The sequence below is a fragment of the Desertibaculum subflavum genome, assembly GCA_003576705.1.
GTDB classification, from domain to species: domain Bacteria; phylum Pseudomonadota; class Alphaproteobacteria; order Ferrovibrionales; family Ferrovibrionaceae; genus Desertibaculum; species Desertibaculum subflavum.
Genome location: QOZS01000017.1, coordinates 1 through 56075, shown reverse-complemented (window position 1 = coordinate 56075; position 56075 = coordinate 1). Strand labels below are relative to the sequence as shown.

At 69.1% G+C, this 56075-nt stretch carries 52 protein-coding genes; 34 read left to right on the top strand and 18 right to left on the bottom strand.

What is annotated here, in order from left to right; all coding sequences use genetic code 11:
* Positions 1 to 64: 64 nt before the first annotated feature.
* Complete coding sequence (locus DT074_RS11125) at positions 65 to 346, bottom strand: hypothetical protein (protein WP_119419921.1); 282 nt, start codon at positions 344 to 346, stop codon at positions 65 to 67.
* 383 nt (positions 347 to 729) lie between these two features.
* On the opposite strand from DT074_RS11125, the gene DT074_RS11120 reads away from it, so the two are divergent.
* On the top strand, positions 730 to 942 hold the full coding sequence (locus DT074_RS11120) for a hypothetical protein (RefSeq protein ID WP_162914817.1): 213 nt from the start codon (positions 730 to 732) through the stop codon (positions 940 to 942).
* Positions 943 to 948: 6 nt separating this feature from the next.
* Here the strand turns inward: DT074_RS11120 and DT074_RS11115 are convergent, their stop codons facing one another.
* Positions 949 to 1794 (bottom strand): NHL repeat-containing protein, encoded by an 846-nt coding sequence (locus DT074_RS11115; protein ID WP_368744608.1) that lies wholly within the window; start codon positions 1792 to 1794, stop codon positions 949 to 951.
* A gap of 97 nt (positions 1795 to 1891) precedes the next feature.
* Here DT074_RS11115 and DT074_RS11110 point away from each other — a divergent pair, with 97 nt between their 5' ends.
* The 5 genes from DT074_RS11110 to DT074_RS28035 all read left to right on the top strand — a co-directional run bounded on the left by DT074_RS11110 (position 1892) and on the right by DT074_RS28035 (position 6315).
* On the top strand, positions 1892 to 2905 hold the full coding sequence (locus DT074_RS11110; RefSeq protein ID WP_119419919.1) for an ABC transporter substrate-binding protein: 1014 nt from the start codon (positions 1892 to 1894) through the stop codon (positions 2903 to 2905).
* Positions 2906 to 2915: 10 nt separating this feature from the next.
* Positions 2916 to 3692, top strand: a complete 777-nt coding sequence (locus DT074_RS11105) for an ABC transporter ATP-binding protein (protein ID WP_119419918.1) — start codon at positions 2916 to 2918, stop codon at positions 3690 to 3692.
* Positions 3682 to 4479 carry an ABC transporter permease gene (locus DT074_RS11100; RefSeq protein ID WP_119419917.1) on the top strand — a complete coding sequence of 266 codons (798 nt, stop codon included), beginning with the start codon at positions 3682 to 3684 and terminating at the stop codon, positions 4477 to 4479. Before DT074_RS11105 ends, DT074_RS11100 begins: the two co-directional genes overlap by 11 nt.
* Positions 4470 to 5768 (top strand): FAD-dependent oxidoreductase, encoded by a 1299-nt coding sequence (locus DT074_RS11095; RefSeq protein ID WP_368744607.1) that lies wholly within the window; start codon positions 4470 to 4472, stop codon positions 5766 to 5768. Before DT074_RS11100 ends, DT074_RS11095 begins: the two co-directional genes overlap by 10 nt.
* A 163-nt stretch (positions 5769 to 5931) precedes the next feature.
* Positions 5932 to 6315, top strand: a complete 384-nt coding sequence (locus DT074_RS28035; protein ID WP_162914816.1) for a DUF4168 domain-containing protein — start codon at positions 5932 to 5934, stop codon at positions 6313 to 6315.
* Positions 6316 to 6372: 57 nt separating this feature from the next.
* On the opposite strand, the gene DT074_RS11085 is transcribed toward DT074_RS28035, so the two are convergent.
* The 5 genes from DT074_RS11085 to DT074_RS11065 all read right to left on the bottom strand — a co-directional run bounded on the left by DT074_RS11085 (position 6373) and on the right by DT074_RS11065 (position 17167).
* Positions 6373 to 8304, bottom strand: a complete 1932-nt coding sequence (locus DT074_RS11085) for a hybrid sensor histidine kinase/response regulator (RefSeq protein ID WP_119419914.1) — start codon at positions 8302 to 8304, stop codon at positions 6373 to 6375.
* A gap of 122 nt (positions 8305 to 8426) precedes the next feature.
* Complete coding sequence (locus tag DT074_RS11080) at positions 8427 to 8960, bottom strand: GNAT family N-acetyltransferase (RefSeq protein ID WP_119419913.1); 534 nt, start codon at positions 8958 to 8960, stop codon at positions 8427 to 8429.
* 54 nt (positions 8961 to 9014) lie between these two features.
* Positions 9015 to 10259, bottom strand: coding sequence for a phenylacetate--CoA ligase family protein (locus DT074_RS11075; protein WP_119419912.1), 1245 nt, complete (start codon positions 10257 to 10259; stop codon positions 9015 to 9017).
* A gap of 72 nt (positions 10260 to 10331) precedes the next feature.
* Positions 10332 to 12401, bottom strand: a complete 2070-nt coding sequence (gene pbpC / locus DT074_RS11070; protein WP_119419911.1) for a penicillin-binding protein 1C — start codon at positions 12399 to 12401, stop codon at positions 10332 to 10334.
* Positions 12398 to 17167 (bottom strand): alpha-2-macroglobulin family protein, encoded by a 4770-nt coding sequence (locus tag DT074_RS11065; RefSeq protein WP_162914815.1) that lies wholly within the window; start codon positions 17165 to 17167, stop codon positions 12398 to 12400. The genes pbpC and DT074_RS11065 overlap by 4 nt, the downstream gene beginning before the upstream one ends.
* A 470-nt stretch (positions 17168 to 17637) precedes the next feature.
* Between DT074_RS11065 and acnA the strand changes: the two genes are divergently transcribed.
* The 7 genes from acnA to DT074_RS11030 all read left to right on the top strand — a co-directional run bounded on the left by acnA (position 17638) and on the right by DT074_RS11030 (position 26555).
* On the top strand, positions 17638 to 20349 hold the full coding sequence (gene acnA, locus DT074_RS11060) for an aconitate hydratase AcnA (RefSeq protein ID WP_119419909.1): 2712 nt from the start codon (positions 17638 to 17640) through the stop codon (positions 20347 to 20349).
* Between the two features lie 128 nt (positions 20350 to 20477).
* Positions 20478 to 21221 carry a DUF1223 domain-containing protein gene (locus DT074_RS11055; RefSeq protein WP_119419908.1) on the top strand — a complete coding sequence of 248 codons (744 nt, stop codon included), beginning with the start codon at positions 20478 to 20480 and terminating at the stop codon, positions 21219 to 21221.
* Positions 21222 to 21376: 155 nt separating this feature from the next.
* A complete protein-coding gene (locus DT074_RS11050) occupies positions 21377 to 22363 on the top strand; it encodes an NAD-dependent epimerase/dehydratase family protein (RefSeq protein WP_119419907.1) in 987 nt (328 codons plus the stop codon).
* On the top strand, positions 22360 to 22833 hold the full coding sequence (locus tag DT074_RS11045; RefSeq protein ID WP_368744606.1) for a PaaI family thioesterase: 474 nt from the start codon (positions 22360 to 22362) through the stop codon (positions 22831 to 22833). Before DT074_RS11050 ends, DT074_RS11045 begins: the two co-directional genes overlap by 4 nt.
* A complete protein-coding gene (locus DT074_RS11040) occupies positions 22830 to 23261 on the top strand; it encodes a PaaI family thioesterase (protein WP_119419906.1) in 432 nt (143 codons plus the stop codon). Before DT074_RS11045 ends, DT074_RS11040 begins: the two co-directional genes overlap by 4 nt.
* A gap of 164 nt (positions 23262 to 23425) precedes the next feature.
* On the top strand, positions 23426 to 25198 hold the full coding sequence (locus tag DT074_RS11035; RefSeq protein WP_119419905.1) for a M3 family oligoendopeptidase: 1773 nt from the start codon (positions 23426 to 23428) through the stop codon (positions 25196 to 25198).
* A 10-nt stretch (positions 25199 to 25208) separates the two neighbouring features.
* A complete protein-coding gene (locus tag DT074_RS11030) occupies positions 25209 to 26555 on the top strand; it encodes an ABC1 kinase family protein (RefSeq protein ID WP_119419904.1) in 1347 nt (448 codons plus the stop codon).
* Here the strand turns inward: DT074_RS11030 and DT074_RS11025 are convergent.
* Genes DT074_RS11025 through DT074_RS11015 form a run of 3 tightly spaced genes read right to left on the bottom strand, consistent with a single transcriptional unit; the run spans position 26446 to position 27999 of the window.
* Positions 26446 to 27300, bottom strand: a complete 855-nt coding sequence (locus DT074_RS11025) for a tRNA1(Val) (adenine(37)-N6)-methyltransferase (RefSeq protein WP_119419903.1) — start codon at positions 27298 to 27300, stop codon at positions 26446 to 26448. The two genes, DT074_RS11030 and DT074_RS11025, sit on opposite strands and share 110 nt — an antisense overlap.
* A complete protein-coding gene (locus tag DT074_RS11020) occupies positions 27297 to 27512 on the bottom strand; it encodes a putative signal transducing protein (protein ID WP_119419902.1) in 216 nt (71 codons plus the stop codon). Before DT074_RS11020 ends, DT074_RS11025 begins: the two co-directional genes overlap by 4 nt.
* Before the next feature lie 19 nt (positions 27513 to 27531).
* Positions 27532 to 27999, bottom strand: coding sequence for an MAPEG family protein (locus tag DT074_RS11015; protein ID WP_119419901.1), 468 nt, complete (start codon positions 27997 to 27999; stop codon positions 27532 to 27534).
* Between the two features lie 166 nt (positions 28000 to 28165).
* On the opposite strand from DT074_RS11015, the gene DT074_RS11010 reads away from it, so the two are divergent.
* Genes DT074_RS11010 through DT074_RS11000 form a run of 3 tightly spaced genes read left to right on the top strand, consistent with a single transcriptional unit; the run spans position 28166 to position 31278 of the window.
* Positions 28166 to 28609, top strand: a complete 444-nt coding sequence (locus tag DT074_RS11010) for a (2Fe-2S)-binding protein (RefSeq protein WP_119419900.1) — start codon at positions 28166 to 28168, stop codon at positions 28607 to 28609.
* Positions 28610 to 28612: 3 nt separating this feature from the next.
* Entirely contained in the window at positions 28613 to 30847 is a 2235-nt protein-coding gene (locus tag DT074_RS11005) for a xanthine dehydrogenase family protein molybdopterin-binding subunit (RefSeq protein ID WP_119419899.1), read from the top strand.
* Positions 30848 to 30882: 35 nt separating this feature from the next.
* Positions 30883 to 31278 (top strand): MAPEG family protein, encoded by a 396-nt coding sequence (locus DT074_RS11000; RefSeq protein ID WP_119419898.1) that lies wholly within the window; start codon positions 30883 to 30885, stop codon positions 31276 to 31278.
* Here the strand turns inward: DT074_RS11000 and DT074_RS10995 are convergent.
* Positions 31259 to 32992, bottom strand: a complete 1734-nt coding sequence (locus tag DT074_RS10995) for a glycoside hydrolase family 17 protein (RefSeq protein WP_162914814.1) — start codon at positions 32990 to 32992, stop codon at positions 31259 to 31261. The genes DT074_RS11000 and DT074_RS10995 overlap by 20 nt on opposite strands.
* A 161-nt stretch (positions 32993 to 33153) precedes the next feature.
* Here DT074_RS10995 and DT074_RS10990 point away from each other — a divergent pair, with 161 nt between their 5' ends.
* Positions 33154 to 33570 carry a nuclear transport factor 2 family protein gene (locus DT074_RS10990; RefSeq protein ID WP_119419896.1) on the top strand — a complete coding sequence of 139 codons (417 nt, stop codon included), beginning with the start codon at positions 33154 to 33156 and terminating at the stop codon, positions 33568 to 33570.
* 11 nt (positions 33571 to 33581) lie between these two features.
* On the top strand, positions 33582 to 35021 hold the full coding sequence (gene mhpA, locus DT074_RS10985; RefSeq protein WP_119419895.1) for a bifunctional 3-(3-hydroxy-phenyl)propionate/3-hydroxycinnamic acid hydroxylase MhpA: 1440 nt from the start codon (positions 33582 to 33584) through the stop codon (positions 35019 to 35021).
* Here the strand turns inward: mhpA and DT074_RS10980 are convergent.
* The 5 genes from DT074_RS10980 to DT074_RS10960 form a co-directional block, all read right to left on the bottom strand.
* Entirely contained in the window at positions 34958 to 35740 is a 783-nt protein-coding gene (locus tag DT074_RS10980; RefSeq protein ID WP_368744604.1) for a 2-keto-4-pentenoate hydratase, read from the bottom strand. The genes mhpA and DT074_RS10980 overlap by 64 nt on opposite strands.
* Before the next feature lie 156 nt (positions 35741 to 35896).
* Positions 35897 to 36262 carry a nuclear transport factor 2 family protein gene (locus tag DT074_RS10975; RefSeq protein WP_119419966.1) on the bottom strand — a complete coding sequence of 122 codons (366 nt, stop codon included), beginning with the start codon at positions 36260 to 36262 and terminating at the stop codon, positions 35897 to 35899.
* Between the two features lie 82 nt (positions 36263 to 36344).
* A complete protein-coding gene (locus DT074_RS10970) occupies positions 36345 to 37181 on the bottom strand; it encodes a helix-turn-helix domain-containing protein (RefSeq protein ID WP_119419893.1) in 837 nt (278 codons plus the stop codon).
* 28 nt (positions 37182 to 37209) lie between these two features.
* On the bottom strand, positions 37210 to 38619 hold the full coding sequence (locus DT074_RS10965) for a dipeptidase (RefSeq protein ID WP_119419892.1): 1410 nt from the start codon (positions 38617 to 38619) through the stop codon (positions 37210 to 37212).
* A gap of 418 nt (positions 38620 to 39037) precedes the next feature.
* The gene (locus DT074_RS10960; RefSeq protein WP_119419891.1) at positions 39038 to 40219 is read right to left on the bottom strand and encodes an amidohydrolase family protein; all 1182 of its coding nucleotides are present in this window, start codon (positions 40217 to 40219) and stop codon (positions 39038 to 39040) included.
* 104 nt (positions 40220 to 40323) lie between these two features.
* Here DT074_RS10960 and DT074_RS10955 point away from each other — a divergent pair, with 104 nt between their 5' ends.
* Genes DT074_RS10955 through DT074_RS10940 form a run of 4 tightly spaced genes read left to right on the top strand, consistent with a single transcriptional unit; the run spans position 40324 to position 44752 of the window.
* Positions 40324 to 41562, top strand: a complete 1239-nt coding sequence (locus DT074_RS10955) for a Zn-dependent hydrolase (protein WP_119419890.1) — start codon at positions 40324 to 40326, stop codon at positions 41560 to 41562.
* The gene (locus tag DT074_RS10950; protein WP_162914813.1) at positions 41562 to 42416 is read left to right on the top strand and encodes a phytanoyl-CoA dioxygenase family protein; all 855 of its coding nucleotides are present in this window, start codon (positions 41562 to 41564) and stop codon (positions 42414 to 42416) included. The genes DT074_RS10955 and DT074_RS10950 overlap by 1 nt, the downstream gene beginning before the upstream one ends.
* Before the next feature lie 22 nt (positions 42417 to 42438).
* Positions 42439 to 43998 (top strand): gamma-glutamyltransferase, encoded by a 1560-nt coding sequence (locus DT074_RS10945; protein WP_119419888.1) that lies wholly within the window; start codon positions 42439 to 42441, stop codon positions 43996 to 43998.
* Positions 43999 to 44053: 55 nt separating this feature from the next.
* Complete coding sequence (locus DT074_RS10940) at positions 44054 to 44752, top strand: aquaporin (protein ID WP_119419887.1); 699 nt, start codon at positions 44054 to 44056, stop codon at positions 44750 to 44752.
* Here the strand turns inward: DT074_RS10940 and DT074_RS10935 are convergent.
* Positions 44749 to 46077: a multiheme c-type cytochrome gene (locus DT074_RS10935; protein ID WP_119419886.1), complete on the bottom strand. Its 1329-nt coding sequence runs from the start codon at positions 46075 to 46077 to the stop codon at positions 44749 to 44751. The two genes, DT074_RS10940 and DT074_RS10935, sit on opposite strands and share 4 nt — an antisense overlap.
* A gap of 76 nt (positions 46078 to 46153) precedes the next feature.
* Entirely contained in the window at positions 46154 to 46534 is a 381-nt protein-coding gene (locus tag DT074_RS28030) for a tetratricopeptide repeat protein (RefSeq protein ID WP_162914812.1), read from the bottom strand.
* Positions 46535 to 46604: 70 nt separating this feature from the next.
* Between DT074_RS28030 and DT074_RS10930 the strand changes: the two genes are divergently transcribed.
* From DT074_RS10930 to DT074_RS10875, 12 genes are all read left to right on the top strand, one after another.
* Complete coding sequence (locus DT074_RS10930; RefSeq protein WP_162914811.1) at positions 46605 to 47363, top strand: prepilin peptidase; 759 nt, start codon at positions 46605 to 46607, stop codon at positions 47361 to 47363.
* 49 nt (positions 47364 to 47412) lie between these two features.
* On the top strand, positions 47413 to 49062 hold the full coding sequence (locus tag DT074_RS10925) for a GspE/PulE family protein (RefSeq protein ID WP_162914810.1): 1650 nt from the start codon (positions 47413 to 47415) through the stop codon (positions 49060 to 49062).
* Between the two features lie 4 nt (positions 49063 to 49066).
* Positions 49067 to 50299 (top strand): type II secretion system F family protein, encoded by a 1233-nt coding sequence (locus DT074_RS10920; protein WP_119419883.1) that lies wholly within the window; start codon positions 49067 to 49069, stop codon positions 50297 to 50299.
* Positions 50283 to 50738: a type II secretion system major pseudopilin GspG gene (gene gspG / locus DT074_RS10915; RefSeq protein WP_368744602.1), complete on the top strand. Its 456-nt coding sequence runs from the start codon at positions 50283 to 50285 to the stop codon at positions 50736 to 50738. Before DT074_RS10920 ends, gspG begins: the two co-directional genes overlap by 17 nt.
* Positions 50735 to 51115 (top strand): prepilin-type N-terminal cleavage/methylation domain-containing protein, encoded by a 381-nt coding sequence (locus DT074_RS10910; RefSeq protein WP_119419881.1) that lies wholly within the window; start codon positions 50735 to 50737, stop codon positions 51113 to 51115. Before gspG ends, DT074_RS10910 begins: the two co-directional genes overlap by 4 nt.
* Complete coding sequence (locus tag DT074_RS10905; protein ID WP_119419880.1) at positions 51096 to 51506, top strand: prepilin-type N-terminal cleavage/methylation domain-containing protein; 411 nt, start codon at positions 51096 to 51098, stop codon at positions 51504 to 51506. Before DT074_RS10910 ends, DT074_RS10905 begins: the two co-directional genes overlap by 20 nt.
* Positions 51503 to 52099, top strand: coding sequence for a prepilin-type N-terminal cleavage/methylation domain-containing protein (locus DT074_RS10900; RefSeq protein ID WP_119419879.1), 597 nt, complete (start codon positions 51503 to 51505; stop codon positions 52097 to 52099). The genes DT074_RS10905 and DT074_RS10900 overlap by 4 nt, the downstream gene beginning before the upstream one ends.
* The gene (locus DT074_RS10895) at positions 52096 to 52923 is read left to right on the top strand and encodes a type II secretion system minor pseudopilin (protein WP_119419878.1); all 828 of its coding nucleotides are present in this window, start codon (positions 52096 to 52098) and stop codon (positions 52921 to 52923) included. The genes DT074_RS10900 and DT074_RS10895 overlap by 4 nt, the downstream gene beginning before the upstream one ends.
* Before the next feature lie 70 nt (positions 52924 to 52993).
* A complete protein-coding gene (locus tag DT074_RS10890) occupies positions 52994 to 54046 on the top strand; it encodes a PilN domain-containing protein (RefSeq protein WP_162914809.1) in 1053 nt (350 codons plus the stop codon).
* Positions 54043 to 54579: a type II secretion system protein GspM gene (gspM, locus tag DT074_RS10885; RefSeq protein ID WP_119419876.1), complete on the top strand. Its 537-nt coding sequence runs from the start codon at positions 54043 to 54045 to the stop codon at positions 54577 to 54579. Before DT074_RS10890 ends, gspM begins: the two co-directional genes overlap by 4 nt.
* A 10-nt stretch (positions 54580 to 54589) precedes the next feature.
* Complete coding sequence (locus DT074_RS10880) at positions 54590 to 55057, top strand: hypothetical protein (protein ID WP_162914808.1); 468 nt, start codon at positions 54590 to 54592, stop codon at positions 55055 to 55057.
* Between the two features lie 175 nt (positions 55058 to 55232).
* A partial coding sequence (locus DT074_RS10875) for a FecR family protein (RefSeq protein ID WP_368744601.1) occupies positions 55233 to 56075 on the top strand: 843 nt, incomplete at its 3' end.

Genomic DNA, 56075 nt, shown 5'->3' with positions numbered 1-56075 from the left:
GCCGCGAAGAGGCTATCGATACTCGGGCGGTGACCTGATCAGTATGTGATGGCGGATCGGAGATTCAATGTGCCGTGGCGCGCGCGCGCGGGGCCGGCGGCGGGCTGCTGGAGAAGGCCTTCGCCTGGCCCTGCTTCGCAAAGTAGATGGTGATCGTCGCCTGTGAGCCGCGCTCGGTCTGCAGCCAAGGCGTGACCCACCAGCCAAGTGCTCCCTTCTCGCTCGCCGCCTTCACGGTCTTCTCGAGATGCGGCACCGACTTCAACGTCAGTTCGGCACCGAACCACTTCTTGCGACCCGCGTCGTCCGGACGTACCGGCTTCACGCCATATCGTTCCCACCACATTGTCGGAAGTTCCTTGTCGATTCTGTTCGTTGTTGAACCTGTCTTCGGACCTGTTGTTCTCGGGCTGGCCTGGGCTCCGCAACCGGGTCGGCTGCGTCAAGATTAGAACAGCGGACCTCCGAATTCAATCGCCGGCCATATTTCGACTTATCCTTACACTGGCGCCAGCGTGCTCATCCGTCGATTTCTTGAAAAACGAAGAAATATCCGTTCTCTTCAAATGACGAAGCAATAACCACATTAACCAAGACGCAGTGGGGCCACTCCACGTTCTGAATCGGCGTGGTCGAAGAATGTAGAATGGTCGCGGCAACGGCGCGATTGTTAGCAAATTGGAAAGGAATCGAGGGGAAGCTTATCGAAGCCTGAGAAAGGTGCCGTCGATGAACGTGACGCCACCATCCACTCCATTGCCGATCGGGACTGCGTCCGTCCCGCCGGCCAATCCGGTCCCGCTGGCGGCGCCGCGGGTCACCGCGCGCCCGGTGACGCCGAATCAAAAGGCCGACCGTTCTGCCGCCGGCCCGACCCAGCGCGACCGTCAGCCGGCCCGCCCGCGCGGCAACCCGAACGGCAAGATCGATCTCTCCGTCTGACCGGCGCTAACCGGCGAGGCGGGCGAGCTTGGTAACCCGGGCCGGCGGGAGCTCGGCCAGAAACAGGTTGCCCGCCCGGTCGCCCCACAAGCCATGCGCACCGTTGATCGCCCCGCGGCAGCGACCGGCCAGCACGCCGTCGTCTTTCAGCATGGCGATGCGCGGCACCTGGTCGGTGACGAAGATCATGCCGCGATCGTCGACATAGAGATCCATCGGGTGGAAGAAGCCGCCCCAGCTGGCAAGGTACTTGCCCTCGCGGTCGAAAACCTGCACGCGCTCGTTCTCGCGATCGACCACCAGGACGCGGCCGTCCTCCAGCACCCAGACAGCGTGGGGCGTCATGAACAGCCCCTCCCCTTCGCCGGCCCCGCCCCAGGTCGAGATATGCTCGCCCTCGGCGCTGAAGCGATGGACATGCGCATTGCCATAGCCGTCGCTGACATAGATCTCGCCGTCCGGCGCCACCGCGACATCGGTCGGGTGATTGAACGGCGCGCCGAAACGGGGATTGCCGCGTTCGCCGAGCGCGAACAGCTCGTTGCCGTCGCGATCGAACGCGACGATCTCGTGTGCGTCGCGGTCGACCACGAAGACGCGCTCCCGGCGGTCGATCGAAATGCCGTGCCCGTCGATGATGCGGCCGCTGCCATAGGAGAAGGCGAAGCTGCCATCCGCATCGAAGACCAGGACCGGCGGATCGCTTCGCTGCAGCACATGCACCCGGCCGAGCCCGTCGACCGCGAGCTGGCTGATGAAGCCCCAGGCCATGGTCGGCGGCAGCCGCGCCCAGTCGCGCTCCATGCGATAGCGCCGGTCGCCGAGCCCGACGATCATCTCGCTTGCGGTCATTGTGCTGCTCCCCGCTCGACAAATGGCCGTCAGTCTACCGCGAATTGACCAGCAAGAATCGCGCCGATAGGGTCGCGCCGACAACCGGGAGGATCACATGCGCGCCATACTCGGCTCCGCGCTCGCATTACTGTTCGCCGCCAGCACCGCCCACGCGCTCGACAAGACATCGGTCGCCGCGCTCGCCTTCGTCTCCTCGGCGCCGATCTTCATCGCCAAGGAAAAGGGCTATTTCGAAGCCGAAGGGCTCGACGTCGAGATCAAGTTCTTCCAGGCGGCGCAACCCGTTGCGGTTGCCGTCGCATCCGGCGATGCCGATTTTGGTATCACCGGCTTGACCGGGGGCTTTTTCAACCTGGCGGCGAAAGGCGCGCTGAAGATCGTCGCGGCGCAATCGCGCGAGGAACCGGGCTATAACTTCGTCGCCTATGTAGTGACGCCCAAGGCCTACGAGGCGGGCTTCCGCTCGCCCAAGGACTACAAGGGAAAGACGGTCGGCATCACCCAGGTCGGCTCCACCTTCCACTACAACATCGGCATGCTGGCCGATAAGTACGGCTTCAAGCTCGGCGACGTGTCGCTCAAGCCGTTGCAATCGGTGCCCAACATGGTGGCGGCGCTGAAGGGCGGCCAGGTCGATTCCGTGCTGCTGCCGGCCAACCAGGCGCTCGGCCTGGAGAAGGACGGCTCCGGCAAGATCATCGGCTGGGTGCACGAGCACACGCCCTGGCAGCTCGGCGCCCTCTTCACCTCGACCAAGAACACGACTGAGAAGCGGCCGATGGTGCAGCGCTTCGTCAAGGCCTACGTCAAGGCCGCCGCTGACTATGCCGATGCGTTCCATCAGCGCGACGCGGCGGGCAAGCGCGTATTCGGGCCCAAGGCCGATGCGCTGATCCCGATCCTGCAGAAATACGTGAAGCCGGAGCCGAGCGCCGACCAGGTGAAGGCGTCGGTCTCCTTCATCGACCCGCAGGGGCGGCTTCTGGTGAAGAACCTTTATGAGCAGGTCGCCTGGTACAAGGCACAGGGCATGGTCGATGCCGGTGCCGACGCCAAGACGATGATCGATCTCGGCTTCGTCCAGGGCCATCTCGACCTGCCGAAGTGACGACCGTTTCATGGAACTGAGAGCCGAGGGCATCGGGCATCGCTATGGCGCGCTCGATGTCCTCGACGGCATCGATCTCTCCGTCCGCGAAGGCGAGATCCTCGCCGTCATCGGGCCGAGCGGCTGTGGCAAGTCCACCCTGCTCGGCATCCTGGGCGGGCTGATCCGCCCGACCGCCGGCCGCGCGGCGATCGTCGGCGATGCGCCCCAAGGCTGCCTCAACGCGCTCACCTATGTGTTCCAGGACTTCGCTCTGCTCCCGTGGCGCAGCGTCGCCGGCAATGTCGGGCTAGCGCTGGAACACCATCCATTGTCGCGCGGCGAGCGGCACCGACGGATCGCCGATGCACTCGCCCTCACCGGGCTCGCCGACTTCGCGGACGCCTATCCGAAGCAGCTGTCGGGCGGCATGCGCCAGCGGGTCGGCATCGCGCGTGCCATCGTGGTGCGGCCGGCAGTGTTGTTGATGGACGAGCCGCTCTCGGCCCTCGACGCGCAGACGCGGGAATTGCTCCAGGAGGAGCTACTCGCCATCTGGGCCCGCGAACGCACCACGACGGTCTACGTCACGCACAACCTGATGGAGGCGCTCCGCCTCGCCGACCGCATCGCCGTGCTGTCGCGCCGGCCGGGGCGGCTCAAGGACCTGATCGAGGTGCCGGTGCCGCGCGAGATGCGCGGCGAACCAGGCCACGCCGCCGCCCTGACGGCGCTGCACGACCGGCTCTGGCAGTCGATCCGGCCGGAAGCGGCGGCGGCCGACCGCGAGATCGTCGATGCCGCCTGACGCCGCCGCGCGCCCGGTCGACTTCCGCGCGGGAGGCTTCGAGCCGCGTCCGGGACGTACCGCACCCTGGATCGCGGCGGCGGCCATCCTCGGCGCCTGGCAGATCGCCTCGGCGGCCGGGCTGTTGCCGGACCTGTTCATGCCGAGCCCCGAGGCGGTGATTACGGCGCTCGGCCGCATGTGGGCGAGCGGCGAGCTCACACTGCACCTGATCGCCAGCGTGCAGCGCATCGCGATCGGCTTCGCCATCGGTGCTGCGGCAGGACTTGCCGTCGGCTTCGCCATGGGAATCGTGTCGCTCGCCCGCGCGGTCGGCCTGCCGATCGTCTCGGCCCTGTTCCCGATCCCGAAGATCGCGCTGCTGCCGCTCCTGATCCTCTGGCTTGGCATCGGCGAGCCCTCGAAAGTGGCGACCATCGCGCTCGGCGTCTTCTTCCCGACCGCGCTGGCGACCAAGACGGCGGTCGACGGCGTGCCGCGCAACCTGATCCGGATGGCCCAGAGCTTCGGCATGCCGGCCTTCGCCATCGTGCTGAAGATCGTGGCGCCGGGCGCCATGCCGGGCATCCTCGGCGGCTTCCGCATCGCCGCCTCGATCGCGCTCATTCTGGTGACGGCAGCGGAGATGATCGGCGCCGAGCACGGCGTCGGCGCGCTGGTGCTCGGCGCTGGGAATTTAATGCAGACCGACAAGCTGATCGCTGGTGTCGTGCTGCTCTCCATCATGGGATTGCTGGTGGCTGCCGGCATCGGCGCCCTGGAGAAATGGCTGCTGCGATGGCGTTGAATCTCGAGACCCGCATCGTCGCCCGGCAAGCCGGTGCGCCACCCGCCTTCACCGCCGACATCGCCGTGCTGGGCGCCGGGATCAGCGGCGTATCGGCGGCGCTCGAAGCCGCGCGGCTCGGCCGCAAAGTCGTCCTGATCGATGGCGCGCCGCAGCTGGGCGGCCAGGCGGTCGGCGCGGTGATCGGCACCTTTTGCGGGCTCTACTCCAACGGGCCAAACCCCCATCAGGTTACGCATGGCATCGCCGACGAGATCCTGCGCGAGCTCGGCGCCGAGGGCGTGCTGCACCCCATCCGCGGCCGGCGCAACACGATCATCGTGCAGTACAGCGAAACCGCGCTGGCGCGCTGGGTGGAGCGCACCATCGCCGCGACGCCCGGCATCGACCTGCTGCTCGGCGCCCAGCTGATCGAGGTCGAACGCGACGGCCGCCGGTTGACAGGGCTCAAGCTTGCCACGCGCTTCGGTCCGGCCGAGGTGAAAGCGGCAAGTTTCGTCGACGCCTCGGGCGACGCGGCGCTGGCCTGGCAAGCCGGCCTTGCCTGCCGCGAACCGGCGACGCCGATCTTCGGCACCCAGATGTTCGTGCTGGAAGGCGCCGATCCCGCGGCCCTGGCGAAGCTCGACCGGAAGGAACTGCAGCAGCGGCTGGAGGCCAAGGGCAATGCGCATGGCATCCGGCGCCATGACGGATTCCTGTTCGCAGCCCCGGACAAGGACACTGTCCTGGTGAACATGACGCATGTGGCGACGCCGCTCGATCCGGTCGGCCATGCTCGCGCCCAGCTCGACGGCCGCGACCAGGCCGACCGCCTGCTCGCCTTCCTGCGCAGCGAATATCCGGCAGCGCTCGGCAAGGCACGCATCCGCACCTTTGGCCAGCTCGGCATCCGCCAGACCCGCTGGATCAAGGGACGGCACCACCTGACCGCCGACGAGGTGCGCCAGGGCGTGCGTTTCTCTGACGCGATCGGCCGCTGCTCCTGGCCGATCGAGCTGCACGACCGGCCTGATGGCGTCCATTGGGAGGAATTCGGCGACGACCACATGCACTGGATCCCGCTCGGCAGCATGCTGCCGCCGGAGGCCGACAATTTGATTGCCGCCGGCCGCTGCATCGACGGCGATCCGGCCGGCCTCGCCTCGGTGCGCGTCATGGGCCCTTGCATCGCGATGGGTGCTGCCGCCGCGCATGCGCTCGACCTCGCCGGCGCCGGCTCGCTGCATCAGATCGACATCGCAGCTTTGCAGCGGCGTCTCCACGACAACCTGGAACGGCGCGACTGACGCAAGAAGTTCAGGGTCTTCATGCCGCGCTGCCGCTCTGCGCGCGCGTCCTACCGTTCTCGCCCAAATCTCACAGCCCCGCCGGCAACGCGTTCGCCAAGCTGCCGTTGCGATGAGGCCCCGCGCTGCGGGTCACCCTGGCACAGCACAGAAGGAGATCGACATGCGACCATCGATGCGGACTCTCGCCGCCACCTTGGTCGGCGCCGCCTGCCTCCTCTCCGCCCCGGCGGTGATCGCGCAGACCCAACCTCCCTCGACCGCGCCCACCAAGCCCGCAGAGACCATTCCGGACGAGAAGCTCGACAAGGCGGCCGCGGCCACCGTGCAGGTGGCCAGCCTATCGCGCGACTACCGCGAGCAGCTGGCCGCGGCGCCGCCGGCCGAGAAGCAGCGCATCGTCGACGAGGCCAATGCCAGGATCGAAAAGGCGATCACCGATCAGGGCCTCTCCCTGCAGGAATACAGCTCGATCATGGAGGAAGCGCGCAACAACCCGGACGTGCACCAGAAGATCCTCCAGCGCCTGCCGAAGGCCAGCAACTAGCACTTCCGGGGTGGCAGGCAGGCGCGAGAAGCGCTGGATACTCCGCGACCGTCTCCTCTACGGCGTGTCCAGCGCCTCGCGCACGCGCATGGCAAGGTCGGCCTTGCGATAGGGCTTGTTCAGGAACACGGTGCCGGGCCGCAAGCGCCCTCGCTCCGCCAGAGTCTCGACGGCGTAACCGGAGGTCAGCAGGACTTTGAGCTCCGGCTTGAGCAGCCGCGCCCGATCGGCGAGTTCCCAGCCGTTGAGGCCGCCCGGCATCACGATGTCGGTGAACAGCAGGTCGACATGCTGCTCGTGGCTGAGCCGGGCCAAGGCCTCGCGCCCGTCCATCGCCGGGATCACCTCATAGCCCAGACTCTCGAGCGAGCCGATGGCAAAGGCCCGGACAAAAGGATCGTCCTCCGCCACCAGGATCCGCTCACGCCCGCGCGGCGGGACCGATGCCTCGGTCGCCGGCTCCGACGGCGACGCTCGTGCCGCCGCCGCCACAGTCTCGCTCGCCGGCAGGTACATGCGCACCGTGGTGCCAAGGCCGGGCTCGCTGTACAGGCTGACATGCCCACCCGACTGTTTGACGAAGCCATAGACCATGCTCAAGCCCAAACCGCTGCCTTTGCCGACTTCCTTGGTGGTGAAGAAGGGCTCGAACACCCGCTCCAGCACGTCGGGCGGCATGCCTTCGCCGTCGTCGGTGACCGAGACCAGCACATAGTGACCGGCCAGCACTTCGGGGTAGCGGTCGCGATAGGCGTCGTCGAGCGGCATATTGGCCGTGGTGATGACGAGGTTGCCGCCCTTCGGCATCGCATCCTGTGCATTGAGCGCCAGGTTGAGGATGGCGCTTTCGAGTTGACTTGGATCGCAGAAGGCAGGCCACAACCCGGAATCGGTCGCGGTTTGGATCTCGATATCCTCCCGCAAGGTGCGGCGCAGCAGCTTCTGCATGCCGTCGATCAGCCGATTGCAGTCGATCTCCTTCGGCATCAGCGTCTGCCGCCGGCCGAAGGCGAGCAGCCGGCGCGTCAGCTCCGCGCCGCGGTCCCCGGCGGCGACGATGTCGTCGATCTGCCGCTTCAGGTCCGGCCGCGCCCTCAGCTTGTCGCTCAGTGCCGAGGCATTGCCGATGATGACGGTCAGTAGGTTGTTGAAGTCGTGCGCGATGCCGCCCGAAAGCTGCCCGACCGCTTCCATCTTCTGCGCCTGCACCAGCTGTTCCTCGGTGCGCTTCCGCTCGGTCAGATCGTGGATCACGCCGACGAAGACCGGCGCGCCCTGCTGGCGCGCCTCGCCGACGGAGAGATCCATCGGGAAGGTCGTCCCGTCCTTGCGCCGTCCCGTCACCTCGCGGCCGATACCGATGATCTTGCGCTCGCCGGTGCGGCGATAGTTGGCAAGGTAGGCGTCGTGCTCGCTGCGAAACGGCTCCGGCATCAGCAGCCGGACGTTCTGGCCGGCCACCTCCTCGGCGCGATAGCCGAACAGGCGCTCGCATGCCGGGTTGAACATCTGGATGGAGCCGGCCTCGTCAATCAGGATGACGCCATCGACCGCGGTGGCCACCACCGCTTCCAGCCGCTCGGCCCCTTCGCGCAGCGCCCAGGCGGTGCGCTCGCGCTCGGTCAGGTCGTGGATGATGCCGACGAAAGCAGTGCCCTCGTCGAGCTTCGCCTCCCCGACCGAGAGATGCATCGGAAAGGTCGTGCCGTCGCGACGGCGCCCCAGCACTTCGCGACCGATGCCGATGATCTTCTTTTCGCCGGTGCGCCGGTAGTTCGCGACATAGCCGTCATGTGCCTCCTGAAACGGTGACGGCATCAGCATCTTGACGTTGCGGCCGAGCACGTCAGCTGCGGCGTAGCCGAACAAGCGCTCGCAAGCGGGATTGAACATCTGAACGATGCCGGCTTCGTCGATCAGGATCACCCCATCGACGGCGGTATCGACCACCGCGCGCAGCAATCGAGCGTCACTTGCAGGATCCCGCATCGCCAATGCCGCCCCGTTCCACTTGGCGAGACGCAGAAACTGCCCAAGTGGTTCCTACACATTGTAGAGCGAATTGGTTCGGCGCGCGCAATCAGTGCTTTTAGCTGATATTTTTCAACCGATCAACGGAGCGGGGGCGATTTTTCCCCTTCACCGAGGCTGCGCTGCATGAGCACACTGTCGACCCATCGACCGAACTTGAAGCCGACGGCGGTCAGCAGGCCGACGCGGGCGAAGCCGAGCCGCTCATGCAGCCGGATCGATCCCTCGTTCGCGCTGTCGCCGATCACGGCGATCATCTGCCGGTAGCCGCGGGCCGCACATTCGGACAGCACAACCCGCATCGCGGCCCGGCCGACGCCGCGCTGCTGCAGGCCTTCGCGCACATAGACCGAATTCTCCAGCGTGTAGCGATAGGCCGGCCGGGTGCGATACGGGCCGGCATAAGCGTATCCCAGTATCTCGCCGCCCTGCTCGGCGACCACATAGGGCAGGTCGCGATCGACGACGTCGCGCCAGCGCCGGATGACCTCGTCGAGCGAGGGCGGATCGTCCTCGAAGGAGGCGAGGCCGTGCCGAACGTGATGGGCGTAGATCGCCTGCACTGCGGCCATATCGGCGGTCACCGCCGGTCGCACCAGAACTTCGTTCGTCATCCCGCGCCGCGTGTTCCAGAGGTTGTCTAGACCTCTATAGCACGGCCGCGAAACTCACGCATAGCTGCGCAGGTCGGCGATCACCTTGCCGTCGTCGGGCAGGCTGCCGGGCGCCACCAGCTCGACCCGGCCGCGCACCTTGCAGACCGCGACGACGCTATCCGCGATGGCCGCGGCCAGCGCTTCGCCCGACGCCTTGGCCTCGCACTTCACCACCATGTCGTCGAGATTGTTCCTGGTCGTCACCTCGATGCGGATCCTGCCGATTTCGGGATGCCGCTTGGCCACGTCGCCGGCCTGGGTCGGATGCACGAACATGCCGCGGATCTTGGTTGTCTGGTCGGCCCGGCCCATCCAGCCCTTGATCCGCGTATTGGTGCGGCCGCAGGGACTCCGCCCCGGCAGCACGGCCGAGAGATCGCCGGTACCGAAGCGGATCAGCGGATAGGCCGGGTTGAAGGTCGTCACCACCACCTCGCCGACATCGCCCTCGGCCACCGGCTCGCCGGTGCCGGGCCGCACGATCTCGACGATCACATTCTCGTCGATCACCATGCCTTCCAGCGCCTCGGTCTCGTATGCGATCACGCCGACATCGGCCGTGCCGTAGCTCTGGATCGCGAACACGCCGAGCTCCTTGATCGCAGCGCGAAGCGAAGGCGGCAAGGCCTCGGCGCCGACCGAGGCGTGCCGAAGGCTCGACGTGTCGAACTTCAGCTCACGCGCCTTCTCCAGCAGGATCTTCAGGAAGGACGGCGTACCGGCGTAGACGGCGGGCTTGAGGTCGTTGATCGCCTGTACCTGCAGTTCGGTATTGCCGACGCCGCCGGGGAAGACCGGGCAGCCGATCGCCCGAGCGCCGCCCTCCACCATCAGGCCGGCCGGGACCAGATGGTAGGAGAAGGTGTTGTGCACCAGCATGCCGGGCCGGGCACCCGCGGCCCAGAGCGCCCGCGCGAAGCCCCAATTGTCCTCGCCCTTGGCCCCCGGCTCGTAGATCGGACCGGGCGACTGGAACACATGGCTCATCCGGGCGAGCGGCCAGGCGTTCAGCCCGCCGAACGGCTTCGACTTCGCCTGCAGATCCTTGAGGTCGCCCTTGCGCGTGACCGGCAGCTTGGCCAGCGCCGCGCGGCTCGACACGGCGGCGGCATCGACATCCTTCAGCACCGCGCCGAAATGCGCCGAGTTCGCCTTGGCATGTGCGATTTGCTTGGCGAGCTGCGCCATCAGCGCCGCCTCGCGCTCGCCCGGGTCGCGCATCTCAAGTTCGCTGTAGTACTTGCGGTCCGCCGCCATCCCAGCCTCCCTTGGCTTTGCCACCGACTTTCAAGGAGGCGGGCCAAGGCGGTCAAGCGCCGCCGCGACGCCTCACTTCACGCGAATGTCGGCATGCGCCGCCCTTCCCTTGGCGTCGACCACGACGATACGGGCGAAGCCTTCCCCGTCCGGCGTCCAGCGCGCTTCGGCAAAGCGCTCGCTCGGCGCCAGTAGGCGGCCATTGACCAGCCAGCGATAGGGCGGCGTGCCGCCCAGCGCCTCGAAGGGCAGCGCATCCACGAGTCCGCTGACATCGCGGTCGCGCTCGATCGTGCTGCCATCGGGCGGAAAGGCGATGCGGAGAGCCCCCCCCTGTTCCGGCTCGACGCCGCCCTTGGGCCGGAACTTCTTCAGCGCGACCGGCAGCCGGCGGTTCGGCGCGCCGGCAATGGCGGCGTCCGGCGGCGGGTCGTCGGTCAGGCCGCGATTTCCCGGCACCAGATCGAAGGCCTTGAACAGGATCGGCGCCGCAGTATTGCGGCCGTACTGCCCCGGCCGGGGCGTGCCGTCGAGCCGCCCGACCCAGACGCCGATCGTGTGGCTGGCCGACCAGCCGATCGCCCAGGCATCGCGGAAGCCGTAGGACGTGCCGGTCTTGTACGCCACGCGGCGGCGATCGCCTTCGGCCGCCAGGGCGAACAGGGCGTCCGGCCGCGGTGCATCGGCGAGGATGCGGGCGACATACCAGGCAGCACTCGCGCTCACGAGCTGCACCGGCTCCGCGCCTGCATCGTCCATCAGCAGCCGGGACGGCGCTATGCGGCCATGATTGGCGAGCCCGGCATAGAGCGTCACCAGGTCGTTGAGCGTGGTGCCCGCACCGCCCAGCGCGATCGGCAGGCCCGCCGCCTGCGCGGCGCGCGGCAGGTCAAGGCGGATGCCGGCTTGCTGCAGCCCGGCGCGGAAGCGGTCCGCCCCGATCCGATCGAGCACGGCCACGGCGGGCAGATTGAGCGATTGCTGCAGCGCCTCGCGCACCGTCACTTCGCCACGGAAGCCACGATCGAAATTGCGCGGCGCCCAGTTGCCGAAGCGGATCGGCGTGTCGGCGATCTTGGTCTCGGGATGCAGGGTCAGGTCGTCGAAGGCGAAGGCATAGATCAGCGGCTTGAGCGTCGACCCGGGCGAGCGCACGGCCCGCGCGGCATCGACCTGGCCTTGCGCCGAGAAATAATCGTGCCCGCCGATATAGGCCGCGACACGACGCCCCTCGTGCTCCACCACGATCACGGCGATGGTGGCGCCGTCGGCGATCGCCCCGGCTTCCCGCGTGGCAAGCCCTTCCATCGACCGCTGCAGGTCGCCATCGATCGTCGTGTGCACGAAGGACGCACCGCCGCGGCGCAGCCGGTCGGCGAGATGCGGCGCGGCGAACGGAAAGCGCAGCCTCGCATCGGCCAGCCGTTCCTGCTTCGCCTCGCGCGCCGCCACGTCCGTGATGGCGCCAGCCGCGGCCAGCCGGTCCAGCACCCGATGCGCTGCTGCCCGCGCCCGCTCCGGCGCCAGGTCGGGCCGCCGCGCTGTCGGCGATTGCGGCAACGCAATCAGCAGAGCCACCTCGCCGAGCGTCAGCTCAGCCGGTCCCTTGCCGAAATAGGCACGCGTCGCCGCTTCGATGCCCTGCAGGTTGCCGCCGAACGGCGCCAGCGTGAGATAGATGCCGAGGATCTCGTCCTTGCTGTAGCGCCATTCGAGCTGCAGCGCGCGGAGCGATTCAACGATCTTCGCGCCGAATGTGCGCGGCCTGGGCTCCAGCAGCCGCGCCACCTGCATGGTCAGGGTCGAGGCGCCGGAAACCACGCGGCCGTTATCCGCCCATTGCCGCAGCGCACGCGCAACCGCCAGCGGGTCGATGCCGGGATGGGTGGCGAAGCGCGCATCCTCGTAGGCCAGCAGCAGGTCGACATAGCGGCGGTCGACCTGCTCCAGCGCCACCGGCAGCCGATATTGCTGGTCGCGCGACAGATAGATGCGGAGCGGCTCGCCCCGCCGGTCGGCGACCACGACCGAGAGGTCGTCGAGCTTGGAGAGATCCGGCGGCAGCAGCCGATCGGCGGCGACGAGGGCGACAAGCGCCCCCACCGCGCCGATCAGCCAGCGCTGCAAGCGGCGGCCGATCATTTTCCTTCGACCACGGTCGTCATCGTGGCGGTGCGGCCCATGAATCCGGCGCGGTACATGTCCTCCACCACCGCACCCGGCAAAGTGTAGCGGCCGGGCACGACGGCGCGCGCGATATACGCAACATGGAGGTCGCCCCTGTCTTCCTCCTCGCCCCAGTAGTAGCGGTAAGGCGGCGGCCCCACATCGACGGCCGCGACCAGCCGGTCGTCCCGGGCCTCGCGCAGCCGCGCCCGCGAGATGGCGGGCAGGAACGGATAGGCCGAACCGCCATCCTCGCCCCGCGGCACGATGCTCTCGATCTCCCACCCCGCGGGCAGCAGGTCGACCAGCACGGCCTGGCGATAGGCGCGGTCGCGCGGTTTGGCGGTGATCGAGACCAGGATGCGATCGTGCTGCATCGCCCGCCCGGCCTCGACCGGATCACCCTTCAAGGTGAAGAGCTTCTTCTCCACGGTGAATCCGGCCCCGAGCGCCGGCGGCGCCTCGCGCGGCGCACCATGCACGACCACGGTGCGATAGGCCTCGCGATCGACCAGGTTGGTGACCGTGAAGCCGCTCGCGATCTCTGCCGGGGTCGGGCGGAACGCGTAGGCGCCCTTGGCGGTGACGCGGGTGATGCCGGTCACGCCGAGCCCGAGCTCGCCGTCGCGCAGCATCGCCGCGGCGGCTCGGGTCAGCCACAGCTTCTCCTGCGTCGTCATGCTCTCCGGTGCCCGCTTCAGCCGCTGCAGCTCGTCGAAGATCGGCTGCAACTCGAGACCCGCCTTGCTCTCCACCGCCAGCGCCAGAACACCGGCGACATTGCGCAGCGGCGAGCCGTAGTAGTCGCCGCGCACCGACTGACCCATCCCCGCCCGCGCCTCGCGGAAGGCATTGGCGGCGCGGCCGCGATCGCCGGCATTGGCGAGCGCGGCGCCGAGCAGCGCCGCGCCCATGGTGCCGCGCATGCCGGTGATCGATACGTCGTGCAGCTGGCGCAACACGCCGATATCGACCGCGCCGCGCTGCGACAGCACCGCGAGTGCATAGGCACGGTCGGCCAGCGTCAACGACCGCGCGGAGGCGGGATCGATCTCGTAGCTGCGCTCGCCGCCGCTCCGGCCGATCCTGTCGAGACGGCCGAGCCCGAGGCGGACGGCGCTGTCGGGGATGACATAGCCTGCCTCCTTGGCACGGATCAGCAGCTCGATCGCCATCGCTTCGACCCACGGCCAGGCGGCATTGTCGCCGTAGCGCCAGAGCCCGACCGAGCCGCTCTCGTCCTGCCGGTCGAGCACGGTGTCGATCGCCTTCTGCACCTCGCGCTTCCGCTCCGGTGCGCGCCGCGTGTCGGTCGGCCCGGCCAGGGCGGCGAGTTCGCCCGCCAGCACGAGCGGCAGGGCCCGGCTGGTGATCTGCTCGGTGCAGCCATAGGGATAGCGGTCGAGCGACTGCACCAGCCCGGCGACGTCGATGCCGCGCACCGTGCTGTAGTTGACCGCGACCGAGGCTGAGCCCGGCTCGAACGGCTCCAGCAGTTTGGGGTCGACCGTATAGGCGACGCCCGGCGCCTGGACCGCTTCCTGCTCCAAGGTGATCGGGTAATGCGGCGAGCGCACGGCGATCTGCCATTCCCGACGGAACTTCAGGTCGCCCGGCCCCGTCACTTCCAGATCGATGGTACCGATGCCGACATGGTGCCCGACCAGGCCGATCGCCTCGATCCGCCGCTCGTTCGCCGCCAGCGGATAGGCGAGGTTCGTGCTGCCTTCGAGCGCGACGGCCCCGGTCGCCTTCAGCGCCAGCCGATACTCGCCGGCCGGTGCTTCCACATTGTGCACCAGCAGGGTCATCCGGCTCTGGTCGCGCGGCGCCAGGAAACGCGGGAAGGACGCATCGGCCACCAGCGGATAGCGGACGATGACCTTGCCCTCGCCCTTGCCCACCTTCGACTTGCCGTAGGCAACCGCCATCAGGCGGAGCTGGCCGACGAAATCCGGCACGTCGAGCGCAACGGTCGCCTTGCCCTCGGCATCGACCTGGATGGGACCGGAGAACAGCGCCACCGACCTGGTCGGCACCACCGCGAGACCGGCGCCGCCGATGCCGTCGCCGCCGGAGCGCAGCCGGCCCGCCGGACCGGCATTGCCGTCCAGCAGACGGCCGTAATCGTCGCGATAGTCGATGCCGAGCCGGCGCTTGCCGAAATAGTGCTTCGCCGGATCGGGCGAGACGAAGCGAGTGAGCTGCAGGATGCCCTCGTCGACCGCGGCCAGGGTGACGAAGGTGGTCTCCCCAGCCGCGACGCCTTTGACCACCAGCGGCACGCTCAGCCTAGCCTCCGGCGTGATCTTTTCCGGCGCGCCGAGCTCGACCGCCAGCACGCGGTCGCTGGTATCGATCCCGATCCAGGCCAGCCCGACCGCGCGCAGCGGATCGCGCGGCTTGCCCTGGTTCAGCGGGCGATACCAGCTCGCCAGCACATAGGCGCCCGGCCCCCAGGCCGCGTCCACCGCGACCTCGATGGTCGCTTCCGCGCCGGTAACGCTTAAGCTCCGGGTCTCGTAGATCCGGTCGCCGGCCACCGCGATCATCAGCTCGCCGGGCCCCGGCGGCACGATGCGCACACGGGCATTGCTGCCGGCCGCATGCGCCTCCTTCTCCACCAGCACCTCGACCTTGTCGGGGATGTCGGCCGCATCGGTGGTCGGCGCCCAGCCGACGCGGAAGCGGTAGGACGAGGAGGCGCCGCTCGCCGCGTCGTCGACCACCAGCCGGTAGCGGCCCCAGTCGAGTGGCTCACGCAGCTGCAGCGGCGTATCGGCGGCGATATTCGCGAGACCCTCGCGTGCCAACCGGTCACGCGTATTGCTGCGATACAGCCAGCGGCCGCCATCCTGGTACCAGGTGTAGTCGGTCCACTCCTTGTAGAGCCGCCAGCGGACCTGCTCGCGCGCGATCCGGGCACCGTCGGCGTCGAAGGCCGCGACTTCCAGCACCGCCTCGCTGCCTTCCTGCACGCGCCGGTCGGCGAAGGTCGGGCGAATGCCGAGCAGCACCTCGCGGTTGACGAAGGGCAGCATCACCCGGTCCTGCACCACCCGGCCGGACGGCTCGAACACGCCGACCGTCACCATGGCCTGCAGCGGCCAGCTCACCTCGGCGAGCTGTTTCAGCGCGCCGGTCGCCTTTGCCTTGCCCTCGGCGTCGGTCGCCTCGACATTGAGGCTCACCACCTCCTCGGTGAAGCGGTCGTCTTCGCGGCCGAACTGCCAGCCTTTCAGGTTCGGGAACGGCTGCTTGTCGGGCAGCAGCTTGATCTCCGCCTCCACATCGAGTTCGGCCGCCGGCGCGCCGTACAAGAACAAGGCCTCGATCTCGACTTCCAGCGGTGCCGTCGGACGCAGTCGCTTCGCCGCCGTCGCCGCCGTGACCTTCAGCCGTTCCGGCACGAAATCCTGCACGTCCACTTCGACCCGGCCGATCGCCGGCCCCTTCGGATCGGCATGCGCGGTCACCGCCCAGACGCCGCGCGCCGCCGATTCCGGCAGGGTGAAATCGTGCTGGAACCCGCCGGCGGGCTTCGCTTCCAGGGCCAGCCGACGATATTCGACACCGTTCGGCCGCGTGATCGCGAGGGTCAGCGGCAGGCCCTCGACGGCTTGCGCCGCAGCGTCCCTGAGCAGCGCCACAAGATGCACCGTCTCGCCCGGCCGGTAGATACCGCGATCGGCATAGAGGTAGGCATCGAGCGGGCCGGGCGACGGCCGGCCGGTCACGCCGCGGTCGGAGAAGTCGAAAGCCGGCCGGCGCAGGTCCAGCACGGCCAGATCGCCGCCACCGCCGAAGGCGAGCAGCATGGACGCCGCGGCCCCGCCGGCTCCGCGCAGCAATCCGGGATCGAGCTTCAGCCGGCCGTCGGCATCGGTCTTGCCGCGCGCCAGCTCGTCATTGCCGGCCGAGATCAGCGCGAGTTCGATGCCGGCGAGCGGCTTGGCGGTCAGGATCGAGCGGGCGAAGACAAAGGTGCCGTCCTGGCCCTGCAGCGTGGTCAGCGCGGTGTCGGTCTCGACGATCAGCCGCGCCGCGAACGGCGCTGTGCCAGCGTAGTCCTCCTCGTATTCCTCGTCATCGGTGGTGTCGGCGCCGCCGGCCAGCCGCACGGCCCCGGGCTTGCTCACGACGACCAGATAGGCGCCGGGCTTGCGCTCCTTGATCGCCTCGGCGATCGGGAATGAGGTCACCACCCGCTGATTCGGCCGACGCGCGACATCCATCTGGCCTTGCCAGAGCAGGGTCGCCCGCTGGGCGGCAATCGATTGCACGGTCCAGCGATAGAGCTGGCGGTTGGCCAGCAGCTGGCGCGCCTCGGTCGGCAGGGCACGGTCGCCGATGCGCAGCACCTGCACCTCGACCCGGTCGAGATTGATGGTCTCGACCGGCAGGCCGCTGCTGCCTTCGCGCGGCAGCACGAAGCCGGAGCCGACGATGCCGATATAGGGCGGCCGCTCGGCCAGACTGAGCGGCACGGTCTCCGGCGCCGTGGTGCGGGCACCCGATGCAGCCGGGAGGCCCGCCCGGATCGTCACCTGGTATTCGGTGCCGTATTGCAGGCCGGCGAGGCAGAGCCGGTCGCCGTCGACCCGGACCGCCGGGTTGAAGCCTTGTCTCAGATCGAGGAAATCGCGGTAGTTCTGCCCCTCGGGGGCCAGCGCCTGGGTGAAGCGGAGGCAGGCTTCCGGCGTTTCGCCGTCATATTCGACCTGGACGCCGGCGAATGCCATCTCGCGGGCGACAGGCTGGCTCGCGGCCGGCGCTGCGGCGGCAGGAGGTCGGGTCTCCGCCTGCGGCGCCGTGGGCGCCGGCGGCGCCTGGCTTGGCGCCGGCTCGCGGTCTCCCCTTCCAATGCCCCCGAACCAGAATCCCGCCCCGGCTCCGACAACCACCACCCCGGCCGCCAGAGCGGCCCAAAGCCCCTTACGCATCGCTGGCACACCTCCCGTGCGTGCGAGAGCAAGCCTCGCCCAGATTGCGGCAGAGCTGTGGCGTGCGATGTCGTTCTGGTTGCGGCGCAGCGAGAATCGGCGATCGTGTCGCCGCCGCAACACTTCCATGCGGGTTTCGCAGCCGCTTTGCCCCGATCACGCTTGGCAGAGTCGGCGAATTGGGGCACGAATACGCGGCCCGAAGCAGGGGGGGAACGATGGGGTCGGTCCCGGTACGGCGGCTTCGGGCCATATCCTAGGAGGAGCCCGTGACGACGGTCGGCAACGACACCCTGAAGACACGCAAGAAGCTCAAGGTCGGCGCCAAGACCTACGAGTACTTCTCCATCGAGGCCGCCGCCAAGGCGCTGAAGGTCGACTTCACCCGCCTGCCCTTCTCGATGAAGGTGCTGCTGGAGAACCTGCTCCGGCAGGAGAACGGCACCACCGTCACGGTCGAGGACATCAAGGCGATCGGCGCCTGGCTCAAGAAGAAGACCTCCGACCGCGAGATCGCCTTCCGCCCCGCCCGCGTGCTGATGCAGGACTTCACCGGCGTGCCCGCCGTGGTGGACCTCGCCGCCATGCGCGACGCCATGGCCGCCAAGGGCGGCGACCCGAACAAGATCAACCCGCTCTCGCCGGTCGATCTCGTCATCGACCACTCTGTGCAGGTCGACGTCTTCGGTTCGCCCAGGGCGTTCAAGGAGAACGTCAAGCTCGAATACGAGCGCAACGGCGAACGCTATGCCTTCCTGCGCTGGGGCCAGAAGGCGTTCGACAATTTCCGCGTCGTGCCGCCCGGCACCGGCATCTGCCACCAGGTCAACCTGGAATACCTCGCCCAGACGGTCTGGACCTCGAAGGCGGGCAAGAGCGAGATCGCCTATCCGGACACCTTGGTCGGCACCGACAGCCACACCACCATGGTCAACGGCCTCTCGGTGCTGGGCTGGGGCGTCGGCGGCATCGAGGCGGAGGCGGCCATGCTCGGTCAGCCGATCTCGATGCTGATCCCCGAGGTGATTGGCTTCCGCCTGACCGGCAAGCTGAAGGAAGGCACCACGGCGACCGACCTCGTGCTGACCGTCACCCAGATGCTGCGCAAGAAGGGCGTGGTGAACAAGTTCGTCGAGTTCTACGGACCGGGCCTCGACGGCCTGCCGCTCGCCGACCGCGCCACCATCGCCAACATGGCGCCGGAGTATGGCGCCACCTGCGGCTTCTTCCCGGTCGATGGCGAGACGATGCGCTATCTCAAGGGCTCCGGCCGCTCAGCAGCGCGCATTGCCCTGGTCGAGGCTTACGCCAAGAAGCAGGGCCTCTGGCGCGGCCCGAAGACGCCGGAGCCGGTATTCACCGACACGCTCTCGCTCGATCTCGGCTCGGTCGTGCCCTCGATGGCCGGCCCCTCTCGGCCGGAAGGACGCGTCGCCCTTCCCGACGTGGCGGCGGCATTCAAGGCGGCCTTGCCCACGCTTTCCAAGGCGCCGGCCAGCGCCCGCGTGCCGGTGGAGGGTACCAAGTACACGCTCGGCCAGGGCGACGTGGTGATCGCCGCGATCACGTCCTGCACCAACACTTCGAATCCGAGCGTCATGCTCGGCGCCGGCCTGGTCGCGCGCAACGCCGCGAAGCTCGGCCTCAAGGTGAAGCCCTGGGTGAAGACCTCGCTGGCGCCGGGCTCGCAGGTGGTGAGCGAGTATCTCGCCCGCGCCAAGCTCGACAAGGAGCTCGCCAAGCTCGGCTTCAATCTGGTCGGCTATGGCTGCACCACCTGCATCGGCAATTCGGGACCACTGTCCGAGCCGATCGGCAACGCGATCCGCTCCGGCGATCTCGCGGTCTGCTCGGTGCTGTCGGGCAACCGCAACTTCGAGGCGCGCGTGCACCAGGACGTGCGCGCCAATTGGCTGGCCTCGCCGATGCTGGTGGTGGTCTACGCGCTGGCCGGCAACCTCAACATCGACGTGACGCGCGAGCCGATCGGCCACGACAAGAAGGGCAAGCCGGTCTACCTCAAGGACATCTGGCCGTCGTCCAAGGAGATCGCCGACACGGTGAGGAAATGCGTCACCGCGCCGATGTTCAAGAAGCGCTACAAGGACGTGTTCTCCGGCGACAGCTTCTGGAAGAAGGTCAAGACCGGCGCCGGCCTGACCTACAGCTGGGACGACGATTCCACCTATGTCCGCAACCCGCCCTATTTCGACGGCATGCCGAAGCAGCCGCCGGGGGTGGGCGACATCAAGGCGGCGCGCGTCCTGGCGATCTTCGGCGACAAGATCACCACCGACCATATCTCGCCCGCCGGCGGCATCCGCAAGACGGTGCCGGCCGGCAATTACCTCACCGAACACGGCGTGAAGGTCGAGGACTTCAACCAGTACGGCGCCCGCCGCGGCAATCACGAGGTAATGATGCGCGGCACCTTCGCCAATGTGCGCATCAAGAACGAGATGATGGGCGCGGGCCACGAGGGCGGCGACACCAAGTTCCAGCCCTCGGGCGAGGCGATGACGATCTACGACGCCGCCATGCGCTATCGCCAGCAGGGCACGCCGCTCGTCATCTTCGCCGGCCAGGAATACGGCAACGGCTCGTCGCGCGACTGGGCCGCCAAGGGCACCGCGTTGCTCGGCGTCAAGGCGGTCGTGGTGGAGAGCTATGAGCGCATCCACCGTTCCAACCTGGTCGGCATGGGCGTGCTGCCCCTGCAGTTCCCGGAGGGCGTGACGCGCAAGTCCTTGAACCTCGACGGCAGCGAGGTGATCGATATCGGCGGCCTCGCGAGCGGCATCCGCCCGCGCATGGACGTGCCGATGACCATCACCCGCAAGGACGGCTCCAAGCAGGTGGTCCAGCTCAAGTGCCGGATCGATACGCTCGACGAAGTCGAGTACTACCGCCACGGCGGCATCCTGCACTACGTGCTGCGCAACCTGATGGGCAGCGGCGGTGAGGCACGCAAGGCAGCCTGAGTTCGGTGCGCCGCGGCACCCCGCATCGGGTGCCGCGGCGCGTCATCGCAAATCGTTGACGAGGGGTTGCCGCCGTCTCAACCAATCGTGACTGGTCGCCTGGGGGAACCAGTACCATCAATGAGACCATGACATTTCTCGCGCCCGACGCGCTCGGCCGCTGCCTGCTCGGCCTGGCGCTGACGCTCTTCGCTGCTCTGCCGGCCGCGGCCGGCGAGCGCGCGCCGGTGGTGGTCGAGCTGTTCACCAGCCAGGGCTGCAATTCCTGTCCGCCGGCCGACAAGTTCCTGGGCGAGCTGGCGCAGCGGAACGATGTCCTCGCGCTCAGCTTCCATGTCGACTACTGGGATTATCTCGGCTGGAAGGACACGTTCGGCAGCAAGGAGAACACCCATCGCCAGAGCCTGTACCGCGACCGGCTGATGGGCCGCTATGTCTATACGCCGCAGATGATCATCGACGGCCGGGTCGAGATGCAGGGCACCGACCGCAGCCGCGCCGCGACCGAAATCGTCAAGTCGAAGACCCTGGCCGAACTCGGCGACAATGCGGCCCTCGCCCCGATCGACTGCAGCGAAACCAAGGACGGCAAGTACATGGTCAGCCTGCCGGCACGGCCCGGCATCGGCGCCGTTCCGCTCTGGCTGGTGCGCTTCGACCCGCGTCACGAGGTGGCGATCGGCCGCGGCGAGAACAGCGGCCGCAAGCTGGTCTACACCAATGTCGTCCGCGAGATCCGCCGGATCGGCGAGTGGAAGGGGGAGGCCATGCAGCTCACCCTGCCGGCCGACGCCGTGCCCCAGGGCAGCGGCGCCGCGATTTTGGCGCAGGACGGTCATGCCGGCCGCATCCTGGCCGCCGGCAGGTTCTGACCCGATCTCGAGCCTCCCGTTAAGCGTTTGGACACCCCGGGGCCGCACCGTGGCCCTCGGCCGCGTTGACGGCCCTGGTCGGCAGCGGCAGTTTCCGGACATGCAGAGAAGCAACGCGCGCGGCGGCGGCCAGGCCGCGACAGGAGACTGAGCCGATGGCCGTCCTGGTCACCGGCGCCGCCGGTTTCATCGGCTATCACACCGCCCGCCGGCTGCTCGACCGCGCCGAGACGGTGATCGGCCTCGACAACCTGACGCCCTACTACGATGTGGCGCTGAAGCGCGCGCGTCTCGCCGCTCTGGCGCATCCCCGGTTCCGCTTCCTGGAGCTCGATCTGGCCGATCCGCCGATCGTCCTGAAAGCGATCGGCCGCGACGAGATCGACCGTATCGTGCATCTCGCGGCTCAGCCGGGCGTGCGCTATTCGATCGATCACCCGTTCGAATACGCGCATGCCAACCTGACCGGCCACCTGACCATGCTGGAGCTGTTCCGGCATTTGGCCACGCCGCGCCATCTCGTCTACGCCAGCTCCAGCTCGGTCTATGGCGGCAACCGCAAGCTGCCGTTCGCCACCTCCGACAGCGCGGACCATCCGGTCTCGCTCTATGCCGCGACCAAGAAGGCGGACGAGCTGATGAGCCATGCCTATGCGCATCTCTACCAGCTGCCGATGACGGGCTTGCGCTTCTTCACCGTCTACGGGCCGTGGGGCCGGCCCGACATGGCGGTGTACAGCTTCACCCGCGACATCTATGCCGGCCGCCCGATCACCCTGTTCAATCACGGCGACATGATGCGCGACTTCACCTATGTCGACGACATCGTGGCCGGCGTGATCGCGGCGCTCGACCATCCGCCGGCGCCCGGCAACGACGCGCCGCCTTGCCGGCTCTACAACATCGGCAACAACCGCGCCGAGCCCCTGCCGCGCCTGATCGAGGTGCTGGAGCGCGCCACCGGTCGCAAGGCCAATATCCGCTACGCCCCGATGCAGCCGGGCGACGTGAAGGAAACCTGCGCCGATATCGACGACATCCGGCACGATCTGGGCTTCCAGCCGACCACGCCGCTGGATATCGGCATCCCGCGCTTCGTCGAGTGGTTCAAATCGTTCCACAAGGACGAGGTCGGCACGTGAAGCCGAAGGTCGAACTCGATCCGGCAGCGATCCAGCAGATCGTTCGCCACGCCATCCCGCATTGCCGCGAGCTGGGCGTCGAGGTGGCCGATCTGGTCGACGGCCGCCCGGTCCTCAGGCTCCCATGGGACGAGCGCCTGGTCGGCCATCCGGATACCGGCGTGCTGCATGGCGGCGTCGTCACCACCCTGATCGACACCGCCTGCGGCATGGCGGTTCAGGTGGCCTTGATGCGCACCACGGCGATCGCGACCCTCGATCTCCGCATCGACTACCTGCGGCCCTCGACGCCGCGCCAGCCGCTGCATGCCGAGGCCCTCTGCTACAAGCTGACCCGTCATATCGCTTTCGTGCGGGCCAAGGCCTGGAACGACGATCCGGACGACCCCGTCGCCAATTGCGTCGCGACCTTCATGGTCGACAGCTCCGACAAGTCACCCTTCGCCCGCAAGCGGAAGGCCGCGGCATGACCGTGGAGCAACGCATCGCCGCGGCCCGAGAGAGCGGCGACGCTTCCGGTCTGGTCGATATCGTGCCCTACTACCGCTTCCTTGGCTTGACCATGAAGGCGACGCCGGACGGCCCGATCTGCCTGATCCCCGGGGGCGAGAAGCTGGTCGGCAACCCGATGCTGCCGGCGCTGCATGGCGGGGTGATCGGCGCCCTGCTGGAAGCCACGGCGATCATGCACCTGATCTGGACCCGCGAAAGCGGCAGCCTGCCCAAGATCATCAATCTGACGGTCGAGTATCTGCGTTCCGGCCGCCCGGTCGAAACAGCCGCCGCCGCCAGCGTCACCAAGCTCGGCCGCCGCGTCGCCAATGTCCGCGTCGAAGCCTGGCAGGACGACCGCACCAAGCCGGTCGCCTATGCCAATGCCCTGTTCCTGCTGACTTAAAATTCATTTCACCACGGAGGACACGGAGGCACACGGAGGATTTGCTCAAGTAATCTCCGTGTGCCTCCGTGCCCTCTGCGTCCTCCGTGGTGGAAAATTCCGCCGCCCTCGACACGCCTGCTGCCGGAACCCATATAGTCGGGCGCACCAATGATAGGCTCCGCATGACCGTCGAACCCCGCCTCGCCGACCTCCCCACCTGGAACCTGGCCGACTTGTATCCGGGGCCGGATTCCGCCGAACTGAAGCGCGATCTCGATCGCGCGGCGAAGGAGGCGCGCCAGCTTGCGGAAGCGTACCGGGGCAACATCGCGGCGAGTGACGGAGCCCGGCTCGCCGAGGCGCTGGCGATCTACGAAAAGCTGGAAGACCGGCTCGGCCGCGTCATGTCCTATGCCCAGCTGCTGCATGCCGGCGACATGACCGATCCGGAGATCGGCAAGTTCTATCAGTCGATGCAGGAGCGGGCGACCGAGATCGCCGCCGATACGCTGTTCCTCCGTCTGGAGATCAACCGCCTCGACGACGCGGCCATGGCCGAGAAGCTCAAGGCCCCGGCGCTGAAGCGCTTCGAGCCCTGGCTCCGCGACCTGCGGGTGTTCCGGCCGCACGAGCTGTCCGACGAGATGGAAAAGCTCCTGCTGGAGAAGTCGATCGCCGGGCGCAGCGCCTGGATCCGCCTGTTCGACGAGACGGCGGCGGCGCTTCGCTTCAAGGTCCGCGACCGCGACCTCAACATGGAGGAGGCGCTCCACCTCCTCTCCGAGCGCGACCGCGAGCTGCGCCGCGATGCGGCGAAAAGCATCGGCGCGACCCTCAGCGGCAACATCCGCCTGTTCGGCCTCGTCCTCAACACCATCATGAAGGACAAGGAAATCGAGGACCGCTGGCGCAAGTACCCGAGCCCGCCGGCCTCGCGCCACCTCGCCAACCAGGTCGAGCCCGAGGTCGTCGCGGCGCTGGAGGAATCCGTCGCCAGGGCCTTCCCCAAGATCGCGCACCGCTATTACAAGCTGAAGGCCGGCTGGCTCGGCCTCGACAAGCTGGAATTCTGGGACCGCAACGCGCCGCTGCCCGATACCGACGACAGCTTCGTCGGCTGGGACGAGGCGCGCGGCGTCGTGCTCGACGCCTACCAGGCCTTCTCGCCGGAACTCGGCCGTATCGGCACCGATTTCTTCGACAAGCGCTGGATCGACGCGCCGTCGCGGCCGGGCAAGGCCTCGGGCGCCTTCGCGCATCCGACGGTGCCGAGCGCGCATCCCTATCTGCTGCTGAACTACCAGGGCAAGACGCGCGACGTGATGACGCTCGCGCACGAGCTCGGCCACGGCGTGCACCAGGTGCTGGCCGCCGTGCAGGGCCCGCTGATGGCCGATACGCCGCTCACCCTTGCCGAGACAGCCTCGGTCTTCGGCGAGCAATTGACCTTCCGTGCGCTGCTCAAGCGGCAGACCGACCCGAAGCGTCGCCGCGCCCTCCTCGCCTCCAAGGTCGAGGACATGATCAACACCGTGGTGCGCCAGATCGCCTTCTACCGCTTCGAGCAGCGCCTGCATGCCGAGCGCAAGCAGGCCGAGCTGACCCCGGAGCAGATCGGCAAGATCTGGATGGAGATCCAGACCGAGAGCCTCGGCCCCGCCTTCCACTTCGACGAGGAGTACAAGTCCTTCTGGGCCTATATCTCGCACTTCGTGCACGCGCCGTTCTACGTCTACGCCTATGCCTTCGGCGATTGCCTGGTGAACGCGCTCTACGCGGTCTATCTGGAGAGGCCGGAGGGTTTCGAGGCGAAGTACATCGAGATGCTGAAGGCCGGCGGCACCTTGCGCCACAAGGAGCTGCTCGCGCCGTTCGGCCTCGATGCGAGCGACCCCGCCTTCTGGTCCAAGGGGCTCGACGTCATCTCCGGCTTCATCGACGAGCTGGAGAAGTAGCCTCCGCCATATGGCCGACGAACAGAACCATCTGACCGGACGCGTCCGGCGCTATGCCCGGGTCGGGCGCGCCGTCGGTGGCGTCGCCGCGCGCTGGGCCGGGCAACGCTATCTCGGGCTGAGCGCCGATCGCGCCGCCGAAGCCGATGAGCTGCGCCGCGCCCTCGGCGGGCTGAAGGGCCCGCTGATGAAGGTGGCGCAGCTGATGTCGACCATTCCCGAGGCGCTGCCGCGGGAATACGCGCAGGAGCTGTCGCAGCTGCAATCGAACGCGCCGCCCATGGGCTGGGCCTTCGTCAAGCGGCGCATGGCGGCGGAACTCGGTCCCGACTGGAACGCGAAGTTCAAGACCTTCGAACGCGACGCTGCCGCCGCCGCTTCCCTCGGGCAGGTGCACCGCGCCGTCGCGCTCGACGGGCGGCGGCTTGCCTGCAAGCTGCAATACCCGGACATGGCGTCGACGGTGGCCGCCGACCTGCGCCAGCTCAAGCTGATCTTCTCCATCCATCGCCGCCTCGATCCCGGCGTCGACACGCGCAACATCTTCACCGAGATCGAGGCGCGGCTCCGGGAGGAGCTCGACTACGTCCGCGAAGCGCATCACATGGCGCTCTACCGGCAGATGCTGAAGGACGAGGAACGGGTCAGCGTCGCCGAGGTGCTGCCGGAGCTTTCCACCGCCCGGCTCCTCAGCATGACCTGGCTCGACGGGCGCCCGCTGCTCGATTTCAAGGACGCGCCGGTCGAGGTGCGGAACGACATCGCTATCGCCATGTTCCGCGCCTGGTACGTGCCGTTCTACGGCTACGGCGTGATCCATGGCGACCCGCATCTCGGCAACTACTCGGTGCGCGCCGATCGCGGCGTCAACCTGCTCGATTTCGGCTGCATCCGCGTGTTCCAGCCGAAATTCGTGCGCGGCGTGATCGACCTCTACCACGCGCTCAGCAACGACGATCCGGCGCTGGCTGTGCACGCCTACGAAACCTGGGGCTTCGCCGGCCTCTCGAATGAGGTGATCGAGACGCTCAACCTCTGGGCCGAGTTCGTCTACGCGCCGCTGCTCGAAGACCGGCCCCGCCGCATCCAGGAGCAGGAGAAGGCCGGTCTCTACGGCCGCGAGGTCGCCGAGAAGGTGGCGAAACAGCTGCGCCAGCATGGCGGCGTCACCCCGCCGCGCGAGTTCGTCTTCATGGACCGCGCCGCCATCGGGCTCGGCGGCGTGTTCTTGCACTTGAAGGCCGAGCTCAACTGGCACCGCCTGTTCCACGACCTGATCGCCGATTTCGACGAGGCGCGGCTGGCCCGTCGCCAGAAGGCGGCGCTGAAGCAGGCGGAAGTGCCGCCGCCGGCCTGAGGGCGGCGCCCTCGAGCAGCACCTTCTGGATCGCCGGCAGATAGCGCCCCTTCTCCTGCAGGACGATCTCAGCCGCAAGCGTGAGCGGCGCGCGCGATCCCTTGCGCACCTGCAGGATCACGCGATCCGAGCTTGGCCCCGTCCGCAGCGGCAGCACCTCTATGGCGCCGAACCGCTTCCCCAGCGCCGCCAGGGCGTCGGCCAGTCGCTCGCTGCGCAGGATCAGCGTGAAAACCCCGCCATGCCGCAGAAGGTCGGCCGCCCGGCGCGCCCACACATCGAACAGATCGGGCGCGGCGGCCCGGGCTTGGCGCCGCGACGCTTGGGCCGAGGCCGTCCCCGAGGCGGCAACGAAGAAGGGCGGGTTGGCGATCACATGATCGAAACTGCCCGCGGCAAGCTGCGGCAGGCGCCGCTCGAGATCACCGACAAAGAACTGTGCCCGCCTGGCTAAGCGGTTCCGCGCAGCGTTCCGCGTCGCGAGCTCGATCGCCGCTTCGTCGATATCGATACCGACACCCTCGCTGCCCGGCACGCGCGCCAGCAGGCAGAGCAATGCGACGCCGACCCCGGTGCCGAGATCGGCAATCCGTTCGCCGGCTTGGACCGGAGCCGCCGCCGCGAGCAGAACGGCATCCGAGCCCGACCGATGCCCGCGAATCGGCTGCTCGACGCGCAGCTTGCCGCCGAGAAACTCATCGACCGTCGTGGCCGCACCGGTATCGCCACCCGGATTCCTGCTCATTTCGAAGGCTCGTAGCCGGATTCGCGCAACACCTCGCGCGCCGCCTCGCCGTCTCCCGCCGCCACCATCAGCCGGCAGGGAAACGCGCCGATGCGCGCTTCGATCGCGCTGATATGGCCGTCGAACACCACGCTATCGATGCCGGCATCGGCGAGCAGTGCGCGCAGGAACGAGAGCAGCACGATGTCGCTGGTCCGGTAGAGCTCGATCATGTGGCCTTCGCCGTCCCGTTCAGATGCCGAGCGCGGCGAGCAAGGTCCTGACCGTCATGAAGATCAGGATCAGCGAGCCGATGGTCCAGAGGGTGGCCCGCATGTCGTGCGTCTGGGCGGTCGCATAAGCGCCGAAGTGAAGCAGTCGGGACACCACATAACCGTAGAGCAGCACCTGGGCCAGGATCAGCGAGGGTCCGGTCAGGACATAGAGGAAGCCGGCCACCAGGAAGAACGGCAGGTTCTCGAGGTCGTTCATCTGGATGCGCCGGATCCGCTCGACCCGCTCGTCGGGCTCGAGCTGGCGAGGATCGGGCGTCGGGTTCAGCGGCGTCTTGCGCAGGTCCTCCGGCGCACGGAAGCCACCCTTGACCTGCATCATGCGCGCGACCGTCAGCCAGGACATGCCGACCGCTTTCAGGATCATCAGCGTGGCGGCGATCACATAGGTCGCGAAGACCGGATTCTGCAGGCTGACACTGTCCATGGCTGGCCCCCCCTTTGTCCGCGACTCATAGGCGTGGCCGGGGCCGTTGCAAAGCCGCCGGGCGCCCCGCCGGCTGGCATCGCCCCGCCGGCCACGCTAGGGTCCCAGCCCGAGTCATCATTCCGTTGGGGGCGGAATCGGCAACCGGAAGGAGCAGGCGCCTGGCATGGCGAAACTGGTGGTGAACGGACAGCCGCAGGCGGTCGATGTGGAAGACGAGATGCCGTTGCTCTGGGTGCTCAGGGACACCCTTGGGCTGACCGGCACGAAATACGGCTGCGGTCTCGGCCAATGCGGTGCCTGCACGGTGATGATCGGCAAGGACGCGGTGCGTGCCTGCACCGTCACCGTCGGCGACGTTGCCGGGCCGGTCACCACCATCGAAGGCCTCTCGCCCGACCGCTCGCACCATGTGCAGCAGGCCTGGCTCGCGCTGCAGGTGCCGCAATGCGGCTATTGCCAGCCGGGCTTCATCATGGCCGCCGCCGCCCTGTTCCAGCGCAGCCCGAAGCCGACCGAGGCCGAGGCGATCGAGGCGCTCACCAATATCTGCCGCTGCGGCACCTATGCGCGCATCCGCCAGGCGGTGCGCATCCTGGCCAAGGCCTGATCCGTGGCAGCCAGGCTCGACCGCCGCGCGGTCCTGAAGCTCGGCGCCGGCAGTGCCGCCGGCCTGGTCCTTGGATTTCATCTGCCGGCGCGCCTCGGCGCGCAGGAGATCGCCGAGAACGGCGCACAGGGCAACGGCTTCGGCCCGTTCCTCAATGCCTGGCTGCGCATCAGCCCCGACGAGACGGTAACGCTCGTCATCGACCGCTCGGAGATGGGCCAGGGCGTCTACACCTCGCTGCCGATGCTGCTCGCCGAGGAGCTCGGCTGCGACTGGCGGCGCATCCGCGTCGTCGCGGCGCCGGCCGACCCGATCTATCGCAACCTGTTCCTGGTGCACGAGCTGCTCACCAAGGGCGAGGATATCGGCGATGCGGCGGATTGGTTCGTCCGCCGGCTCAGCCGGGTGGTCGGCCAGCAGGTCACCGGCGGCTCTTCCAGCGTGCGCGGCGCCTTCAAGCCGTTGCGCACCGCCGGCGCGGCGGCACGCGAGATGCTGGTCACCACGGCGGCCCGCCGGTTCGGCGTCGCGCGCGAAGAATGCACCGTCGAGGCCGGCGAGGTACGGCACGCGCCCAGCGAGCGCAAGCTCAGCTTCGGCGCGCTGGCGGCGGAGGCGGCCCTGCTCGAGCCGCCGCGGCGGCCGCCGCTCAAGCCCGCCTCGGCCTGGCGGCTGATCGGCAAGTCGGTGCCCCGGCTCGACCTGCCGTCCAAGATCGACGGCAGCGCCATCTTCGGCATCGACGTGCGCCTGCCCGACATGCTGTTCGCCGCCATCGCCATGCCGCCGGTCTTCGGCGGCAAGCTGAAACGCTACGACAGCACCGCCGTCCTGAAGCGCCGCGGCGTCAGCGCGGTGGTGCCACTGCCCGACGGGGTCGCCGTGGTGGCCGACAACACCTGGCGCGCGCAAGCGGCGCTGGCCGAGCTCGCGCCCGAATGGGATGACGGCGGCAACGCCGCCGTGTCGTCGGAAACGATCGAAGCTACGCTGCGCGACGCCCTCGCCGGATCGGGACGCACGGCGGAGGCGGCGGGCGACCCGGCGAAGGAGCTGTCGGGCGCGGCGCGCCGCGTCAGCGCCGATTACGAGCTGCCCTACCTCGCCCATGCGACGATGGAGCCGATGAACGCCACCGCGCGGATCGGCGCCGACGGAATCGATATCTGGATCCCGACCCAGGTGCAGGAGGCGGTGCAGAAGGCGGCCGCCGAGGCCGCGGACATCTCGACCGCCAAGGTGCGGGTCCATACCACCTATCTCGGTGGCGGCTTCGGCCGGCGGCTGGAAGCCGATCTCGCCGCCCAGGCGGTGCGCCTTGCCAAGGCGGTCGGCAAGCCGGTGCAGGCGATCTGGTCGCGTGAGGAAGACACGACGCACGACTTCTATCGCCCTGCCACGGCGGCCCGGCTCGAGGCCGGGCTCGACGCGGAAGGCCGCCTCGTCGCCTGGCGGCAGACCAATGCCTGCCCGTCGATCATGGCGCGGGTCTTCCCGGCGGCGACCTGGCTCGAAGTCGACCAGACCGCGGTGGAGGGCGCCACGCGCATGCCCTACGCCATCGCGAACCGGCGCATCGCCCATGTGCAGCGCGACTTCCACGTGCCGGTCGGCTTCTGGCGCTCGGTCGGCCATTCGCAGAATGCCTTTTTCAAGGAGAGCTTCGTCGACGAGCTGGCCGCCGCCGCCGGCACCGATCCGCTGGCATTCCGGCGCCGCCTGCTGGCCCAGGCGCCGCGCGACCTGGCGGTGCTGGAACTCGCGGCCGAGAAGGCCGGCTGGGGCGATGCGTTGCCGCCGGGGCGCGGGCGCGGCATCGCCCTGCACACGTCCTTCGGGTCGATCGTGGCCCAGGTGGCCGAGGTGACCGTGAGCGCGGATGGCGTGTCGGTCGAGCGCATCGTCGCCGCGGTCGATTGCGGCATCGTGGTCAATCCGGACACGCTGCGGGCGCAGATCGAAGGCGGCATCGTCTTCGGTCTGACGGCTGCGCTCTACGGCCGCATCAGCATCGAGAAGGGACGCGTGGCCGAGCGCCATTTCGACGACTATCCCATGGTCCGTCTCGGCGAGACGCCGGAGATCGAGGTGCATGTGATCGCGAGCGACCAGGCGCCGGGCGGCGCCGGCGAGCCCGCCGTGCCGCCGGTCGCGCCGGCCATCGCCAATGCGATCTATGCCGCCACCGGCAAGCGGCTGCGCCGCCTGCCCGTCGCCGGCCAGCCCCTGACCACCTGACCACCACCTGACGCATCGAAGGGGAAGCCGCAAACATGCGCATCGTGCTGCTGCCGACGGCCCTGGTCACGCTGGCCGCCATCGCCGTCTATCTCTGGACCTTCATCATGGCCGGCCGCGCCCGCGGCAAGTACAACGTCAAAGCCCCGGCGATCACCGGACCGGAGCCGTTCGAGCGCGCGATCCGGGTGCAGACCAACACGCTGGAGCAGATCGTCCCCTTCCTGCCGGCGCTGTGGATCTGCGCCGCGTTCTATCCGATGCCGGCGGCGATCATCGGCGCCGTTTGGGTGGTCGGGCGCATCATCTACGGCATCGCCTACTACGCCGATCCGGCGAAACGCGGCTTCGGCTTCACCGTCGCCATCGCCGCCACCGTGCTGCTCTGGGTCGGCGGCGTGCTCGGCATCGTCATGGCCTGGCTCGCCTGAACCAGGCCGTCAGGAACGGCAGCGCCAGTGCCGTCACGGCGACGGCGAAGGCGACCGCCTCACGATTGCTCGGCCGTTCGATCGCCACCAGCATGACCGCGAAGGCGATCAGCAGATAAGTCAGCAGCATCTCCAGGCCGCGTCCTTCCGGCTCGCCCGGCAGGTCGCGGCCGAACAGGCGGCCAAAGTCCAGCGCGGCGGCGAAACGTCGCTCGCCGGCCAGCCACAGGAAGGTTGCGACGAGCAGCGGGCCGAAGGCCGGCACCAGGAACTCCGCCACCGGGAAGTCGCGGTAACGGCCGGCCACGGCCAGCATGAAGAGCTGGTAGATCGCCGCCAGGGCGAAGCCCAGCATCAGCCATTCGCCGGCCAGACTCTCAGACAGCCGGCCGAAGCGCTGCAGTTTCTCCGGGCTGACGGTATGGCGGCCGAGCGGCAGGTAGAGCGCTGCATAGGCGCGGAACTCCGGCCAGAACGCCTTCACCCGCGTCGCCGGCTCGGCGATGGTTTGGCCGGCGAGCCCGCGCGCGGCGGCACGAATCATCAGGACCGCGAGCAGCGCCTGCAGCACGAGATGCGGCACGGAAGGCAGCCACTGGCCCGAATTGAAGTTGTAGCGCCAGGCATTCTCCGCGTTCAGCACCAGCATAGCGCCGAAAATCTGCGCCAGCAGCAGCAGCGGGGCGGGTGGGGCGCGCGATGCGGCCTGCAGCCCGGCGATCATCAACGCCGCCCCGACCAGTGCCGAGGCAATGAAGCCCCAGTACCAATGCGGCCGCTCCACCACGCCGCTCCAGTGGAACTTCGGCTGGCGCTCGACATCCAGGATGCCCCAGGCACCGCCGACATTGCCTTCCAGCCTGGTTTTCCACACCTGGTCGAAAGCCTCGACGATGTTGTAGTCGAGCTGATGCCGCCGGGCGATTTCGACGAATTCCGCGATGAAGCGCGCCGCCTCGACGCGGCTCGGCCGCGCGTCACGCCGGTCGCGGCCGAAGCTCGGCCAGCCGACCTCGCCGATCAGGATCGGCTTGCCGGGAAACGCCGCCTGCACCTTCGCATGGACCGCGAGGATATGCGCCATCGCGTCCTCGACGCGCACTGGCATGTCCTCCCAATAGGGCAGGAAATGCACGGTGATGAAATCGACCTCGCGGGCCAGGCTCGGATTCTTCAGCCAGAACTCCCATACATCGGCATAGGAGACCGGCTGCTTCACCGCCTGGCGGACCCGGCGGATATAGGCGGCGAGCTCCGGCACCTTCAGGTCGCGCCTGAGCAGCACCTCGTTGCCCACGATGACGCGCTTGATCACGTCCGGGTGACGGTTCGCCTGTTCGATCAGGGCGTCGATCTCGGCCTCGTTGTTGACCAGGCGCGTGCCGAGCCAGGCCGAATGCAGCACCTCGACGCCGAGCCGGCGCGCCGCATCGGGCACCACCTGCATGCCCTCCAGCGAGGTATAGGTGCGCACCGCCTTCACATGGCCGGCCAGCGCCGCCAGATCGGCTTCGATCTCGCCGGAACTCGGATAGACCCGGGTCAGCGGGCTCTGGTGCCGCCGGAAGGGGGCGAAGGAGACGCTTTCGAGCGGCTCGATGCCGTTGCCGCCCGGCACCGCCACGGGCCGGTTCGGCCACCACCAGAAAGCGAAATTGAGCGCTGTCGCCAGCGCGATCGCCACGCCGAGCGCGAGAATGCCTGCTCTCCCCATACTCAGTCCGTCTCGCGCTGCCGGCCCCTCGGTTCGGGCCGCGATACGCTCGGCCCGTCCCCCTCATTGCCGATGCCGATGTGAGGAGTCAAAGTGGCGGATCCAAGGCCGGAGGTTAACGTGGCCCCGCTGCTCGGGGCCGAAGTGGGGAGACAGAGCGCATGCCGAGCAGGACCCAGGATCTCGCCGCCGTGCTGGAGGCCAACAGCGCCTTCTACACCGCGTTCAGCCAACGCGACGCGGCGGCCATGGCCAAGCTCTGGGCGAGCCACCTGCCGGTCGTCTGCGTACATCCCGGCTGGCCGCCGCTGCTCGACCGCGCCGATGTGATCCAGAGCTGGCAGCGCATCTTCGCCAATCCGGACCAGCCGGACCTCCGCCAGATGAAGGAACGCGCCTTCCTGCTCGGCGACTTCGCGCTGGTGGTCTGCCTCGAAGTGCTGCCCAACGCGACGCTGGTCGCCACCAACACCTTCGCCCGCGAGAGCGGTTCCTGGCGCATGGTGCATCATCAATCCTCGCCGCTCTCGATGGAATCCCTCGAAGAGGAAGAGCCGCCGGCCGAGCTCCGCAACTGACGCTGCCTCCCATGTTCGACGTCGCCATCGTCGGGCTCGGCCCGGTCGGGGCGCTGCTCGCCAACCTGCTGGGCCAGGCCGGGCTCCAGGTCATCGCTTTGGAGCGCGACACCGGGATCCATCCGCTGCCCCGCGCCGTGCATTTCGACGGCGAGGTGATGCGGATCTTCCAGTCCGCCGGCCTCGCCGACCGGATCGCCGCCGCCGCGCGGCCCTCGTCCAAGGGCATGCATTTCCTCAGCCCCGACGGCCGGACGCTGATGATCCGCCGCGGCCGTGAGGGGCCGGGTCCGCAGGGCTGGGTCTCGAACTGGTACTTCCACCAGCCGCTGCTGGAACAGGTGCTGCGCGACGGCCTCGGACGCTTCCCGAACGTGCAATGCCGCCTCGGCACCGAGGTCGTCGCGCTCGACGAGACCAAAGATCATGTGACGCTTCACCTTCAGCCGGATGCCGGCCCAGTCCAGGCCCACTATGTCGTCGGCTGCGACGGCGCCCGCTCGCTGGTGCGCCGCGCCATCGGTTCCAGACAGCAGGATCTGGGCCTGCACCAGCCCTGGCTGGTGGTCGATCTGCTGGTCGACCAAAACTCGAAGCGTGCCCGGGAACTACCTGATTTCACAATCCAACTCTGCGATCCGATGCGACCAATGACAGTGGTCTATGTGGGCGGCGACCGGCACCGCTGGGAGATCATGCTGATGCCGGGTGACGACCCGGCGCGGATGACCGAGCCCGAGATCTTCTGGCCGATGCTCGCCCGCTGGCTCGGGCCGGAGGACGCGGTGATCGAGCGCTCCGCCGTCTACACCTTCCACTCGGTCATCGCCGAGGGCTGGCGCCGCGACCGACTGCTGCTCGCCGGCGACAGCTGCCACCAGACCCCGCCCTTCCTCGGCCAGGGTATGTGCGCCGGCATGCGCGACGCCGCCAATCTCGCCTGGAAACTCGACCTCATCTGCCGCGGCCTCGCCGACGATGCCCTGCTCGACACGTATGAGAGCGAGCGCCGGCCGCATGTCCAGACCTTCATCGACCTCGCGGTGAAGCTCGGCGCGGTGATCCAGGCGACCGATCCGGAAGCCGCCCGCGAGCGCGACCGCCGCTTCGCGTCCGGCGCGCCGGAGATGTTCGACTATCCCCAGCCCGCCCTCGGCCCCGGCGCGCATCGCGACGGCAGACTCTTCCCGCAACCGCGCCTCGCCGACGGCCGGCTGCTCGACGAGGCGGTCGGGAACCGCTTCGCGGTGCTGGGCCGCGCAAGCAGCCCACCCGGCATGGTCGCGATCGAAAAGCCCGGACCCGAGATCTCCGCCTGGCTGACGGCGCGCGACGCCATCGCCGTCGTCCTCAGGCCGGATCGCTACATCTTCGGCGTGGCGCGCGATCAGGAAGCGCTGGCGAAGCTCACCCGCGCCCTGCCCAGCGCGCCGAAATCCACCGTGACCTGATCGCCTTCGGCGATCGGCAGCGGCTTGACGCAGGTGCCGGTGGTCACCACTTGTCCCGCCTTCAAGGTGATGCCCAGACCGGAGAGCTCGTTGGCGAGCCAGGTCAGCGCCACGCGCGGATCACCCAGCACGTTGGCGCCCCTGCCCTCGACCGGCGGTTGGCCCGCCACCAGCCCGCGCACCGCATGCGCGGCGAGGTCCATGTCCCGCCAGGCCGCCGGCATCTCCGGACCCAGCACGAAGCGGTCGGCGCAGGCATTGTCGGCGATCAGCGCCGGCCCGCCGACGGCCGCGAAATCGTCGAAGCGCGAATCCGGCACCTCGATGCCGATATGCAGCGCCCCCACCGCCGCCAGCACCTCGTCGACCTTGTACGGCGTCGCCCGCGGCGGCAGATCGCGCCCCATCCGGAAGGCGAACTCCGCCTCTGCAACGCGCATGCGGTTGGTCGCCAACGGCAAGGTCGCGCCATCGGCCGCGACCCGTTCGGCGAGCAGCCGCCCCGCAAGCGGCCCGTCCACGCCGATATGCCGCTGCCCGTCGACGCTGGTCGCCGCGATCTTCCAGCCGAACAGCGGCCTGGCGCTCTCCCGCTCCCACAATGCCTGCACGGCATAGCCCTCGGCGCGCGTCCGGGGCTTCAGACCAGGCGGCAGGTCCGCCATCACCCGCCCGGCCCGCCAATGTTCAATCAGAAGCCTCGCCGCCTGTTCGCTCATCCCGCGCCCCTCCATTCTCCGGAGATTGCGAGCGCGGTGGATGCGGCGTCAATCGTTCACCGCGAAGGGCGCCACGAGCGCCAAGGAACGCGAAGCGTTCTTACGATGTCCTTGGCGACCCTTCTCGCTCTTCGCGTCCTTGGCGGTGAGATCAGCTCACCCGCGGATCTGCGACGGGTCGTAGTAGAATCGCTCCTCCACCACGCGGTCGCCCTGCCAGCGCTGCCAAGCGATCTCGTTCAGCGTGCGCGCCCGGCCCGCCGGATCGGTGAACTCGAAGGTCCAGTTGACGGCGACGCGGTCGCCGTCGACGAAGACCGGCCGCACGCAGCGCGCCCGCATATCCTTCACATGGGCCAAAACGCCCTTCTCATGCGCCACCAGCTTGTCGCGGCCGTCGCGCTTCTCGGCCAGGTTCTCCTGCATCGAGGCGCCCTCGACATAGAATTGCTCGATCGCCTCGACGAACTTGCCGCCTTCCACCATCGCGACCAGCGCTTCCACCCGCTCACGGCTCGGCATGTCGTGCTCCTGCTTTGCAAGGGCGCGACATTGCCGCGCGGCCGGCGCGCGGTCGCTCACGATCGGCCGGCGAAGCGTCGAATCAGCCGATCAGTTGCCGCGGCGTGACGCCGATCAGACGCCGCATGTTGCGGGCGAGGTGGCTCTGATGCGCGAAGCCGGTCGCCGCCGCCGCCTCGGCGATCGGCATCCGCTCGGCCTCCAGGAGATGCCGCGCCTGCTCCACCCGTCGACGCAGCAGATATTGGTGCGGCGTCAGGCCGACCGATTGCTTGAACAACGCCTTGAACTGCGAGAGGCCGAGGCCCGCCGCCTTGGCGAGGCGCGCGAGCGGCAGCTCCCGGTCCATCTCGGTCTCGATCAGCCGCAGCACGCGGGCGAGTTGGCGCCGCGTCAGGCCCGCGCGCACCACGACAGCGGCCTTTCCCTTCGCATGATGCCGCAGGAGATGCACGGCCAGCGCCTGGCAGAGGCTCTCGGCATAGAGCCGGTGACCCGGCCGGCGCGCTTCCAGCTCGGCCTTCAGGTTCCAGCCGAAGCTCTCGATCCGCGCATCCCGGATCTGCATCCGCCGCGCCAGCGCCGCGCGCGCCGGGTCGAGGCCCATGTCGTTCGCTGCCACCCGCAGGAAATCGTGCGGCAGGCGCAGCACCAGCGCGCTGGCCGGCCCGTCATCCTCCCAATAGCCGGCGGTGCCGGCCGGCACGATGTCGATATCGCCCTGCGCCTGCAGCCGGCGGTGCACGAGGCTGTCGCCATGGCATGTCACGCGCACCGGCTGGCCGACATGGATGGAGATCAGATCGAAGGGCGAGGCCGCCAGCTCGACCCGCCCGCCGGGGAAATGGTGCAGCCGCGCGCTGATGCCCCGTAGCGCCGGCGGAATGGGTCGTGAGGCGGCGGTGGCCAGCTGCTTCATGGTCAGCAGTATAGCGGCACCGGCCCTATTAGCCGATCGTCGCCTCGAACACGCGCCGGTAATTGCCCCCCAGGATCTTCTGCAGATCCTCCTTGCCGAAGCCACGCGCCATCAGCGCGGCGGCGAGTTCCGGCAGGTTGCGATAGCTCGGTAATACCGACGGTCCGGTCAGACCCATCATGTCGGTGCCGAGCCCGACGAAGTCGACGCCGATCTTGTCGGCGAGCCGGGCAATGCCTTCGGCCATGCCGGCGAGATCGGCAAAGATCGAGGCCGGCGGCCAGATGCCGATCACGCCGCCGGTATTGGCCACCACGCGCGCATGCTCCTCGGAAATCTGCCGGCTGCGCGCACCCGGCTTCGGCGTGAAGGAGCTGTGCGAGACGACCAGCGGCTTGGTCGTCACCTTGGCCGCCCGCTTCACCAGGTCGTAGGTGCCGTGCGCCACGTCGACCACGATGCCGAGCCGGTTGCAGCGGCGGATCACCTCGGCGCCGAAATCGGTGAGCCCACCATGCACCGGCGGCTCGGTCTGGATATCGCCGAGCTCGTTGACGCGGTAATGCGTGAGCTGCAGGTGGCGCAGCTTCCAGCGCGCATAGGCCTCGTCGACGCGGTCGATGCGGCCTTCCAGAAAATCGGCGCCTTCGCTCGCCACGATGGCGGCGGGCCGCTCGGCCCGCGCCGCGCGCAGGCCGGCGACGTCCGTGACGATGCCGATCTTCTGCGCCGCCACCAGCGCCTCCAGCCGCGCGAACGACTTCTCGGCGAAGGCGTAGAGCTCGCCCGGCGCCGGGTCGCGCACCGGCTTGATCCGCTTGTCCGGTGTCACCTCGGTCACCGGGCTGTCGGCCACGACGGTGAGGCAGATCACCGCCATGCCGCCCTGGCGCATCGGCTCGGCCAGCGGCACGAAGGGCGCGCCCTCGGGCACGCGGCGCCGCCCGACCAGCGCGCCGCCATGGCTGTGCAGGTCGATGGTGAGGGCGCCCATTGCCTCGCGCGCGGCGGCGAGCTTCGCCGCGTCGTCCGCCGCAAGGGCCGGCACCGGCATCCACGACGACAGCGTGAAGAGGCCACCGGCCGCCAGCATGCCGCGCCGGGTGAAGCCGTGCGGCGCCGCGCGTGGCGCCGCGATCAGGCGGGCCTCATACAGCTGATAGCGCCAGCCGGCGCTGTCCCTATCCAGCACGCGCCAGCGCCCGGCGAGCCGGACCTCCTCACCGGCGCGATCGATCAGTTCGGCGGCGAACACCTCGATGCGCCGCGCCGGATCCGCCGGCAAGCAGTCGCCGCAGCACCCTGGCTCATCGGTCAGGATCAGATAGCCCGGCCGCTCTTCGATACCGGCCGGCATGCACCAGCCCTCGATCTCGACCCATTGGCCGTCGCGCGCTTCGGCCGCGCCGCTCGCCAGTTCCGCCCAGGTAACCTGCATGTTCGCCCCGCGCTCGCTGGTAAAAACATACCGCCCGGCTGGTTACCGCCTCGCTCAGAGATTAAGTCACGTATTTGTGTAAAATAGGATTTCTATTTGATTTCTCCACGGATTTGAGTTAATCTTCCTTCGTCACGGAAATCGGCCACGCGCCGTTGGCCTCGGCAACGCTCTTTGACAACTGAAGACTGTGCGACAAGGCCAGGTCGGCGAGCGGAAATCGCTCGGCGGAGTGCTCCCGGGGCGCCCCATTCGGCGAAGGGTCATTCCGGATCAACGACTTAGGCCGGAAACGCGTTGGCAAACATAGGATTCCATAGGCCGCCATAGGCAATCCTAGGCCGCCATAGGCAATCATTGGCTCCCATAGGACGCCATAGGCTCCCATAGGCAGCCATAGGCTGGGAAACCGTGTCGTTCAGGCCGCTTTCGGCAGCGACGCGATGGCGGCTTTGCCCATCAGGTCCTCGAAATTGTCGCGATAGAAGCGCTGCTTCGCCTGCTCGCTGCAGCCGGCGAGGTTCTTCTCGAACCGCTTCACCGGGTCGCGCCCGCCCTCGACATGCGGGAAGTCGGAGGAGAACAGGCAGACCTCCTCCCCCGCCTCGCGGATCACCCAGCCGACATCCTCGGTCGGGTACGGCGTCACGCGGAGCTGGCGGCGGATGTACTCGCTGGGCTTGAGCGAGAGCTTGCGCAGGCGCTCTTCGTGCCGCGCGAAGGCTTCGTGCGCGCTGTCGAGCTGGCGCATCAGGCCGGGCACCCAGACCGATCCCTGCTCGATCACGCCGAACTTCAGCTTGGGGAAGCGCTCCATCACCCCGTCGATGATCAAGGTCGCGATGGTCTGCGCCGGCGGCACCGGGATCGCCATGTAGTCGACCGAGGTGAAATTCTCCCCGCCACCGTGGAAATCGGCGACCGGCGGCAGGCCGTTCTCGAAATACATCGGGTCGAGCAGCTCGCCGCCGCCGCCGACATGGAACAGGATCGGCACCCCCGCCTCCTCGGCCTGGGCCCAGACGCGATCGAGTGCGATATGGCTGGGCGAGTGCCGCCGCGGACAGCGCGACGGGACGAGCAGGCCGCGCGCGCCGGCCTTGATCGCCTCCCGCGCCATGCGCTCGGCCAGATCGAAATCGGCGAGCGGCACGTAGAGCGAAGGGAACAGCCGCGCGTCCACCCCGCAGAATTCCAGCATGGCGCGGTTATGCGCGCGCGCCGCGCCCTCGACCAGGGCGAGGTCGTCGCCGCGCTCCAGTCGCTGCAGATGATCGCTGACGAAGGTGTTGAAGATCAGCTGACTGGCGACACCGATCAAGTCCAGCGCCTTCGGCCGGTCCTGGGCGAGGAAGGAGCCGGTCGCGTCCCAGTTCTTGCGCAGCATGATCTCGGCCGCGTCCTGTGCCCGGAAGGCCGGATCGCCGTGTTTCTTCACCGCGCTCGCGAGCTTGCCGGTCTCCGAGCCGACCAGGCCTTCCATATGCAGCCGCGGCAGCCGGTCGCGGATGGCCGGGTCGGCGAGGGCCGACAGGAAGTCCTCGGTCTCCATGATATGGGCGTCGGCATCGTGCACGAGCCGGCCTTCGATATAGGCCATTCCTGGCGTCCTCCGTTTGCTTGGCACGAGTTTAGCACCCGTTGATCGCCTTCAAAGCCCGTCCGCCATGCGCTAGCGTCAACCGAACCTTGCGAGACCCAGAGATGAACACCAACCTGCGCATCGACCGCGACCGCCTGTGGCAGAGCCTGATGACCCTGGCCCGGATCGGCGGCACCGAGAAGGGCGGCGTCTGCCGCATCGCCCTGACCGACCTGGACCGCGAGGGCCGCGATCTGTTCGTGCGCTGGTGCAAGGAGGCCGGCTGCTCGATCGAGGTTGACCGCATGGGCAACATCTTCGCCCGCCGGCCGGGCCGGAACCCCAAGCTGCCGGCGATCGGCACCGGCAGCCATCTCGACACCCAGCCCACCGGCGGCAAGTTCGACGGCGCCTATGGCGTGATGGCCGGCCTCGAAGTGATCCGCACGCTGAACGATCATGGCATCGAGACCGAGGCGCCGGTCGAGGTGGTGGTCTGGACCAACGAGGAAGGCTCGCGCTTCGCCCCGGCCATGGTCGCCTCGGGCGTGTTCGCCGGCGTGTTCGACGAGGCCTATGGGCTCAGCCGTGCCGACCCGGACGGCAAGACCATGGGCGAGGAGCTGAAGCGGATCGGCTATGCCGGCGAGCTCGCCTGCGGCGGCCGGCCCTATGGCGCCTTCTTCGAGGCGCATATCGAGCAGGGCCCGATCCTGGAGGCGGAGCGGAAGACGATCGGCGTCGTCACCGGCGCGCAGGGCCAGCGCTGGTACGAGATCTGGCTGACCGGCCAGGAGGCGCATGCCGGCCCGACGCCGATGACGGTCCGGCACGACGCCCTGCTCGGCGCCGCCAGGCTGGTGCAGGAGGCGAACCGCATCGGCCTCTCCGAAGCGCCCTGGGGCCGCGCCACGGTCGGCATGATGCAGGTCAGCCCGAACTCGCGGAACACCATCCCCGGCCACGTTTTCTTCACCGTCGATTTCCGCCATCCCGACGACGCGGCACTCACCCGCATGGATGCCGCGCTCCGCGCCGCGGCAGAGAAGGTGGCGAAGGAGATCGGGCTGGAACTGAAGCTCGAGCAGATCTGGTACTCGCCGCCGGTCGCCTTCGCCGCGCCCTGCGTCGACGCCGTACGCCAGGCCTCGAAGACGCTCGGCATGCAGGCGATGGAGATCGTCTCCGGCGCCGGCCACGACGCCGTCTATGTCAGTCGCGTGGCGCCGACCGGCATGATCTTCGTGCCTTGCGAGAACGGCATCTCGCACAACGAGGTGGAGAACGCGACATTGGGCGATATCGGCGCCGGCTGCGACGTGCTGCTGCACGCCATGCTGGAACGGGCGCAGGCCGGATGATGCTTTCCAGCGAGCCGCTCCGCACGATCTCCGCCGCCGAGAAGGCGGCCTATGCCGCCGACGGCGCGGTGATCCTGCGCGGCGTGCTGCCGATGGCCTGGATCGAGCGGATGCGCGTCGCCGTCGAGCGCATCCTCGCGGATCCCGGCGCGGCATCGGTGGAGTACACGCCTGAGGGCAAGTCGGGCCGCTATCTCGGCGACTTCTTCGTCTGGATGCGCGATCCCGATTTCCGCGCCTTCATGGCCGAGAGCCCGCTGCCGGCGCTGGCCGCCGACATGATGGGCGCGAGCCACGTCACCTTCTTCTACGACCAGCTTCTCGTGAAGGAGCCGGAGACCGCCGAGGAGACGCCCTGGCACCAGGACCTGCCCTACTGGCCTCTGCGCGGCGCCGATATCCTGTCGTTCTGGGTCTCGTTCGACGCCATCACGCAACAGGCCGGCACCATGGCCTATGTCAGGGGCTCGCACCGTGCCGGCACCATGTACGCGCCCAAAGCGTTCGGCAGCAACACCGGCTATGCCGAGCTGTTCGCCAGGATGGGCCTGCCGCCGCTGCCCGACATGACCGAGTACCTGAAGAGCCGTGAGGTGCTGACCTGGGACGTCGAGCCCGGCGACGTGATCGTGCATCACCCGCTGACCCTGCACTACTCGCCCGGCAATGCGACGAAGTCGGTGCGGCGCCGCGCTTTGGCGCTGCGCTACCTGGGCGACGACGCGGTGTACGACGCGCGGCCCGGCACCTTCGTCGAGAACGCGAAGATCACCGCCATCCTGCCAGAGCCGATCGCCTATCGCGATGGCGACCGCCTGGGCGGCGCCAATTTTCCGGCCGTGTGGCCGCGTTAAAAAGTAAGGGGAAGAGACGCCGATGAGCGACAACATCAACCGGAGCTGGCGCGTCACCAAGAAGGCGGCGCATGGCAGCGGCATCGTCGCCGCGCAGCATCGCAAGGCGGCCGAAGTGGGCGCCGCGGTGCTGGCCAAGGGCGGCAACGCGATCGACGCGGCGGTAGCGACCGGACTTGCCATCGGCACCGTCGAGCCGTGGATGAGCGGCATGGGCGGCGGCGGCTACATGACCGTCTACCTCGCGAAGACGCGTTCGGTGCATGTGGTCGATTTCGGCATGATCGCCGCGCGCGGCCTGAACCCCGCCGACTACCCGGTGGTGCCGGGCGGCGAGGCCAGTGACCTGTTCGGCTGGCCACCGGTGAAGGAGGACCGCAACCTCAAGGGCTACCATTCGATCCTGGTGCCCGGCCACGTCGCCGGCATGGCCAAGGCACGCGAGGCCTTCGGCACCTGGGGCTGGTCCGACCTGATCGCCCCGGCGATCCGCCTCGCCGCTGAAGGCCTGGAGGTCGACTGGTTCGCCACGCTGATGATCGCGTCGGGCGCCGCCGACCTCGCCGGGTTCGACACCTCGCGCGCGACTTACCTGCCCGGCGGCCTTCCGGCGATCCAGGATTCCATGGGTCGCTCCACGCTGCGCCTCAAGCTCGGCAATCTGGAGAAGACGCTGCGCCGCCTCGCCGAGGCCGGCGCCGCCGACTTCTACAAGGGCGAGCTGGCGCAGGCGATCGTCGTCGATCTAAAGGCCGGCGGCTCGGCGATATCGCTCGACGACCTGGCGCGATACGAGGCGCGCATCGTCGAACCGCTCGCCTTCGACCATGGCCATGCACGGCTGCACACCGCGCCGGGCCTGACCGCCGGCCCGACCCTGCAGAAGGCGCTCGCCGCGACCGGCACCGCCATGCGTGGCGCGGGGGCGCCCGACGGCGCCGCCTTCACCGCGATCGCGCATGCCCTGCACGACGCCTATCGCGAGCGGCTGGAGACGATGGGCGACACGTCCGCCCCGGCCTGCACCACGCATTTCAACGTGGTCGACGCCGCCGGCAACATGGTGTCGCTGACCCAGACCCTGCTGTCGCTGTTCGGCTCCAAGGTGATGCTGCCGAAGACCGGGCTGATGATGAACAACGGCATCAACTGGTTCGACCCCGTGCCGGGCAAGCCGAATTCGCTCGGTGCCGGCAAGCGGCCGCTGACCAATATCTGCCAGGCGGTGGCGACGCATGAGGGCCAAGGCTGGTTCGCCATCGGCGCCTCGGGCGGGCGACGGATCCTGCCGGCGGTGGCGCAGCTGATCTGTTTCCTGGTCGATCGCGGCATGGACCTGGAAACGGCGTTCCATCTGCCGCGCATCGATGTCAGCGGCACCGGCCCGGTCAGGATCAACCAGGATCTGCCGGGCGAGATCGCCGCCGAGATCGGCCGCAAGCTGCCGGTCGAGCTGGTGGCGAACGTCCCCTACCCGCTTGGCTTCGCTAATCCCTCCGCCGTCCTGCGCGACCCGCGCAGCGGCCGGGCGAGCGGCATGAACGAGATCATGCCGCCCTGGGCCACCGCGGTGGCGGTGTAGAGGCCGCCCGTCTGATAGAATGCGGGCCGGTCACCACGGTCCGGGGGGACTCGTCATGAAAAAGGCAATCGCCGAATTCATCGGTACCTTCACACTCGTCCTGTTCGGCTGCGGCGCGGCGGTAATCGCCGGCTTGGGCACCGGCCCGACCGCGATCGATGTGCTCGGCATTGCCTTCGCCTTCGGCCTTGCCATCGTCACCATGGCCTATGGCATCGGCCCGGTATCGGGCTGCCACGTGAACCCGGCGGTGAGCTTCGGCGCCCTGCTCGCCGGCCGCATGACGACCGACGACTTCGTGCGCTACGTCATCGCCCAGGTGCTCGGCGCCATTGCCGGCGCGGCAGTGCTCTATCTCATCATGTCGGGCAAGGCCGCCGGCTGGAACGGCGGCCTCGGCCGGAACGGCTGGGGGCCGGGCTATCTCGGCGAGTACAGCGTGGTTTCGGCCTTCGTGTTCGAGACGGTCGCGACCTTCCTGTTCCTGGTCTGCATCCTGGGCGTGACCCAGAAGGGTGCGCCCACGCACCTCGCCGGCCTCGCCATCGGCATGGCGCTGACGGTGATCCACATCGTCGGCATCAACGTGACCGGCGTCTCGGTCAACCCGGCGCGCTCGATCGGGCCCGCGCTGGTCAGCGGCAATGCCGTGGCGATCGGCCAGCTCTGGCTCTTCATCGCCGCGCCGCTGATCGGTGCCGCTGTCGCCGGCCTGCTGTTCAAGTCCGGGACGCTGGCGGCCGACGAGAGCTAGAATTTCGGAATGGTCTGCTCGAAGGCCTGGAGCGCGGCGACGTAGACGCGGGGCTTGTACTCCTCGTCCTTGGCCGTCGCCTCGTAGAGCTTGTCGAGCGCCGAGCGCATCGCCTTGAAGCCGTTGTCGTCGACCACGCCGGCGCCCTTCATCGCGGTGATGATGGCGCCGATTGCCATCGTCGCCTGCTCGGCACCGGCATAGTCGATGTACTCGCCTTGCTTGCCGGCGGCGATCACGCCGACCAGCAGCGCCTGCATGTCCTCCCGGCCGAAAGCGTGGCCGGCGAAGCGTTGGGCCAGGCCGTTGGTCGTCTCGCGCAGCGCGCGGGCCGCGGTCACCGTCGCTTCGTTGCCCTGGGTCGAGGCCTTGTGCAGCGCCAGCGCCTGCTCGCGCATGCGGTCGGCGAGGCCGCGATCGACCCGCTGGGTGATGACGCGGAGCATCACGAGATTGGAGTCGTTCAGCCGCGGCACGCCGGGCGGCAGGCCGACCGTGGCCCGCGGCTCCCAGCGCACGTTGCTCATCGGGTGATGGCAGGCATGGCAATCGAAGAAGACGAGCTCGGGGAAGATGCCGTCGCGGTTGCGCTTCGGATCGATCAGGCCCTCCAGCACCACGGTGATCGCCATGGCCTGGCCGATCGCCCAGGTCTGCACGCCGTTGGAGACGCGCTTGCGCTTGCGATAGTCGTCATCCATCACGTAATGCGCCGGCTGGATCGCCGTGAAGGTGTCGAGCTCGAAGCTCATGCGCGGATGGCCGGCGCCCATGATGCGATGGGTGACGAACTTGCCCTCGTCGCCGAAATGGCAGCTCATGCAGAGCCGGGCGCGGGCGATCGGGTCCTCGGTCGGGTAGAGCCCGGCCTTGACGTTGTCCTCGTGACTGCCGAGGCCGGTGACATGCACGCCGAGCCAGCGCTCGGCGCCGCCGTGGCAGGCCTCGCAGCCGACGCCGTCCGACACCTGGAACACCCGGCCGCGCTTCTCGGGCGCCGGGTTGTGCGCGTGGCAGTCGAGGCAGACCTTGGCCTCGTGCGCCGGGCCGATGCCCAGATTGCGGGCAATGCGCTGCGAGCGCTCGGTCAGCAGCGTCTTGTAGGCCTTGGCGTGCCGGTCCTTCTGCTCCCAGGTGATGTATTCGTTCTGCAGCACGGTGGAGTTGCGCCAGGGCGCAGCCGAGCCGTGGCAGGTCGAGCCCGCGCAGCTGGTCACGCCGACATGCCGGTCGGCGCCGTATTGCGGCAGCGTCTGCGCCGAAGCGGCGCCGCCGAACAACATCGCGAGGGCCGCGACGACCCCGAACACCCAACCGCTGCGCATCGTTCGCCCCCTGACAGCCCGACCCCGAACAGACGCCGCGTCGGAGTATGCCCGCAATCAATTGCGTCGCAAAGTCTCAACGCGTTTTCATCGTTTCGTCATGCCGGCCACGATCGCGCGCAATAGTTTCCAGTTGCTTGAGCGCGCCGGCGACTTCCGGGTCGCGCGGATCGATCTGGGCGGCGCGCGAATAGGCGCCGACCGCCTCCATGTAGCGGTCCTGCGCGAGATAGGACCGGCCGAGCATCTTCCAGCCGGCGAGATCGTCCGGCTTCGCCTCGAGGCGCTGTTCCAGCGCGCGGATGCGCGCCGCGATGTCCTCGGCGGTCGGCGTCGCGGCCGCCGGCATCGGTGCCGGCGACCGAGCTGGCGGCGTGGTGAGCCAGGCGCCCGCAGCCATGGCGCCCGCCACCGCCATCGCCGCCGCGCCGCCGACCAGCCAAATCGTCCGATCCATCCCGCAAACCTCACGCGACTCGGCCCTAGGATGGCCCGTCGCGCCGCCGCCCGCTAGAACCTCGGTCCGGATGCCGTCCACCTTCGATCTCCACCTCCTGGCCGCGCTGGTCGTCGCGCCCTTCGTCGGCAGCTTCGTGGCGACGCTGGGCCTCAGGCTCTGCACCGGCCGCGACGCCATGTTCGGCCGCTCGGCCTGCGAGCGATGCGGCACCCGGCTCGGCATCCGGGATCTGGTCCCCATCGCGAGCTATGGCCTGCTGCGCGGCCGCTGCCGGCATTGCGGCGGCCCCATCGACCCGCTGCACCTCGCCGCCGAGCTCGGCGCCCTGCTGGTGCCTCTGAGCGCCGCACTGGTCGCCGGCGGGACCGAGTTCTGGCTGCTCTGTGGCCTCGGCTGGCTGCTCATCGCCCAGACGGTCGCGGATCTGCGCTATCTCAAACTGCCCGACAGCCTCAACCTCGCAATCCTGGTGCTCGGCTTCGTCGCTCTCGCTTTGCTGGCCCCGGATGCCCTGGTCGATGCGCTGATCGGTGTCGTCACCGGCTTTCTGTCGCTCGCCGCCGTGGCGCTGCTTTACGAACGGCTGCGCGGCCGCACCGGGCTCGGGCTCGGCGATGCCAAGCTGCTTGGCGCGCTCGGCGCCTGGACCGGCTGGTTCGGCCTGCCCAGCACCGTGCTGATCGCCGCGGCGGCGGCGGGATTGGCGGTCGTCGCGGTGCGGGTGCTCGGCAAGCCCATCACGGCCACGACCGAGATCCCCTTTGCTCCCTTCCTCGCCCTCGGCGCCTGGATCGTGGTCCTGCATGGCCCGCTCGCTTTTGGCTGACCGCCGGCTTTCGCCTATGGTCGGGCAGGCGTTGAGGAGAACCGGAACAGTGCGGGGCGACATCGTCCAGATCCTGGAGCAATGGGGCCATCTCGATGGCGCCGCGGCCGGCCGGGCACGTGCCGCCCAGGCCGCTTCGGGCGAGCGCCTCGACCTGATCCTCACCCGCCTCGGCCTGGCCGGCGAGCAGGAGGTCGCGCAGGCGCTCGCCGTCGTGCTCGACCTGCCGCGCGTCCGGGCGGCGGATTTTCCGGCGGCGCCCTTGGCGGCCGAACGCATCCCGGCCCGGTTCCTCCGCACCGCCCGCGCCCTCCCGGTCGCCGAGACGGAGGCCGAGCTCCATCTCGCCCTCGCCGACCCGCTCGACACCTACACGCTGGACGCCATCCGCCTGCTGGTCGGCAAGGCGGTGCGGCCGGCGGTCGCCACGCCGAGCGAGATCGACGAAGCGCTGGACCGCCTCTATGGCCGCGGCGGGCCCGATGAAGGCGGCCGCACGCAGGCTTCCATCACCGGCGATATCGAGCGCATCCGCGAGCTCGGATCGGATGCGCCGGCCGTGCGGGCCGTCAACGACCTGATCGAACGCGCCGCGCGCGAGCGGGCCTCCGATATCCATATGGAGCCGTTCGACGGCGCGCTGCGCGTCCGCTTCCGCGTCGACGGCGAGCTGCGCGAGGTCGAAGCGCCGCCGGCGAGCCTCGGACCGGCGCTGGCCAGCCGCATCAAGGTACTCGCGGGCCTCGACGTCGCCGAGCACCGCCTGCCGCAGGACGGCCGCATCCGCACCAGCGTCCGCGGCCACGAGATCGATATCCGCGTCTCGGCGGTGCCGACATTGTGGGGCGAGGCCGTCGTGCTGCGCCTGCTGGACCGGCACGCCCTGCCGCTCGACCTGCGCGGCCTCGGCTTCGCGGCCGACGATGCCGGGCGCCTGGAAAGCCTGCTCGACCGGCCGAACGGCATCCTGCTGGTGACCGGCCCGACCGGCAGCGGCAAGACGACGACGCTCTATGCGGCGCTGGCGCGCCTCAACCGTGTCGAACGCAAGCTGCTCACGGTGGAGGACCCGGTCGAGTACCGCCTGCCGGGCGTCAACCAAGTCCAGGTGCGCCCGCGCATCGGCCTCGACTTCGCTGCCGTGCTGCGCGCCATGCTGCGGCACGATCCGGACATCATCATGGTCGGCGAGATCCGCGACGGCGAGACGGCGCGCATCGCCGTGCAGGCGGCGCTGACCGGCCATCTGGTGCTGTCGACCCTGCATACCAACGACGCGGCCGGCGCGGCGCCGCGCCTGCTCGACATGGGGGTCGAGCCCTATCTGCTGGCCTCGGTGCTGGTCGGCGTGGTCGGGCAGAGGCTGGTGCGCACCCTGTGCCCGTCCTGCCGCGCGGTGACGCCGGTCGGCGACGCGATGGCACGCCGCTTCCGGGCTGCATCTGGCGCCACCGTCGGCAAGGCAGCCGGCTGTCCGGCCTGCCGCGGCACCGGCTATGCCGGACGCACGGTGATCGCGGAAGTGCTGCCCGTCGACGAAAGCGTGCGCCGCCTCGTCCTGGAGCGCGCCGACGGCCCGGCGATTGCCGCCGCGGCGCGCGCCGGCGGCATGCGCAGCATGGCCGAGGACGGCTTCACCAAGGCATGCGCCGGCACCACCAGCCTGGAGGAAGTGCTGCGCGCGGCCGAGACGGGCTGATCCCTTGACGCTGTACCACTACAGGGCCGCGGCCCCCGGCGGCGAGATGATCGAAGGGCAGATGGAGGCGCCGGACCGCGCGTCGGTCGCCCGCGCGCTGCATCAACACGCCTATACGCCGATCCGCATTTCCGAAGGAAAGGAAGCGCCTCCCGCGATCGCCGAGCGCCTGCGACGATGGCTGTCGCAGCCGATCGGCGACGGCGCCGCACAGCGCGAGATCGATCGCCTGCCGGAAGGCCTCGCCGCGCTGCTGCAGGCCGGCGTGCCGCTCGACGAGGCGCTGGCGATCCTGGTCGAGGCGGCGGCGCGGCCCGAGGCCGCCGCCTTGTTCAAGCGGCTGCGCGACCGGGTCCGGTCGGGCCGACCGCTCTCGGCAGCGATGGCGGCCGAAGGTCGGCGCTTCGATGGCTTCGCCATCGCGCTGGCCGAAGCAGGCGAAGCCGGCGGCCGGCTCGACACCGCGCTCGCCGCCCTCGCCGCCTACCGCACCCGCACCCGCGGCTTAAGCGACAGCGTGCGCGGCGCGCTGGTCTATCCGATGGTGCTGATCGGCTTCGGCGCGCTATCCGTAATCGCGCTGATGATCTTCGTGATCCCGGAATTCGAGCGCCTGTTCCGCGAAGGCGGGCGCGACCTGCCGCTGTTCACCCGCGCTGTGTTCGGCGTCGCTGGTCTGTTGCGCGACTGGATGTGGCTGTTGGTCGTGCTGCTTCTCGCGGGTGGCTGGTGGGGCGCGCGCAAGCTCGCCGACAGCGCCATCCGGCGCCGCTTCGACCGGCATCGGCTCGGCTGGCCGCTCTACGGCCGGCTGCGCCTGTTGTTCGACAGCGAGCGGCTGGCGCGCGCGCTCGCCGCCCTGCTGGGCAATGGCGTCGACCTGCCGCGGGCCTTGGCGCTGGCCGGCCGCACGCTCGGCAACCAGGCGCTGGCCGCCGGCATCGCCGAGGCTGCCGCCAAGGTGCGCCAGGGTGGTCCCCTGCCGCAGGCGATCGCCGAATCCGGCCCCTGGCCGCCGGCGCTGACGCGGATGGTCCGCGTCGGGCTGGAGACCGGCCGGCTGGCCGCGCTGTGCGGCGAAGCTGCCGAGATCTTCGGCCGCGAGGCCGAGGGACGTGCCAAGCGGCTGGTCGCGCTGTTGGAGCCGACATTGATCATCGCCATCGGCGGCGCCGTCGCCGCGATTATCCTGGCCGTGCTGACGGCGATTGTGGGGCTCAATGCGCTCGCCCTATAAGTCCGCCATGCGCTCGCCCCCACGACGTCGCGGCACCGAAGGCTTCACCCTGCTCGAGCTCCTGGTGGTGCTCGCCATCCTGGCGCTGCTCGGTGGCATCGTCGGCGTCCAGGTGATCGGCTATCTCGGCACCGCCAAGACCGAAACCGCCAAACTTCAGATGCAGGAGATCGCGACGGCGCTCGACCTGTTCCGTCTCGACGCCGGGCGCTATCCGACGCAGAGCGAGGGCCTGAAAGCGCTGATCGAGCGCCCGGCCGCCGCGACGAGGTGGAACGGCCCATATCTGCGGTCGGGGTCCGTCCCCAACGACCCGTGGAGCCGTCCCTACCAGTACCGCATCCCGGGCAGCGCCGGCCGCGAGTTCGAGCTTGCCTCCTTCGGTGCGGACGGGCAGCCAGGCGGCACCGGTGAGGCCGCCGATGTCGCGCTGAAATGAGACGGCGCGCCTCGACCGGCGGCTTCACCCTGGTCGAGCTGGTGATGGTGCTCGCGGTCGTCGCGCTGGTTGCCGTGATCGTGCTGCCGCGGCTCGGCTGGATCGTCGGCGCGAGCGATTTCGCAGCGGCGCGCGAGCAGGTGGTGAGCGAGCTCAGGATCGCGCGCGGCCGCGCCATCGAGCAGCGCCACAGCACGGTGATCGCGCCCGCCGCGCTCGATGCCGGGACCGTCACGCTGACCATGGCGCCGCCGGATGGCATCCGCTTCCATGCCGACGGCTCATCCTCCGGCGGCAGCGTCGTGCTCACCAGCGGGCGGCGCGAAGCGGTCGTCACCGTCGACTGGCTGACCGGCCGTGTCCGTGTCGCGGACTGAGCCTCGCCCGCGCCCCGGCCGGGCCGGCTTCACGCTGATCGAGGCGCTGGTCGCCTTCGCCGTCCTCGCCATGGTGTTGGCCGTCGCACTGCCGCTGCTGGCGGGGGGATTGCGCAGCGTCGATGCGGCGGACCGGCGGCTCGCGGCATTGGCGGTCGCCGAAAGCAGGCTCGCCGACGCCATCGCGACCACCCCGACGTCATTCGGCGTCGCCGAGGGCACCGACGTGACCGAGCTGCGCTGGCGGCTGAATGTCGATCCGGTCGCAGCCAACGCGGCCGGCGCAGCGCGGCTCGCGCGCTACGAAGTGACCGTGGCGGCTCCCGGCGACAGTTTCGAGAGCGGCGTGCGGCTGGTGACCTATCGTCTGCTGATGCCCGAGGCACCATGAGGCGACATGCCGGCTTCACCCTGGTCGAGCTGATCGCCGCCCTGGTGGCGGTCGGGCTGATCGGCGCCATCGTCGCCGGGACGCTCAGGCTGGGCCTGCGCTCGCAGGAGCGTCTGCTGGCGCGAAGCGAAGTGATGGAGGATCGCCGCGTGGTGCTCGGCCAGCTGCGCCGTCATCTGGAAGCGGCCGGCCCCTTCTGGCTGGTCGGCCGCGATGGGATGCGCGTCGCCTTTCGGGGCGAGGCGCGTGAGCTGTGGTTCGCGGCCGAGATGCCGGGTGGCGACGGCGCCGGCGGCATCTGGCTCGCCCGCCTGGCATCGGTCGGCGGCGATGGCGGCGTGACGCTGAGGATCGATCGCGGCGTGCTGGCCGAGGCGCAGGGATTTGCTCTCAGCCACAAGGTGGAGACCGGCGCGGTGATCGACGGATTGCAGGCTGCCCGGTTCGCCTATTCCGACGGCGGGCGGTGGCTCGATCGCTGGGACGATCCGACGCGTCTGCCCGCCAAGATCCGCCTGACGCTCGCAAGTTCGAGCGGGGATCCCTGGCCGGAGCTGATCGTGGCGCCCGTGCTGCGGCAGCCGCGCCGATGAGCGGCGCCGACGATCGCCGCGGCTTCGCCCTGATCCTGGCGATCTGGGCGCTTGCCGCCGTCGCGCTGGTGACCACGACGCTCGCCACCGGGGTACGGCGTGAAACCACGCTGACCCGCAACGCGCTCGACGGCGCGTCGGCGCGGCATCTCGCCGACGCGGCCATTCACCTCGTCACGGCAGCCATGTCCGATCCGGCAACAGCCGGCAACATCCGTATCGACGGCACGCCTGCGTGGATGACCGTCGAAGGCGCCGCGGTCGAGGTGCGTGTCCTCGACGAAGGCGGCAAGATCGACCTGAACGAGGCGCCGTCCGCATTGCTGCAGGGATTGCTGGTTGGCGTCGGCACCGAGCGGCGCGCGGCGGAGGCGATCGCGGCGGCCATCGTTGCCTGGCGCAACGATCGCCTGGCCGCGGCCCGCGCCAGCCCGATCGGGACCATCGGGTTCGAGAGCCTGGGCGAGCTCGCCCGCATTGCCGGCATCACGCCGGGTCTCTTCCTCCGCCTGGAGCCATACCTGACCGTCGAGAGCCGGCAGCCGGCGATCGATCCGTGGGTCGCGCCGGCCGTGGTGCTCGCCGCGGTGCCCGGATTGGACGCCAGGTCCGCCGACGCTCTGGCACGCGACCGGCCGCCGGCATTCTACGGCAAGGATGCCGGCCGCCTCGCCGCCGCCCGCAATCCTCTGTTCAGCCCGTCCTTCGGCACCGCCTTCGGCATCGAGGCCACGGCCGAGATCGCCGGTCTCAGCTTCACCCGCCGCGCGGTCGTCGCGCCGGGGCGGAACGGCGGCGCGCCGCGATGGCTGAGCTGGCGCTGAGGCATCGCTTGCAAGGCGCCGGGATTTGTGGCGCTTTGCCGGCACGTTTCGGATGTTTGGGGTAGGGTGCATGGCGGCGACCGGCCGCGCTTCCTGGCTGATTTCGGCCTTCGCCTGGTGGTCCAGGGCACTTGCCGCCGGCATCCCTCGCCGCCTGCGACTGGCACTCGGCCTCGAACGCGATCGCCTGATCGTCGATCTCGACGAGGGCGAGGTGCGCCTCGGCCGCCGGCTCGGTGCCGTGCTGGAGGATCTCGGCCGCTATCCGCTCGACAGCCGGCTCGAACACCACATCGACTTCGAGCCGGACGATGTCAACGTGGTGGTTCGTCTGCCGGCCCAGGCAGGGCTGCGCCGTGTGGTGGAAGTGCCGCTGGCCGCCGCCGAAACCCTGACCGAGACGCTCGGCTACGAGGTCGAGCGCCAGACCCCGTTCCGGGCCGACCAGGTTCGGTTCGCCTATCGCGAGCTGGCCCGGGACGCCGCGGCCGAGACCATCACGGTCGACCTGCTGGTCGTGCCCCGCGAGCAACTCCGCCTTGCGCTCGACACCGCGCGGCAGCTCGGCCTCAGCCCGACGGCCATGACCGCCGGCAGCGGCGACGAGGCTCTCGGCTTCAATCTGCTGCCGCCGCAGCCACGCATCGCGACGCCGCGCTCCCCCGTCGTCACCCTGCTGTGGGCGGTCGCCGCCGCCTGCCTGCTGCTCGCCATGGCGACGCCGTCCTTCCGTGCGGAGCTGGCCCGCCGAGATGCCGCGCAGCGCCTGGCTGCCGCCGAGGCGGCGGCGCGTCCCATTCTGGCCGGACAGGCCGGTTTTATGGCGCGCGAGGACACCCTGCACCGACTGGTGCAGCGGTCCGACGCCGGGGCGCCGATGGTCGTGCTGCTGGAGGAACTGTCGCGCCTGCTGCCGGACGATGTCGCGCTCAGCCAGCTGGCCATCCGCAAGGACGGCGTCGAGCTGCACGGCACCGCCGCATCGGCCGCCGCCGTGGTGAGCCGCCTCGACGGCTCCGGGCGCTACCAGGCGATCGCGTTTCGCAGTCCGGTGGTGCGCGATCCGGTCACCGGCCTCGAGCGCTTCCATGTCGTCGCGCGTTTTCGTATGGCCGCCGGATGACCCGCCTCGAACCCGTCCTCGCCTGGGCGATCCTGGCTCTCGGCCTTGCGGTCCTGTGGCTTGGACTGGGCGTACCGGTCCTGCGCCATCTCGACGCGACGCAGGGCGAGATCGCGCGGATGACCACGCTGGCGGAGCGCTATGAAATGGCGGCCCGGGTTCCGGCACCGGCGGCGGGGTCGATCGAGGCGGCACTGCTGATGCCGGCCGCCACCGAAGCACAAACGCAGGCGGCGCTGCAGGAGCGCGTGAAGGCGATCCTCGCAGTGGCGGGATGCGTGCTGACAGGGCTGCAGCCACAGACGCCGGAGGCCGCAGGGCCGTGGCGCGCCATGCCGCTCTCGGTACAGTTCACCGGCGATATCGGCGCGTTGCAGCGGGCACTGCACGGGCTCGAATCCGCACGGCCGATGATCGCCGTCGCGGCGGTGCAGATGCGGCCCCGGGGGCGCCCCGGGGCTGGCACCGGGCTCGACATTGCGCTCGATCTTGCCGCCTTCGCGCCCCGAACCGGACCTGGGACCGGGCCATGAGGCGGGCACCGTGTTGAGATCGCCGGCGTTGGCGGCGATCGCGGCCGTCACCTGCGCCGCCCTCCTGGCGGTCGCCTGGCTGGTGCCGGTTGCGCCGGGTCCGGCCGGGGATCTTGCCGTCCCGCCGCGGCGCGAGGCCCCGTCGGTGCCGGTGGTACCGCCACTCAGCGACCTGAAGGAGACCACGGCCCGGCCGCTGTTGAGCCCGACCCGGCGGCCGGTCCCTGGCGCCGCCGCCGAGGCCGCACCCGGTACGGCCGCCGCGCTATTCAACCGCTATCGGTTGCAAGGTGTGGTCATCGACGGCAACCGCCGCCGGGTGCTGCTGGCGCCGGCGCCGGGCGGAAGGACCTTGAGCATCGGCGAAGGCGAATCGGTCGATGGCTGGACCATCGATCGCATCGCCCCGGAGCGGCTGACCCTGCGCTCCGGCGATCGGACCGAGACGGTCGAGCTCGGAACGATACAACATCGTTAACCAACCCTGTGACATTGCTCACAAATCCGTTCGGAAATCCGAGGGATTCATTGCCCGGCCCGTGTCATTCCCGTAACCTTTGTGAGGCCAGCAAGATGACGCTGTGCTGGGTTCCGCAGGCCAACGGCCCCGGGTCGGCAAAACAGGCGGGCGGGTTGCTCCAGAGGTAAGGACGATGCTTCGGTTGGGGGCCCTGGGGGCCACGGTCGTGATGGCGCTTGCGCTCGCCGGTGGCGCCGAGGCGGCCGTGATGATCGGCAATGCGTCGACCGTCGTGCGCGATGTAAAGTCGACGCTGGAAACCCGCGAGCGAATCCTGATCGTCGATGACGACGTGTTCCAGGACGAGGAGGTGGCAACCGGCGCGCTCAGCGCGGCCCGACTCATCTTCAAGGACGGCACCAATATGGCGATGGGGGCGCAGAGCCGCCTCAAGCTCACCCGCGTGCTGTTCGATCCGGATCCTTCGAAGAGCAAGGTCGCCATGAAGGCGGCGCTCGGCGTGTTCCGCATGGCGACCGGCACCCTGCCGTCCAGCGCGTATCAGGTCGCGACCCCGGTCGCCACCATCAGCGTGCGCGGCACCATCATCGAGTTCACCATCACTGGCATCGGCACCACCACGGTCTATGTCGCCAAAGGCGCCGCCACGGTAAAGAGCAACAACGGCGATTCCGTCGACCTCGAAGCCGGGCAGTCGACCGTGGTCCGTGCCGTCGGGGTGGACGGCGACATCCTCGCCATGTCGCCCACCGATCCGGACGCGCCCTCGGACGAGTTTTCCAAGCAGGTCCGGGCGATGACGGTAACGCTGCGTTCGGACGAGCCGCCTTCCGACGTGCTGCCCGGCGGCGGATTCTTCTTCAAGGGCCCGACCGGCAACCCGTTCGGCGGCGTGCGCCCGCCGCCGCGCAATGGCGGTGGCGGTGGCGGCGGCGGTGGCGGCGGATCGGGCGGTGGCACCGGGCTCGGCTCGGGCGGCGGCGGTTCGACCGGTGGCGGCTCGACGGGCGGCGGG

What these genes read in the sequence shown, in the direction of transcription:
- DT074_RS11125 (WP_119419921.1), bottom strand. Translation starts at nt 346, where the DNA reads ATGTGGTGGGAACGATATGGCGTGAAGCCGGTACGTCCGGACGACGCG.
- DT074_RS11120 (WP_162914817.1), top strand. Translation starts at nt 730, where the DNA reads ATGAACGTGACGCCACCATCCACTCCATTGCCGATCGGGACTGCGTCC.
- DT074_RS11115 (WP_368744608.1), bottom strand. Translation starts at nt 1,794, where the DNA reads ATGACCGCAAGCGAGATGATCGTCGGGCTCGGCGACCGGCGCTATCGC.
- DT074_RS11110 (WP_119419919.1), top strand. Translation starts at nt 1,892, where the DNA reads ATGCGCGCCATACTCGGCTCCGCGCTCGCATTACTGTTCGCCGCCAGC.
- DT074_RS11105 (WP_119419918.1), top strand. Translation starts at nt 2,916, where the DNA reads ATGGAACTGAGAGCCGAGGGCATCGGGCATCGCTATGGCGCGCTCGAT.
- DT074_RS11100 (WP_119419917.1), top strand. Translation starts at nt 3,682, where the DNA reads ATGCCGCCTGACGCCGCCGCGCGCCCGGTCGACTTCCGCGCGGGAGGC.
- DT074_RS11095 (WP_368744607.1), top strand. Translation starts at nt 4,470, where the DNA reads ATGGCGTTGAATCTCGAGACCCGCATCGTCGCCCGGCAAGCCGGTGCG.
- DT074_RS28035 (WP_162914816.1), top strand. Translation starts at nt 5,932, where the DNA reads ATGCGACCATCGATGCGGACTCTCGCCGCCACCTTGGTCGGCGCCGCC.
- DT074_RS11085 (WP_119419914.1), bottom strand. Translation starts at nt 8,304, where the DNA reads ATGCGGGATCCTGCAAGTGACGCTCGATTGCTGCGCGCGGTGGTCGAT.
- DT074_RS11080 (WP_119419913.1), bottom strand. Translation starts at nt 8,960, where the DNA reads ATGACGAACGAAGTTCTGGTGCGACCGGCGGTGACCGCCGATATGGCC.
- DT074_RS11075 (WP_119419912.1), bottom strand. Translation starts at nt 10,259, where the DNA reads ATGGCGGCGGACCGCAAGTACTACAGCGAACTTGAGATGCGCGACCCG.
- pbpC (WP_119419911.1), bottom strand. Translation starts at nt 12,401, where the DNA reads ATGATCGGCCGCCGCTTGCAGCGCTGGCTGATCGGCGCGGTGGGGGCG.
- DT074_RS11065 (WP_162914815.1), bottom strand. Translation starts at nt 17,167, where the DNA reads ATGGCATTCGCCGGCGTCCAGGTCGAATATGACGGCGAAACGCCGGAA.
- DT074_RS11055 (WP_119419908.1), top strand. Translation starts at nt 20,478, where the DNA reads ATGACATTTCTCGCGCCCGACGCGCTCGGCCGCTGCCTGCTCGGCCTG.
- DT074_RS11050 (WP_119419907.1), top strand. Translation starts at nt 21,377, where the DNA reads ATGGCCGTCCTGGTCACCGGCGCCGCCGGTTTCATCGGCTATCACACC.
- DT074_RS11040 (WP_119419906.1), top strand. Translation starts at nt 22,830, where the DNA reads ATGACCGTGGAGCAACGCATCGCCGCGGCCCGAGAGAGCGGCGACGCT.
- DT074_RS11035 (WP_119419905.1), top strand. Translation starts at nt 23,426, where the DNA reads ATGACCGTCGAACCCCGCCTCGCCGACCTCCCCACCTGGAACCTGGCC.
- DT074_RS11030 (WP_119419904.1), top strand. Translation starts at nt 25,209, where the DNA reads ATGGCCGACGAACAGAACCATCTGACCGGACGCGTCCGGCGCTATGCC.
- DT074_RS11025 (WP_119419903.1), bottom strand. Translation starts at nt 27,300, where the DNA reads ATGAGCAGGAATCCGGGTGGCGATACCGGTGCGGCCACGACGGTCGAT.
- DT074_RS11020 (WP_119419902.1), bottom strand. Translation starts at nt 27,512, where the DNA reads ATGATCGAGCTCTACCGGACCAGCGACATCGTGCTGCTCTCGTTCCTG.
- DT074_RS11015 (WP_119419901.1), bottom strand. Translation starts at nt 27,999, where the DNA reads ATGGACAGTGTCAGCCTGCAGAATCCGGTCTTCGCGACCTATGTGATC.
- DT074_RS11010 (WP_119419900.1), top strand. Translation starts at nt 28,166, where the DNA reads ATGGCGAAACTGGTGGTGAACGGACAGCCGCAGGCGGTCGATGTGGAA.
- DT074_RS11000 (WP_119419898.1), top strand. Translation starts at nt 30,883, where the DNA reads ATGCGCATCGTGCTGCTGCCGACGGCCCTGGTCACGCTGGCCGCCATC.
- DT074_RS10995 (WP_162914814.1), bottom strand. Translation starts at nt 32,992, where the DNA reads ATGGGGAGAGCAGGCATTCTCGCGCTCGGCGTGGCGATCGCGCTGGCG.
- DT074_RS10990 (WP_119419896.1), top strand. Translation starts at nt 33,154, where the DNA reads ATGCCGAGCAGGACCCAGGATCTCGCCGCCGTGCTGGAGGCCAACAGC.
- mhpA (WP_119419895.1), top strand. Translation starts at nt 33,582, where the DNA reads ATGTTCGACGTCGCCATCGTCGGGCTCGGCCCGGTCGGGGCGCTGCTC.
- DT074_RS10980 (WP_368744604.1), bottom strand. Translation starts at nt 35,740, where the DNA reads ATGAGCGAACAGGCGGCGAGGCTTCTGATTGAACATTGGCGGGCCGGG.
- DT074_RS10975 (WP_119419966.1), bottom strand. Translation starts at nt 36,262, where the DNA reads ATGCCGAGCCGTGAGCGGGTGGAAGCGCTGGTCGCGATGGTGGAAGGC.
- DT074_RS10970 (WP_119419893.1), bottom strand. Translation starts at nt 37,181, where the DNA reads ATGAAGCAGCTGGCCACCGCCGCCTCACGACCCATTCCGCCGGCGCTA.
- DT074_RS10965 (WP_119419892.1), bottom strand. Translation starts at nt 38,619, where the DNA reads ATGCAGGTTACCTGGGCGGAACTGGCGAGCGGCGCGGCCGAAGCGCGC.
- DT074_RS10960 (WP_119419891.1), bottom strand. Translation starts at nt 40,219, where the DNA reads ATGGCCTATATCGAAGGCCGGCTCGTGCACGATGCCGACGCCCATATC.
- DT074_RS10955 (WP_119419890.1), top strand. Translation starts at nt 40,324, where the DNA reads ATGAACACCAACCTGCGCATCGACCGCGACCGCCTGTGGCAGAGCCTG.
- DT074_RS10950 (WP_162914813.1), top strand. Translation starts at nt 41,562, where the DNA reads ATGCTTTCCAGCGAGCCGCTCCGCACGATCTCCGCCGCCGAGAAGGCG.
- DT074_RS10945 (WP_119419888.1), top strand. Translation starts at nt 42,439, where the DNA reads ATGAGCGACAACATCAACCGGAGCTGGCGCGTCACCAAGAAGGCGGCG.
- DT074_RS10940 (WP_119419887.1), top strand. Translation starts at nt 44,054, where the DNA reads ATGAAAAAGGCAATCGCCGAATTCATCGGTACCTTCACACTCGTCCTG.
- DT074_RS10935 (WP_119419886.1), bottom strand. Translation starts at nt 46,077, where the DNA reads ATGCGCAGCGGTTGGGTGTTCGGGGTCGTCGCGGCCCTCGCGATGTTG.
- DT074_RS28030 (WP_162914812.1), bottom strand. Translation starts at nt 46,534, where the DNA reads ATGGATCGGACGATTTGGCTGGTCGGCGGCGCGGCGGCGATGGCGGTG.
- DT074_RS10930 (WP_162914811.1), top strand. Translation starts at nt 46,605, where the DNA reads ATGCCGTCCACCTTCGATCTCCACCTCCTGGCCGCGCTGGTCGTCGCG.
- gspG (WP_368744602.1), top strand. Translation starts at nt 50,283, where the DNA reads ATGCGCTCGCCCTATAAGTCCGCCATGCGCTCGCCCCCACGACGTCGC.
- DT074_RS10910 (WP_119419881.1), top strand. Translation starts at nt 50,735, where the DNA reads ATGAGACGGCGCGCCTCGACCGGCGGCTTCACCCTGGTCGAGCTGGTG.
- DT074_RS10900 (WP_119419879.1), top strand. Translation starts at nt 51,503, where the DNA reads ATGAGGCGACATGCCGGCTTCACCCTGGTCGAGCTGATCGCCGCCCTG.
- DT074_RS10895 (WP_119419878.1), top strand. Translation starts at nt 52,096, where the DNA reads ATGAGCGGCGCCGACGATCGCCGCGGCTTCGCCCTGATCCTGGCGATC.
- DT074_RS10890 (WP_162914809.1), top strand. Translation starts at nt 52,994, where the DNA reads ATGGCGGCGACCGGCCGCGCTTCCTGGCTGATTTCGGCCTTCGCCTGG.
- gspM (WP_119419876.1), top strand. Translation starts at nt 54,043, where the DNA reads ATGACCCGCCTCGAACCCGTCCTCGCCTGGGCGATCCTGGCTCTCGGC.